This is a genomic window from Klebsiella sp. 2019SCSN059 (assembly GCF_021739525.1).
In the GTDB taxonomy this organism is placed as follows: Bacteria; Pseudomonadota; Gammaproteobacteria; order Enterobacterales; family Enterobacteriaceae; genus Klebsiella; species Klebsiella quasipneumoniae.
Map to the genome: position 1 here is coordinate 449,586 of NZ_JAKKOM010000001.1, position 54,694 is coordinate 504,279.

Sequence of the window (54,694 nt, forward strand, 5' to 3'; positions counted from 1 at the left end):
CGGTGAGAATTTGGGTGAGCTGCTTGGCGCCGCCTGAGGGGTATTTGGTGGGGATCACGCGCAGCGAAATGCCATGGGCGTCGCAAAGCACCGCCCGCAGCATCGAGATGGCCTGCGGCTTATTGTCTTCAATGCCGATCAGCACCTCGTCAGGCTGCAGAATATGGGCAAGGATGCGGATCCCTTCGACAATCTGCGCCGCGCAGTCCTGCATCAGACGGTCGTCCGCCGTGATATAGGGTTCGCACTCGGCGGCGTTAATGATCAGCGTTTTAATTTTATCGCCGCCGCCGCGCAGTTTACTGCCGGTGGGGAAGCCCGCGCCGCCGAGGCCGGCAACGCCAAACTGGTGGATGCGCTCAATCAGCGCTTCACGGGTGCGGGTCTGATAGTCGCTCCAGCCGTCGCGTTCGATCCAGCGGTCTTCGCCGTCGGCGTCAATGATCACGCTCATCTCCGCCAGCGCGGACGGATGGGCAGTGGTGTGCGGGGCGATAGCGGCCACGGTGCCGGAGGTGGGAGCGTGAACCGGCAGCATTCTTCCCCAACCGCGGGTCAGCGGCTGGCCGCGCAGCACCCGGTCGCCGACCTTGACGCACAGTTCGCCTTCGGCGCCGATGTGCTGCTTCAGCGGGATCACAAAGCGCTGCGGCAGGGAAACCTGGCGCAGCGGGGTGCCGTTAGACTGGGTTTTCATCTCCGGCGGGTGAATACCGCCGTTAAAATCCCAGACTTTATCTTTTCGGAAAGCGGAAAATAGCTTAAACATGTTGTTCCACAGGAATATTTCGCACCGGGATCGTATGCAGATCCCATTTCCAGGTCTCCGGGGTCGTCGCCACCGGAACGAGAGAAATGCACTGGGTCGGGCAGGGGGCAACACACAGGTTGCAGCCGGTGCACAGGTCGCTCATCACGGTATGCATGGCGCGGGTCGCCCCGACAATGGCATCCACCGGACACGCCTGAATACATTTGGTGCAGCCGATGCAGTTCGGCTCGTCAATCACGGCGAGCATGCGGGCCGGCTCGGCTGCCTGCTCGTCGCCGTCGACGGGCTGCGGGTCGACGTTGAGCAGGGCGGCGATTTTTAACATCACCGCTTCGCCACCCGGCGCGCAGCGGTTAATTTTCTCACCCTGCACGCCCACCGCTTCCGCATAGGGGCGGCAGCCAGGGTAGCCGCACTGCCCACACTGGCTCTGCGGCAACAGTTCATCAATTTTTTCCACCACCGGGTCGTCCTGCACCGCGAAACGGCGCGACGCGTACCCCAGTATTAAGCCGAAAATCAGCCCTAACAGGCTGATGGCGATCACGGCTATCCAGACTGCGCTCATTACAACTTCACCAAACCACTAAAGCCCATAAAGGCCAGAGACATTAAACCGGCGGTAATCAGCGCGATGGCATTACCGCGGAACGGCGCGGGGACATCGGCCACCACCAGACGCTCGCGGATCGCCGCGAACAGCACCATCACCAGCGAGAAGCCGACGGCGGCGGCAAAACCGTACAGCGCCGACTGCAGGAAATTGTGGCCCAGATTGATGTTCAGCAGCGCCACCCCAAGCACCGCGCAGTTGGTGGTGATCAGTGGCAAAAAGATCCCCAGCAGGCGATAAAGCGCCGGGCTGGTTTTACGCACCACCATCTCAGTGAACTGAACCACCACGGCGATAACCAGAATAAAGGCCAGGGTACGTAAATAAACCAGATTTAGCGGGATAAGGATCCAGGTATCAATCAGCCAGGCGCAAATAGAGGCCAGGGTCATCACGAAGGTGGTCGCGAGCCCCATTCCCATTGCGGTTTCCAGCTTTTTGGAAACACCCATAAACGGGCACAGGCCAAGGAACTTCACTAAAACGAAGTTATTGACAAGGACAGTACCGATAAAGAGCAGTAAATAATCAGCCATCATGCGACCTGAAACGAAAAAAAGCCGCTTATTATCGAATAAAACGATACCGGCGACAACAGGTTAAGTGTGGGGTTTTTACGGATTAACAAAGGTCCGTTTGACCCGCTGTGAACGGCGAAAATAGGGCGCCAGCAGCGCGGCGGCCAGCAGCGGAAACAGTAGCTGACGCAGAGCAAGGGCATCCGAAACGGGGGAGAAGGCAAACGCCTTTATCGCCAGCAACAGCGTAATGAGCAGCCAGATAATATAGTGTTTCGGCACCAGCGAGCGCCGCTTGAAAAAGGCGATGGTCAGCCAGAGCGTATAAAACCACATGGCGATGGCAAACAGCAGCGAGGCGACCCACAGCGCCATGTGTCCGGTGCTCATGGCGCGCAGCAGGGCCCAGGTCTGCGGCGACATGAGGGCATTGGCAAAAAATAGCAGCGATAATGAGGCGCTCAACAGCGCCAACAGCAACCAGGCCAGCGGTGCCAACAGCCAGCCGCCGATGCGCTCCGCAGATTGAGACGTCATGTTTCTCCCCTATTCAACGCCAGTATATAAAAGCAGGCCGGGAAGTATAAGCAACTGGCGTGAAGGATGACAGTCTTACTGCACGAATCGCCAAACGGATTTAGGCACCTGGCCCACATCGAACAATTTACCACCGGAAACCAGCTCTGCCCGGCGATGGTCGGCGGCGCGATACATATTAACGATCTCTTCGGTGTCAGTCAGGGAGTAGTTAAGGTGATCAAATAGTTTTTCAAGACTTTCCAGCGAACTGATTTTGCGGAATTTTAATAAATAGTCCAGAACGGTCATTTTCGTATCCATTTTATAATCGGAATAATTACGTTGAATATTATCAGCATTCACTAAACCTACTCTCAACCAACGGCGCCTTCTGCCGGGGCCGCGTGGCATGATTCAGGTTATATAAACCCATGACAAGGAGCAAAGCCAGCCTTGAAGAGCAGGGAGATGTTTAAGAATATTCTAAATCAGACCGGGCGCCGAATGGCGCCCGCAGGAGAAGATTAACGCTGTTCGCCGCGGCTGGCAATAACAGATTTGTACCAATAAAAACTCTTCTTTCGTTTGCGTGCCAGATTTTGCTGGTGGTCCACATAGACAAAGCCATATTGCTTTTGATAACCGTTGAGCCAGCTCAGCAAATCGATAAACGACCAGGGATAATAGCCGCGGACGTCCGCTCCCTGCGCCAGCGCCTTTTCCAGGGCGCCAATATGGCTGCTCAGATAGTCGATTCGCGGATCGTCGACCACCTCACCGGCAATAATCGGGTCTTTCGCCCCAAGGCCATTCTCGGTGATATAGATCGGGATATCGCCATAGCGCGCCTTGATCATCATAATGCCGTCGGTCAGCCCCTGCGGCCAGATCTCCCAGCCCCATTCGGTATAGGTGCTTTGCGGATTACGCACGAAATAGAATAACCCCTCCACGCCAGGCTCGCCGCCGGTGGGGATTTCGGGCGGCTGGGCGGATACCGTTTCCCGACGATAGTAATTCAGACCGATAAAGTCACAGCGGTTGTCTCGCAGCAGCGCGTCGTCCCCTGGAGCAAAGCGCGGTACGCCCCACAGCGCTTGAGTCTGCGCCAGCAGGGCAGCAGGATAGGCGCCTTTTAGCACCGGATCGTACAGCCAGTGGGTATGGATGGCGTCAGCCAGGTCGGTAGCCTACCGGTCTGCCTCGCTGTCGGTGAGTGGGGTATGCGGCTGCAGCACATTGACGAAACCAATCTCGCCCGCCACGGCCATCTCGCGAAAAGCCTTCACCGCCAGCGCATGGGCGATAAACACGTGATGACAGGCCTGGATGGCGCGCGCCGGATCGCGAACGGCCGGGGGATGCAGGCCGTTAATGTAGCCGTGGCCGATGAAGACAATGGTCTCGTTAAAGGTTGCCCACAGCTTCACCCGCGAACCAAAGCGCGCGTAGCACAGGCGGGCGTACTCGGCGAAGGCCTCGGCGGTGCTGCGTGCTTCCCAGCCGCCCTCATCCTGCAGGGCCTGCGGCAGGTCCCAGTGATAGAGGGTGATCATTGGCTCAATATTATGCGCCAGCAGTTCATCGATCAGATCGCTATAAAACTGCACGCCTGCTTCATTAACCTCGCCGCGCCCGGAGGGCAGCAGGCGGGGCCAGGAGATGGAAAAGCGATAGCTCTTCAGACCCATCTCGGCCATCAACGCCACGTCTTCGCGAAAACGGTGATAGTGATCGACGGCGATATCGCCGGTGGTCCCTTCAAAGGTGGTTCCCGGCAGGTGAGAGTAAATATCCCAGATTGACGGTCCTTTACCGTCAGCGTCGTGCCCACCTTCGACCTGATACGCTGCGGTAGCGGCACCCCATAAAAAATGTTGCGGAAAAGCGGCCATGAAAAAGCTCCCAGTCTGATGATAGAGGGAGTGTAATCAAAGCAAGGAGAGCTGTGCAACCGGTTTCTGAAACCGGTTGCACAGTTGCGAAGCAGGTCACTGTTTTACGGCGGCGCTACTTTGTCTGCACCACATCCGCTGGCGGTGGCGACTGGTAATTATCAATATGGTGCGCGATAACCAAAAGCAGTGCGGAAATCCCAAAAACAATCCAGCCAATAAGTTCTACAATACGGGTAAAAACAGTCGTCATAACACTTCAATATCCTTTGAACACAGTGGGAAATGTTACTCCATGGTCAGCAGATCACAAGGGGTATCTGTCTGATTTTGCACGCATGCGGTAAAACCGTAAGTGGAAAAATGATAAGTTTGAGTCGCGTTTTGTAAGAATATTCTCATTAACCAGATATTGACATCAGCTGAATAAGCGAGGCGGTAACATGAGTGATGCGATCCGGGTGGGGCTGGTGGGCTATGGCTATGCCAGCAAAACGTTTCATGCGCCGTTAATCAGCGGCACGTCGGGCCTGGCGCTGACGATGGTCTCCAGCAGCGACGCGGCCAAAGTTCATGCCGACTGGCCTGGCGTGAAGGTGGTCAGTGCGGCGAGTGAATTGCTGAACGACCCGGAGATCGATCTGGTGGTCATCGCCACGCCGAACGACACGCACTTCCCACTGGCGAAAGCGGCGCTGGAGGCCGGGAAGCACGTGGTGGTGGATAAACCCTTTACCGTGACACTGTCACAGGCTCGCGAGCTGGAGAGCCTGGCGAAGCACTGTGGTCGGGTGCTGTCGGTATTTCACAACCGGCGTTGGGACAGTGATTTTTTAACGGTCAGAACGTTGATCAACGAAGGCCAGCTGGGAGAGGTGGGTTACTTCGAATCACATTTCGACCGTTTCCGGCCGCAGGTGCGCCAGCGCTGGCGGGAGCAGGCGGGCCCCGGGAGCGGAATTTGGTATGATCTTGGACCGCATCTGCTCGACCAGGCGGTGGCGCTGTTTGGTCTGCCGGTGAGCATCACGGTCGATCTCGCTCAGCTTCGGCCCGGCGCGCAATCCACTGACTATTTTCACGCGGTGCTGGCCTATCCCCAGCGGCGGGTGGTGCTGCACGGCACATTGCTCGCCGCCGCGGAGAGCGCGCGCTTTATCGTCCACGGCTCGCGGGCCAGCTATATCAAGTACGGTCTCGACCCGCAGGAGGAGCGGTTGAAAAATGGCGAACGTTTGCCGCAGGAGGACTGGGGGTATGATATGCGTGACGGTACCCTCACTCGCGCCGAAGGCGACGAACGCAGCGAGGAGACGTGGCTGACGCTGCCGGGCAATTATCCCGTTTACTATGCCGCTATCCGCGATGCGCTCAACGGGGTGGGAGAAAACCCGGTCCCGGCCAGCGAGGCGATTCAGATCATGACCCTGATTGAGCTCGGTATCGAGTCGGCCCGGCACCGCGCCACGCTCAGCCTGGTGTGAAAAAAGCCCGGCAGCGCGGCTGCCGGGCCGGTAATCAGCCTTTGGCCACCCGCTGAATGAGCGCGGCTTTTTCCTGTTCGATGAGAAACGCCTGAGTCAAACCGTTGATCTGTGCCTGGCGGATCTGCTCCCGGCTCAGGCCCGCCGCCGGTGCCGCCACGGTGTATTCGTGGATAATGTCGACCCCCTGGACCGCCGGATCGTCAGTGTTGAGGCTCGCCAGCACGCCGTGCTCAAGGAACTGCTTCAGCGGATGCTGGGCCAGAGAGGGCACGGTGCTGGTTTGCACGTTCGAGGTGAGGCAGGATTCAATCCCGATGCGGTGCTCGGCCAGATAGTCCATCAGGGCGGGATCCTGTACCGCTTTTACCCCATGGCCGATGCGCTCGGCGCCCAGTTCACGGATGGCCTGCCAGATACTTTCCGGGCCGGCCGCTTCGCCAGCGTGGACGGTGATATGCCACCCGGCATCGCGGGCCTGGTTAAAATGACTGAGGAACAGCGCCCCCGGGAATCCCAGCTCATCGCCAGCGAGGTCGAGGGCGGTGATGCCATCGCGGTGGGCGAGCAGGGCCGCCAGCTCTTCCTGACAGGCCGCTTCGCCAAAGGTGCGGCTCAAAATGCCGATCAGGCGGGCATCGACCTGGAAATCGCGGCACCCCTCACGTACCCCGGCGATCACTGCCTCTACCACGCCGTCGACCGGCAGCTGGTGGGTCATCGCCATATAGCGGGGGGAGAAGCGCAGCTCCACGTAGTGCAGGCCATTGCGCGCCGCGTCTTCGACGTTCTCATACGCCACGCGACGGCAGGCTTCCAGCGAGGCCAGGACTTTCACCCCCCAGTCGAGCTTGGCGAGAAAACTGACCAGATCGGGCTCCAGGCTGGTGACCTGGACGTGGGGACGCAGCGTGTCAAGGGTGGTAGCGGGAAGGGTGATGTTAAACTCGCGGCCAAGATCGAGGATGGTTTGGGCCCGGATGTTACCGTCAAGGTGGCGGTGAATGTCGGTTAATGGCAATGAGGAATCAATCATGGTCGCACTCTTTTTTTAGTTAAAGTGCACGTCATTATACAACAGATACCTAACGCTTTAAAACGATTGAAAAAAGGCAAAAGAAACAAACGCCTGCACCAGGCCCGGCCGGCGCAGCAGAATGCGGCGCATAATCATTTACATTTATATTTTATTTGAATGTATTCATGTTACATATTAAATTCTGCTTACTTTATCGACGATGAGGCAGGGATGCGGATGTGGAAAGCGTAATCCATAATAATATTGAGGGTTTTCTGCTGTTGTTATTAAGCATGTGGCCCATTCTGTTGGTGGTATTCGTTGGCGTCGCCATCTCCTTCTATACCATGCTGTTACGCAAAACGGCGCTGGCCTGCCTGCTGTTCGCCGTCGCCATCGGCGCCGCAGGCTGGAGCTTTGCCTGACGCCAGGCCTCAGGGTTTATCCAGCAGGCTCATACTGGAGGTGGCGGCGCCATCATTCAGATTGGACGGCGAATGCCAGTCGCGGCCCGCCAGGGCGCTGTCTCCCTGACCGCTGCTGGCGACGCTGTCCTGCTGCGTCGACAGCGTTGACCCTTCAAGCGCTTCCTCTGCCCCCGACTGGTCGGGCAGAGAACTGCTATACCCGCCATTGTTCGAATACGTATCCATACCGTTGACTTCATTCGGCACCGTGTCGGTGGTGGTCCCGTCATCGTTAATGCAAAATGAGCCGCCGATGCCGTTAGGCTGACAGTCCGCGGCGAAAGTCGGGCTGGCCAACGCGGTCAGCAGCAATAGCGGTAAGCTGATTTTCTTCATTTTTATCTCCATACGCAGCGTGGCCGACAGATGTTCTCAACTATAGAGGGGAGAGCGCGGCGGCAGGTAACAAAACTGTTTAATTTTGTAATAGCTCATGGTATCCGGTGCCCGTTCGCGTGGCCCGGGCGCAGCGGCTCGGCACAATGCGGTAATCATTTGTTAATTCAACGTAAAGGTTAATGAAAATTTAAGGGAAGGCCGCTATGTTGGCAGCATCACACTTTCCATTAAGGATATTCCATGCGCGATAAATATTCCGGCCTGCAGATTGGCATCCACTGGCTGGTCTTCTTGCTGGTGGTGGTGGCCTATGCGGCGATGGAGCTGCGCGGATTTTTCCCCCGCAGCGATCGGCCGCTGATTAATATGATTCATGTTTCCTGCGGGATCGCCATTTGCGTGCTGATGGCGGCGCGTCTGCTGGTGCGGCTGAAAACGCCGACGCCGCCGATCGTGCCGAAGCCGTCGCCAATGATGACCGGTTTCGCCCATCTCGGCCATCTGGTTATTTATCTGCTGTTTATTGCCCTGCCGCTGATCGGCATGGTGATGATGTACTGGCGCGGGAATCCCTGGTACGCCTTTGGCCTGACGATGCCGTATGCCCCGCAGAGCGATTTTGAGCGGGTGGACACCCTGAAAGCGATCCATGAATGGTTAGCGAATGCCGGTTACTTCGTGATTGGCCTGCATGCCTTTGCCGCGCTGCTTCATCATTACTGGTGGAAAGATAATACCCTGCTGCGAATGATGCCCCGTAAGCGCTGAATCACTCGCTTCAACATTCAGACCCCGTCCCGCGACGGGGTTTTTTTTGCCTTTGCGGCTAATAAAATATAGTATACCCCCCTATATGATACGGAGGCGTTATCGTGCCACATTCACCTGAAGATAAAAAACGGGCCCTCAGCCGCGTACGCCGCATCCGCGGCCAGGTTGAAGCCCTTGAACGCGCGCTGGAGTCAGGCGAACCCTGTATGACTATCCTGCAGCAGATCGCCTCGATTCGCGGGGCGGCAAACGGTCTGATGGGCGAAATGGTGGAGATCCACCTGCAGGACGAGCTGGTCAGCGGCGACACCACCCCGGACCAGCGGGCCGCGAGAATGGCAGAGGTCGGTCATCTGCTACGATCTTATTTAAAATAACATCACGACGAGGAAGAGACAGTTATGAAATCACGCGCAGCAGTGGCCTTTGGCCCCGGTCAGCCGTTAAAAATCGTAGAGATTGACGTCGCGCCGCCGAAAAAAGGCGAAGTTCTGGTGAAAATCACCCATACCGGCGTGTGCCATACCGATGCCTTCACCCTTTCCGGCGACGATCCGGAAGGCGTCTTCCCGGCGGTGCTGGGCCATGAAGGCGGCGGCGTGGTCGTGGAAGTGGGCGAGGGCGTCACCAGTCTTAAGCCGGGCGATCATGTCATCCCGCTGTATACCGCCGAATGCGGCGAGTGCAAGTTCTGTAAGTCGGGTAAAACCAATCTCTGTCAGGCGGTGCGCGCCACCCAGGGCAAAGGGCTGATGCCGGACGGCACCACCCGTTTCTCGTATAACGGCGAACCGATTTATCACTACATGGGCACCAGCACCTTCAGCGAATACACGGTCTGCGCTGAGATCTCGCTGGCGAAAGTCAATCCGCAGGCGCCGCTGGATAAAGTGTGTCTGCTGGGCTGCGGCGTGACCACCGGCATCGGCGCGGTGCACAACACGGCGAAGGTTAAGCCCGGGGATACCGTCGCGGTCTTTGGTCTGGGCGGCATCGGCCTGGCGGTGATCCAGGGCGCCGTGCAGGCGCAAGCCGGGCGCATTCTGGCGGTCGATACTAACCCGGATAAGTTCACTCTCGCGAAAGAGATGGGGGCTACCGACTTTATCAACCCCAACGACTACGATAAGCCCATTCAGGATGTGATCGTTGAGCTGACCGACGGCGGGGTGGATTTCAGCTTCGAGTGCATCGGTAATGTCAATGTGATGCGCGCGGCGCTGGAATGCTGCCATAAAGGCTGGGGCGAGAGCGTCATTATCGGCGTGGCCGGCGCCGGGCAGGAGATCAAGACCCGTCCGTTCCAGCTGGTGACTGGCCGGGTGTGGCGCGGCTCCGCCTTTGGCGGCGTGAAAGGCCGTAGCCAGCTGCCGGGAATGGTGGAAGACGCGATGGCGGGTAAAATTCGCCTCGACCCGTTTATTACTCATCGCCTGCCGCTGGCGCAAATTAACGAGGCCTTTGACCTGATGCATGAAGGCAAATCGATTCGCACCGTGATCCACTTTGGCGACCAGTAATCGCTAACGCGCAAGGCGTTTCGTCAGCAGCAAAAAAGGGCCCGAATGGGCCCTTTTGCTTAGGTCAATCAGTGATGGTCAGGAAGCGCGTAGGCGATAATGTAATCCCCGCGATCCGGAGACTGACGGGCGCCGCCCGCATTGATAATGATGTACTGCTTACCGGTTTTCGGCGACACGTAGGTCATCGGGCCGGACTGACTGCCAACCGGCAGACGGGATTTCCAGATCTCCTTGCCGTCAGCGGTATCAAAGGCGCGCAGGTAGAAATCCTGGGTGCCGGCGAAGAACAGCAGCCCGGACTGCGTCGCCAGCGACGCGCCAAGGGTCGGCATACCGATCGGAATCGGCATATGCATGCGGATCCCCAGCGGCCCGGTATCCTCTACGGTGCCTACCGGCACCTGCCACACCAGTTTCCCGGTTTTCAGATCCACAGCGGACATGGTGCCGAAAGGCGGTTTCTGGCACGGAATGCCCAGCGGCGACAGGAAACGTTCGCGCATGGCGCCAAACGGCGTGCCTTCCATCGGCACGATGCCCATCTCAATGCCGCTGGCGTCTTTCGCTACCTTCTCGCGCGGCACCATATAGTTGGCGAGACCGAGACGCATATCGTTAACGAACATCAGGCTGTTGTTGGGATCCACCGAGACGCTGCCCCAGTTCATGCCGCCGAGCGAGCCCGGGAACTGCAGGGAGCGGTCTTCCCCCGGCGGGGTAAAAACCCCCTGGTGGCGCATCTCTTTGAACTGGATACGGCACAGCAGCAGGTCGATCGGCGTCGCGCCCCACATATCGGACTCGGTCAGCGTCTGGTTGCCGATCATCGGCATTCCCACCGAGTAAGGCTGCGTCGGCGAGTAGCGCTCGCCTTTGACGTTGCCCACCGGCACCGGTCGCTCTTCCACTTTCGCCACCGGCTCGCCGGTTTCGCGATTGAGCATAAAGATCATACCCTGCTTGCTGGTCTGCACCAGCACCGGGGTGGTGCCGCCCTTGCCGTCAGGCAGATCGTACAGCAGCGGCTGAGACGGCAGGTCAAAGTCCCACAGGTCGTGGTGGGTGGTCTGGAAGTGCCAGCGTACCTGGCCGGTCGCGGCATCCACAGCGACGATAGAGGAGCTGTATTTGTCGTCCAGCGCGGTTCGTTCGCCGCCGAAGAAGTCTGGCGTAGCGTTGCCGGTCGGCAGATAGATCAGGTTCAGCTTCGCGTCGTAAGACATCGCCGACCAGACGTTCGGCGTGCCGCGCGTATAGGTCTGGCCCTCCGGCGGTACGCCGGTCAGCGCCGGATTACCCGGATCCCACGCCCAAGCCAGTTTACCGGTATGGACGTCAAACGCGCGGACCACCCCCGGCGGTTCGCCGGTAGAGTAGTTATCCGCGACGCGGCCGCCCACCACCACCACATTGCCCGCGACCAGCGGGGTGGAGGTCTGTTGATAGTAGCCCGCTTTGACTTCGCCCATTCCGACGCTGAGGTCGACAATACCGCGATCGCCGAAGCTCTCGCACAGTTTGCCGGTGTCGGCATCAATGGCGATCAGGCGGGCATCGATCGTCGGCAGGAACAGACGACGGGAGCAGGCGGCAGGCTGGGCGCCTGACGCTGGCGTCGTCTGCGCCTGGCTATCTTCGTAATAGCCTAAGCCGCGGCAGCGCTGCCAGTTAGGCGAAGAGGATTTGGAGTCATAGCGCCATTTCTCTTTGCCGCTGTCGACATCCAGCGCCAGCACTTTGCTGTATGGGGTACAGACGTATAGGGTATCGCCAATCTGCAGCGGGGTATTCTGATCTTCCGCGCCGGAGCCATTGCTCTGCGGAATATCCCCAGTATGCGCCACCCAGGCTACCTGCAGCTGGTTGACGTTGTGCTTGTTGATTTGATCGAGAGCGGCGAAGCGGTCGCCGTGGGTGGTGTTGCCCCAGTGCGCCCAGTTTTTCTGCTCTTCGCCCGGTGCGACGGGTTTCACCGGTACCGCTTCCGTGGCGCTGACCAGCGGTTCGGATTTAAACATCCAGCCAAAGCTTCCCGCCAGCGCCACGGCGAGCACGGCGGCGATGGCAAAAGCCGGGCCTTTTTTCGCCGGCGGGCTGGCGAGGAAAGGCCAGACCAGGGCGGCGAGAAAGGCCAGCACGGCAAGGGCGAACAGGCGCGAGAAGAGCGGCCAGAAGTTCCAGCCAGCGTCGCCGATCGCCCAGATCACTGAGGCGATAAACGCCACGGCGTACAGCAAAATCCCGCCGCGGCGGCGACGGAAAATTAGCACTGCCGCGATAACCATCACCACGCCCATCAGCGCAAAGTACAGCGTGCCGCCGACGAGAGCCAGTTTTGCCCCCAGAATACCGATAGCCAGACCGATGATCAGCATCAGTCCGGCGAGAAGCCACTGCAGGATCCGGGGGAATCCGCGCGGCGCGTTGCCAGTTGTCATGAAATCTCCTTAACCACACCAGCCACCTCATTACGAACCAAATGAAACAAAGTTATTTTGTTTTATTTTTGAATGAAGTGGTTTTTATCTTCATAAAGCCAAATTTATTGCCTACTTTGATTTCATATGAACCATTTGGTGAAATCGCGATATGATAGATCTGTTAAAGAAATTTGCGCAAATGTTAATAAATAATTTCGCACTAAATGATTATTTTGCTGAATGTGTCTCAGTCGGCGTCGGCTCCCCGGCCGCGACGGGCCGGGGGAGCGGCGGATCAGGCAGGCATTGATTTACGAATAGCGCTGAGCAGGGTGTGCGTCCCGGGGGTCAGCGTCGCATCGACGCGGGTTAAAATGCCGATGGGCTCCCCGGCGCCCTGGGTGGCAATCGGCAGGGCGGTCAGTACGCCACGGCGAAGATCGTCTTTAACCGCCCCGGAAGGGACGAACCAGACATAGTCAAAATCAACTGTTAGCTGGCGCGACAGGGAAGCGGACAGAGTCTCGATGCAGCCGGCGGGCATTTTACACCCCTGGCTCTGGAGCAGCGCTTCGGCGTTTTGCCGCGGCACGGTGCCCTTTGGCGAGACCACCACCGGCCACTCCATCACCCGACTGAGGGTCACCGTCTCCTGCAGCAGGGGATGTCCCGGACGAACCACCAGCTTAAGGGATTCCAGGAACAGCAGTTCGTAATGCAGGCCGCTCATCAGCTCCGGATCGGACATCCGTCCGATGCCGATGTCGATCTCCCCGGACTTTAACCCGGCGAGCAGCATGGTGTTGTTCATGGTGGCGACCTGCAGCGTGATATCTTTTTGCTGCTTATGGAACTGGCCGATCACCGTCGGCAGGATCCCCAGCGCGGCGGTAGGCAGCGCGCCGATGCGTACAATATCGTTATTCAGGCCCTCTTTACGGTTCAGCGCCTGGCCCGCCGAGTTAAGGGCATCAAGCACCTTCACGGCATGAGTCAGAAACTGTTCCCCGACCAGGGTCAGCTGCGCCCCCAGACGTCCCCGCTCAAACAGACGGGTACCGGTCAGCTGTTCAAGCTCGTTAAGCGTTTTTGAAAGTGCTGGCTGGCTCAGATTTAAAGTTTCAGCCGCGCGCCCCAGCGTTCCCTGTTGAGCGACGGCCACGAAGGTGTGTAGATGGCGCAAGCGAATGCGCTGACTGAAGAGACCATTTTTTTCCATAGTAAGATGATGTTAAAAACACAGCGGTGAAAGAGACAAGCGGCCTTGTTTAAATTTGATAACCAGATAGCAAAATATTTTTAACATTTGAGCTGATTACATTACAAGATCTTTCCCTATGGTTTAACACGCCGCCGCCCCGGCTGTGCGGGGCGACGGCGGTGGTCAGCATGGCCGCTAGATATCGAAAAAGACGGTTTCGTTCTCGCCCTGCAGATAAATGTCGAAACGATAGACCACTTCCGCACCGCGAACTTCGCGCTCAGCGATTAAGGTTTTGCGTCTCACCTCCCACTCGATGAGATTCAGTACCGGGTCGCTGGCGTTGGCCTCGTGCTCATCGGCAAAATACATCCGCGTATTGAGGCCAATATTGATCCCCCGGGCCACCACCCACAGATTGACGTGCGGCGCCATCAGACGGCCATCGCGGCCAACCACCGCGCCGGGCTTGATGGTTTCAAAGCGCCAGACGCCGGAGGTGAAGTCAGAGCAGGTGCGCCCCCAGCCGCGAAAGCCCGGGTCGACCGCTTTCTGCTGCTGACGATCGTCAGGATGGTTATAGCGTCCCGCGGCGTTGGCCTGCCAGATCTCCAGCAGCACATCGCGGACCGGGGTTCCGGAGCCGTCGATAACCCGGCCTTCAATGGTGATCCGTTCTCCGACGGTATCGGCGGTGGTGAGAACCGGACTAAAATTTTTCTCAAAAATATGGAAACCCGCGGCGTCCGGCGCCAGACCAATATGAACATAGGGTCCCGCGGTCTGCGAGGCGGTTTCAGGCAGATACTCTTTCATCGGGCGGCCCCCTGAGTGCGATTTTCAAACAGCGTGGCGCGATGGCCGCGCAGAACAAGGTCGAAGCGGTAGGCCAGACAATCCAGCGGCACGGCGGCGTGCATGTCCAGCTCGGCGATCAGGGTGCGCACGGCGTCGTCATTATTAATGGTTCTGACGATCGGGCACTGCTTGATTAGCGGGTCGCCTTCGAAATACATCTGGGTGATCAGGCGCTGGGCCCAGGCGTCGCCTGAGAGCGAGAAATGAATATGCGCCGGACGCCAGTCGCTGGCCTGGTTGCGCCAGGGGTAGGGGCCGGGCTTGATGGTGCGAAAACAGTAATAGCCGTTCTCGTCGGTCAGCACCCGGCCGCAGCCGCCGAAGTTCGGGTCAATCGGCGCCAGATACTGATCTTTTTTATGTCGATAGCGGCCGCCGGCATTGGCCTGCCAGACTTCCACCAGGGTGTTTTTCATCGGTCGGCCGAAGCCATCCCGCACATAGCCGTGCACAATGATCCGCTCGCCAATCGGCAGGCCTTCTTTGGCATAGTTAAGGATAAGGTCATTATCCAGCGGACCCAGGTCGTCGCGGCTAAACACCGGGCCGGTGATCTCCGACAGCGAGTTCTGCAGGGAGATCAGGGCGTTTTTCGGGGAGCGCAGGACGCTGGTTTTATAGCCCGGGGCGTAAGCGGGCGGGTGACTACTGTAATCGCGATGGATAACCTCGCGCGGGGACCATTTATCGTTCATCGGGTACTCCGTATAGAGGGTAGAGGGGCATGTTGTTGTAATGTCGCCAGAAACAGTGTGTGTAAATGTATTGTTAATTTAAAGTGAAATTACCGGGTGTTTTTCATAACCATCGGTTATGTTCTGCGCTATGCCCGTGACCGGAAGCAGGTTATCGCCATCACAGTTTGTAAATTCTTCCCCCCGCCGGGAGGCAGCTTTCCTACACTCCAGGAAGTATTCACTGGAGGTAACACATCATGGCGAACACCATCACGGCTGATGAGATTCGGGAGCACTTTTCGCAGGCCATGTCGGCCATGTACCAGCAGGAAGTTCCGCAGTACGGGACGCTGCTGGAGCTGGTGGCTGACGTCAACCTGGCGGTACTGGAAAATAATCCGAAGCTGCATGAACAACTGGCCAACGCCGACGAGCTGGCGCGCCTGAACGTTGAGCGCCACGGGGCGATCCGCGTGGGCACAGCGGAGGAACTGGCGACGCTGCGTCGCATGTTTGCCATTATGGGGATGTTTCCCGTCAGCTATTACGATCTCTCGCAGGCCGGCGTGCCGGTTCACTCAACGGCGTTTCGTCCTGTCGACGATGCCGCGCTGGCGCGCAATCCGTTTCGGGTTTTTACCTCGCTGCTGCGTCTGGAGCTGATCGAAAACCGCGCTCTGCGCGAGCGGGCCGAGGCGATCCTCGCCCGGCGCAACATATTCACTCCCCGCTGCCTGGCGCTGATCGCCCGGCACGAGGCCGAAGGGGCTTTCACCCCAGCGGAAGCCCGCGAGTTTGTGCAGGAGGCGCTGGAGACCTTCCGCTGGCACCGGCATGCCACCGTCGATGAGGAGACCTACCACGCGCTGCATCGCGAACATCGCCTGATTGCCGATGTGGTCTGCTTCCCGGGATGCCATATCAACCACCTCACGCCGCGGACGCTGGATATTGACCGCGCGCAGGCCCTGATGCCGGAGTGCGGTATTGAGCCAAAGGCCCTGATCGAAGGTCCGCCGCGCCGGGAGGTACCGATCCTCCTGCGGCAGACCAGCTTCAAGGCGCTTGAGGAGCCGGTGATGTTCGCCGGCGAACACCGCGGCACCCACAGCGCCCGCTTTGGCGAAATTGAGCAGCGCGGCGTGGCGCTGACGCCGAAAGGGCGCGCGCTGTACGACCGGCTGCTGCAGGCGGCAGGGACCGGCAAAGACAATCTCAGCCACCAGCTGCATCTGCAGGAGGTGTTCCGCGAATTTCCCGACAGCGAATTTCTGCTGCGTCAGCAGGGGCTGGCCTGGTTTCGCTACCGCCTGACGCCGGCTGGCGAGGCCCATCGCCAGGCGTTTCGCCCGGGCGACGATCCCCAGCCGCTGATCGAGCGCGGATGGGTGGTGGCCCAGCCCATCGTCTATGAGGATTTTTTACCGGTCAGCGCGGCGGGCATTTTTCAGTCCAATCTGGGTAACGAAACCCAGGCGCGCAGCCACGGGAATGCCAGCCGCGAAGCCTTTGAGGCGGCGCTGGGCTGCCCGGTGCAGGATGAGTTTGAACTGTACCGGCAGGCGGAGGAGCGCAGCAAACGACGTTGCGGTCTGCTGTAAAATCAGTACCCTGCTGGCATCAGCCTTACAGGGAGCAGGTTATGCAACATCCGTCGAAACCGTTGGCGAAAACCCGGCAGGGCACGCTGGCCGGGAGCGCAGAGCAGGGGATCCATATCTGGCGCGGCATTCCGTACGCCGCGCCGCCCGTGGGGCCGCTGCGCTGGCGCGCGCCGCAGCCTCCCGCCCGCTGGCATGGCGTGCGTCAGGCCGACGCCTTTTCCGCCGCCAGCTGGCAGGACATTGACTACTGCCGCGAACTTGGCGGCGGGGATCCCGGCCGCTTCAGCGAAGACTGTCTCTATCTCAACGTCTGGGCCCCCGCCAGCGCAGCGCAGCCGCTGCCGGTGATGGTCTGGCTGCACGGCGGCGGGTTTACCATCGGCGCCGGCAGCCTGCCGCCTTACGATGGCCTGGCGCTGGCCAGCCGCGACGTGGTGGTGGTGACGGTCAACTACCGACTGGGCCATCTTGGCTTTTTCGCCCATCCGGCACTGGAGGAAGAGGCGGGCGAGCGTCTGTATAACTTCGCGCTGCTCGACCAGATCGCCGCCCTGCAGTGGGTCCAGGAGAATATTCACGCCTTCGGCGGCGACGCCGCCAACGTCACGCTGTTTGGCGAATCCGCCGGGGCGCGCAGCGTGCTGTCGCTGATGGCCTCGCCGAAAGCGAAAGGGTTGTTCCATAAAGCGATTATTCAGAGCGGGTATACCTTACCCGATCTGCCGCGAGAAAAGGCGCTGGAGAAAGGCCGCCTGCTGGCGGAACGCTTCGCCTTGCCGCAGGCCAGCGCCGAACAACTGCGGGCGATCCCGGCGGAGGCCTTCTGGTCGCTAACCGCCCCGCTGAATATCGGGCCAGCGCCCATCGCCGGCGATGTGGTGCTTCCGCAGCCGATGCTGGAGACCTTTTTTGCCGGGCGCCAGCATCCGATGCCGGTGATGATCGGCTCCAACAGCGATGAAGCCAGCGTGATGGCGGTGTTTGGGGTCGATATCGCCGGGCAGATCCAGAAACTGCGCCGCGAGCGCCGTCTGGGACTGGGACTGATCAAACTCCTCTATCCCGGCGTGAAGGGGGATGAAGCGCTGGGGCGGGAAGTCTGTCGGGATATGGCGTTTACCACCCTCGGCTATGTGGTGATGCAGGCCCAGCAGCGCGTGGGCCAGCCATGCTGGCGGTACTGGTTCGATTATGTGGCGGAAGCGGAGCATGATGTCTATCCGCACGGTGCCTGGCACGGCAACGAGGTACCCTACGTGTTTGATAACCTGCGGCTCACCGACCCGGTGCGGCAATATGCCAGTGAAGCGGATCTGGCCTTCGCCGCTCAGGTCGCTGACTACTGGGCCCAGTTTGCCCGCGTCGCCAGCGGCGAGCAGGTGCTTGCCGGCGCGGTGCGTTGGCCGGCGTGCGTGCGCGGACGGGATCGTCTGCTGCGCATTGGCCTGCATAAGCGTGCCGGCTTTAAAGTGGAGAATCGCTTTATGCGCGCCCGGCTGGCGCTGTTTCGCCGGGTGATGAAGCATCACGTGACCCTCGAATAAAGGGGATGGGTCGCGGCTCAGCTGCAGGCCGCGGGCGGCTAAGAAACGCCCCGGCGATGAGACAGGATGAGTGCTGTCCGCTTTGTTTGCAGGCGGGCCCTGGGCTGGATATAGCGCTCTCCCTCCGCCGGTGATGAAAAAACAGCCTGTTCTGGTAGACAGGGCTTTTTTACCGTTTTTCTGCTGGCAACAATTGGATTATTAATCGTTTTTGTCTAGAGTGGGCGGAAATTATCACGCAGCGTGATGACGCGTTGCGAATCAATTCACCCGTGCAGAAGGACGCTTTCTCAGGCATGAACCGCAGACGTTTTCTTAAATCTTCCATGGCTGTTGCCGCCGTATGCGGAACGTCAGGAGTCGCTTCCTTATTCAGTCAGGCCGCGTTTGCTGAAGACGCGGGCATTGCCGACGGGCAGACACGCCGTTTTGATTATGCCGTGCTGCAGGCGATGGCTCACGATCTGGCGCGCCAGCCGTGGGGCGGCGCCCCGCGCGATCTGCCGCCGACGCTGGCCAATCTCACCCCGCAGGCTTATAACAGCATCCAGTATGACGCCAACCACTCGCTGTGGAACAATATTGAAGAACGCAAACTGGATATCCAGTTTTTCCACGTCGGGATGGGGTTCCGTCGCCGCGTGCGCATGTTCTCTTTAGACGCCGCCACCCAGCAGGCGCGCGAGATCCACTTCCGTCCGGAGCTGTTCAAGTACAATGACGCCGGGGTGGATACCCGCCAGCTGGAAGGGCAGTCCGACCTCGGCTTCGCCGGGTTCCGGGTATTTAAAGCGCCTGAGCTGGCGCGCCGGGATATCGTGGCGTTTCTCGGCGCCAGCTATTTCCGCGCGGTAGACAGCACCTACCAGTATGGCCTCTCGGCCCGTGGGCTGGCGGTGGATACCTTTACCGATACCCCGGAAGAGTTCCCCGATTTCACCTCTTTCTGGTTCGAAACGGTCAAAGGAGACGCCACGGTATTTACCGTTTACGCTCTGCTGGACAGCCCGAGCATCACTGGCGCCTACAAGTTCACCATCCACTGCCAGGATACCCAGGTCATTATGGACGTGGAGAACCATCTCTACGCCCGCAAGGATATCAAACAGCTGGGTATCGCGCCGATGACCAGCATGTTCAGCTGCGGCAACAACGAGCGTCGGATGTGCGATACCATCCACCCGCAGATCCACGACTCCGATCGGCTGTCGATGTGGCTGGGCAACGGCGAATGGGTCTGCCGGCCGCTGAACAACCCGCAGAAGCTGCAGTTCAACGCCTTCCAGGACAAGAACCCGCGCGGTTTTGGTCTGCTGCAGCTGGACCGCGATTTCTCCCACTACCAGGACGTGATGGGCTGGTATAACAAGCGTCCCAGCCTGTGGGTGGAGCCGCGTAACCAGTGGGGCAAAGGGGCGGTCAGCCTGATGGAGATCCCGACCACCGGTGAAACGCTGGATAACATCGTCTGCTTCTGGCAGCCGGAAAAGGCGGTGAAGGCGGGCGACCAACTGGACTTCCGCTACCGTCTCTACTGGAGCGCGCAGCCGCCGGTGAGCACCCCGCTGGCGCGTGTGCTCGCCACCCGCACCGGGATGGGGGGCTTTCCGGAGGGATGGGCGCCGGGGGAACACTACCCGGACAAGTGGGCGCGTCGTTTTGCCATCGACTTTGTCGGCGGCGATCTGAAAGCGGCCGCGCCGCGCGGTATTGAACCGGTGATCACCCTCTCCAGCGGCGAAGCGAAGCAGATTGAGATCCTCTACGTCGAGCCGTTCGATGGCTACCGGATCCTCTTCGACTGGTATCCGACCTCCGACTCGACCGACCCGGTGGAGATGCGTCTGTTCCTGCGCTGTCAGGGAGAAGCCATCAGCGAAACCTGGCTCTATCAGTACTTCCCGCCGGCGCCGGATAAACGTAACTACGTCGACGACCGGATCATGAAATAACCCCGTGACAGCCGTGGCCCCCAGGCACCCCCTGCGGGCCCGTAGAGAGCCCCATGACCACAGACATTCCAGCAGTACCTGAGTCGATCCCGGTGACCGAGGGACTGACGCTTACCGCCATTGATGAGCGTTACGTCAGCGACCTGCACCAGCTGGTGGTGAAAAACCAGCGCTGGCTACAGCAGTCGCTTAGCTGGGCCGGAGAGGTGCGCAGCGAAGAGGAGACCCGCCGCCATGTGCAGGGTAACGTGATGCTGCACCAGCGGGATTACGCCAAAATGTTTTTGCTGTTTCTCGATAAGCGGCCGATTGGCGTTCTGTCGTTCAACCAGATCGAGCCGCAGAATAAGACGGCCTATATTGGCTATTGGATCGATGAAGATTGCCAGGGGCAGGGGTATCTGTCCCGTTCCCTGCAGGCCTTTATCCACTATTATGCACGCAGCGGGCTGGTGCGCCGGTTTGTAATCAAATGTCGGGTGGCGAATACCCGTAGCAACCAGGTGGCGTTACGTAACGGGTTTGTTCTGGAAGGCTGTCTCCGGCAGGCCGAGTATCTGAACGGCAGCTATGACGATCAGAATATCTACGCCCGCATTATTGACCGCGACGAGGCGCTACAGGGCGCCTAACAGCGGCGTTCGGGTGATCTGCTGCTGGCCGTCGAGGGTCTTCGGGCCGCGCAGGTGAATGGCTTCTCCTTCCCGCGCGGCGATCTGCACCTCGTCCCCAAGCGTGACCTGGTGCTCAACGATCACATCGCCGACGATGACAGCCCGACCCTGGATCAGCACGTCGTCGTCAAGCAGAATCGGTCCACCGCGCAGCTGCGCCTCGCCGCCCACCATCGCCCGGTGCTTTAGCAGACAGTTACCTTCAATCACCGCATTCTCCGCAACCTGGGAACTGTAGCGCACAGTGGGAATGGCATCCTCGCCGCGACCCGCGATCAGACGGGCATGCCCGTAAATCCGCGCGTTATCGCACACCCAAACGTCATTCTCCTCGTTTCCCTCAAGCCTGGCGTGGTCAAAGACTTCCGCCCGATGTTCGACAAAAGCGTGCTCAACGTAGGCCTCGCCATAGATCTGCGCCTGATGGAGAATGCGCGACGCGCTGACGGTGGCTCGCTGATAAATCTGCAGCACTTTGTCGCGGTCGGCGGTCAGCCCGCGGGCGGCAATCACCTGACAGTGGGGCAGAAGACGCGCCTCGTCGGCGAGGCGACAGTCACCGCGCACCGTACTCAGGCTAATCGTGACGTTGTCACCAATCTGCGCGTGATGGCTGATCTGCGAGGCGTGAATGGATGCCCGTCCGCTGATGATAGCCCCATGGCTGACCTCGCAGGGGCCATGGAGTCGGGCATCGTCGAGGATGCGCGCCCCGGCGAAGACCACGCTGTTGGCATCGTAGATCCAGCACTCTCCCTGCTGGCTGAGAGCGCTTTCCTCCTCCACCCAGCCGCCTTCGCTGCCCGCTTTGACGTCAGCGAAATCGATAAGCGCCACGATCTGGCGCAGGATGACGCACTGCTTGCCATCCTCTGCCTGGTAACAATACTGCCGGGTCTGTTCGCTGAGACGGTATTTACGCATTCCCGATCCTCATTACTTATGGTTAACATAAACATAGCAAAGATCGCCGTAGCGCGTGGGATAAGGTTCCTTTAGAATGCAACTTCAAATTAAATTGATATCATCAATAAAATGAACAAAACGCATACGTCGCGGCAGGTGCTGAACCTGCCGGCGGGTTACTTTGGCATGGTGCTCGGCACCATCGGGATGGGCTTTGCCTGGCGTTACGCCAGCATCCTCTGGCCGGTCAGCCGCAGCATTGGTGATGGGCTGGTGACGCTGGCGATGGCGATGTGGGTCCTGCTCAGCATGGCGTTTATCAGCCGGGCGATCCGCTTTCCGGCGAGTGTGCTGCAGGAGATGCGACATCCGGTCAGCAGCAGCTTCGTCAGCCTGTTTCCCGCCACCACGTTGCTGGTATCGATTGGTCTGGTACCCTGGTGCCGGCCGCTGGCCATCGGGCTGTTTGTGCCGGGCGTGGCGCTGCAGCTCGCCTATGCCGCCTGGCAAAGCGGCGGCCTGTGGCGGGGAAACCATCCTCGCGAGGCCACCACGCCGGGGCTGTATCTGCCCACGGTGGCGAATAATTTTATCAGCGCGATGGCCTGCGGCGCGCTGGGGTTTACCGACGCCGGACTGGTGTTCCTTGGCGCCGGGGTCTTCTCCTGGCTGAGCCTTGAGCCGGCTATCCTCCATAGGCTGCGCAGCGCAGGCGAACTGCCGACCGCGCTGCGCACGTCGTTGGGGATCCAGCTGGCGCCTGCGCTGGTGGCCTGCAGCGCCTGGCTCAGCGTCAACGGCGGGGAGGCTGATATCTTTGCTAAGCTGCTGTTTGGCTACGGTCTGCTACAGCTGTTGTTTATGCTGCGTCTGATGCCCTGGTATCTTCGCCAGCCGTTCAATGCTTCTTTCTGGAGCTTCTCGTTCGGTATTTCCGCACTGGCCACTACCGGCCTGCATCTGGGCCAGGCTAAGGCGGACGGCTTTTTTCATCATCTGGCGCTGCCGCTCTTTATTTTTAGCAATCTGGTCATCGGCCTGCTGCTGCTGCGCACAGGGCTGCTGTTGGTTAGCGGGAAACTGTTGCTACAGGTCGACCGGGAAACACTCCTGAATAAGAAGGAAGGATCATGACAACGCGTGACGCGGACTATTTTAGTGAAAAATATGGCCTGACCCGCACCCACTCCGAGGTGCTGCATGCCGCGACGATGGTGCCGCCGGGGCGGGCGCTGGATCTGGGCTGCGGCAACGGACGTAACAGCCTTTATCTGGCGGCGAACGGCTTCACGGTGACGGCGTGGGATAAAAATGCGATGAGCATCAATAATCTGGAGACTATTCGCGCCGCCGAAGGGCTGGATAATCTGCAGACCGCGGTGAAAGACCTCAACAGCCTGACCTTTGACGGCGAGTATGATCTGATCCTCTCCACCGTGGTGATGATGTTTCTTGAGGCCGGCGCTATCCCGGGACTCATCGCCAATATGCAGCGTTGCACCGCCGCCGGGGGCTATAACCTGATTGTCGCGGCGATGGACACCGAGGACTATCCCTGCACCGTCGGCTTCCCGTTTGCTTTTAAACCCGATGAACTTCGGGAGTACTACCGGGGCTGGGAATTACTGAAATACAATGAGGACGTCGGTGAGCTGCATCGGACCGACGCCAGCGGCAACCGGATCAAACTGCGCTTCGCCACGCTGCTGGCGCGCAATCCCGCATAATCCTCAGCGGCGCGTGAAATGGCTGAAATTGACCGCGCCGCCTTGCGCTAATACCCATCGGATAAAGACGCGCGAAAAGCCTCGCTGAACAGAGGGTTAAAGGCGACCTGTTCATCTATTAAGTGATTATTTAATAACGTAATGTTGATCCCATCAATATTTGTATATCTTCCTTGACGAAGCCCTCATTTTGTCACAAAACTACTGGGTCTTATCTGCTATAACGTCTGCCGAAAAAACTGCATTTACAGGGATCTCTTTATGCGTACTCGCGTGTTATTTAAAGTCGCCGCTCTGGCGGGGATGTTAGCGTTGACGGGCTGTGCGTCCAAACTGGCGCAGCCGAATCAGTATTCGGGCTTTTTAAAAGATTATTCCAACCTGAAAGAAGCCACCACGGCCTCCGGCAAGTCGGAGCTGCGCTGGATCGACCCAAACTACAATCCGGCTAATTACGATAATGTCGTCTACCATCCAGTAACGTACTATCCGGTACCGAAGCCGACGACCCAGGTCGGTGAAAAGGCGTTGCAGGATATTCTTAATTACACCAATAAACAGCTCAAACAGGCCATTTCCGAGCGTAAACCGCTGGCTACCACCGCCGGTAAGCGTAGCCTTATTTTCCGCGGGGCGATCACCGGGGTGGACTCCAGCAAAGAAGGGCTGCAGTTCTATGAAGTGGTTCCGGTCGCGATGATTGTTGCCGGTACTCAGGCCGCCACCGGGCATCGTACGATGGACACCGACCTCTATTTTGAAGCCGAACTGATTGACGCCAGCACCAACAAGCCGGTGATCAAAGTGGTTCGTAAAGGGGAAGGAAAAACCCTGGCCAATGAAAACACGCCGCTGACCATCGAAACCATGAAGCAGGTGATCGATGATATGGCGGTCGACGCCGTCAAATTCGACCCTTCCCAGCGGTAATCTCGCCAGCGCCGTCTGTCGACGGCGCTGTTTTATCTTCCGCCGTTTCAGGCCAGCTTTCGGCGCAGCAGCAGCTGTTCCGGTTTGGCAAACATCACCAGATTACCCAACAGGATCAGCGCCAGTCCGATAACGGCGTTGCTGTGCCATACATAGCCTTCATAGACGGTGGAGATGGACAGGGCGACCAGCGGAAACAGCAGCGTACTGTAGGCGGCTTTGCTGGCGCCGATGCGTCCCACAAGGGTGAAATAGGCGCCGAAGGCGACAACTGAGCCGAACAGCGCCAGGTAAAGCAGGGCGCCAAGATAGCTGACGGTCCACTCCGGCATAAAATTATCCCCGCGGAGGAGTGCGATGGCGCCCATCACCAGCGTGCCGTACAGCATCGCCCAGCTGTTGGTGGTCAGCGTCTCCAGCCCCCGCCGCTGGTGACGAATACTGAACATATTGCCCAGCGAAAAGCCGTAAGTGCCCAGCGCGCTCAGACCGATCCCCCACAGTAGCGAAGCGTTCAGCCCGTTGGCCAGCAGGTCATCCCAGAACAGGGTGACGATACCGGCCAGACCGAGCGCGGCGGCAGCCCAGAAGCGTCCCGGCGGCTGCTGACGGAAGAAAAGAAAGCTGTTGATGGCGTTAAACAGCACCGCCATGGAAAAGATCACCGATTCCAGACCGGTGTTGATCCAGGCGGCGGCGGTATAAAAGCACCAGAAATTGAAGCAGAAGACGCAGCAGCCCTGCAGCAGGCAGCAGAGATGGTCCTTCGCGCCCAGCGGCCGCAGACGTCGCGTGACGAGCAGAATCGCCAGCATCGTGACGCTGGCCACGGCGAAACGCCAGAAAATCGATACCGGCGCCGCCACCGGCCCCTGCTGTAAAAAAATCGCAATCCACGTCGTTCCCCAGATAACGACAACGAGTGCATAAAGTAATGCGTTCACCCTGATTCTCCTCTGCCTGTTGAAGGGAGGAGTATGCCGCCTGCCGCAACCTGCGGCTTTCACCCGCTTGTTGTCGGCTTGCAAATTCTTGCGCTTATTTGTCTTTCGCCGGCGGTGAGGACTGGAAACCGCGTCGCAGTATCCCTAGACTAGAGTTTTTCCAGACAGGACAGATGCGTGAAGGCGATGGGTTACGGGACGTTTGAAACATTACGGCGACAGAACGCGGTGCTGAAGGGCACCGTGGAGCTGAATTCCGGTATTCAACTGGCCGCCTGGTATAACAACTGCGATACCGTAACGGTACGCAGCGATCATCATACCTTAAGCCTGTACGTCGCCGATGGTTATGAAAGCTATCAAAAGACGCCGCACGGCTGGAAGAATGGCGGCGGCCCGGATCGCTTTTGCCTGATGCCGAAAGGCGATGAAAGCGTCTGGGATATCCGCGGCGATCTGTCGTTTGTCCATCTCTATTGTACCGATGCGCATCTGCGCCGCGTCGGGGAGGAGGTGTGGGATCGCAGCCCGGCGAACTTCACCCTGCAGGAGAAAACCTTCGCCAGCGATGACAAAATCACCACCGTGTATCGTCAGTTTTTGCTGGCTAATGACTGGCGACAGCCGGCGAACCAGCTGACCCTTAGCGCCGCCAGCAGTTTATTGCTTACCCATCTGATCCAGCACTATTCCACCGTGCAGTGGCGTTTGCCGTCGGTCACCGGGGGACTGGCGCCAGGGGTGAAGCGTCACGTGCTGGCCTGGATCGACGCTCACCTCGATCAGCCATTGACCCTGGCCGACCTGGCGCAGCAGGCGGGATTGAGTGAATTTCATTTTGCCCGTATGTTCCGCCAGTCGCTGAATATGGCTCCGCATCAATATGTGATGCAGCAGCGAATGGCGAAGGCGCAAAACCTGATCTGCCACAGCGCGCTGCCGCTCACCGAGATCGCTCTGGCCTGCGGTTTCAGCTCCGCCAGCCATTTCAGCCATCGGGTCAAAGCCGCCACCGGCCTGACGCCGTCCCAGCTACGGGCGGCGCAGCGCGGATAGCACGCCGTAGCTCACTCCGCCGAGCACCACGCCCCAGAATGCCGAGCCAATTCCCGCCAGCGTCACGCCGCTGGCGGTGATCAGAAAGGTCAGCACCGCCGCGTCGCGCTCACTGGCCTGATGTACCGCCTGAAACAGACTACCGCCGATGGTGCCGAGCAACGCCAGGCCGGCCAGCATCTGGATCCACGCTGGCGGCAGGGCCGACATCAGCGCGGTGATCGATCCCCCGAACAGACCGGCCAGCAGATAAAAACCGCCTGCGGCCATGGCCGCCAGCCAACGCTGCTGCGGATCCGGGTGCGCCTCCGGGCTCTGGCAGATGGCGGCGGTGATCGCCGCAATACAGATGGAGTAGACCCCAAACGGCGCCAGCAGTAGCGCCAGCCCCCCGCAGACAACGATCAGCGCGGAGACCGGTACGGCATAGCCTGATGCCTGCAGGGTAGCGAATCCGGGCGCGTTCTGTGAGGCCATGGTCACGAGGAAGAACGGCAGGCCGACGCTGAGCAGCAGCGCCGGGGTAAACTGTGGGGCGATCCATTCCGGCGCCACAAACGCAAGCGGCACAGCGGCGCTGGCCACCTCCCCGGAGGCCGCGGCAATCAGCGCCCCGGCAACCAGCGCGGCGACCACGGCGAAGCGGGGCCACAGCGCCTTACACAGAAGCCAGGCGGCGAGCATGCCGCCGCACAGCAGCAGATGATCCTGGAAGCCGGCGAAGGCCTGCAAACCGAAACGCAGCAGAATGCCGGCCAGCATCGCGGCGGCCAGCGAATGGGGAATGATTTTCATCAGCCGGGCAAACAGGCCGGTAACGCCGCAGAGGACGATCAGCGCATTGGCGAAGATAAATACCCCCACCGCCTCAGGGAGGGTCACCCCCTGCAGCCCGCTGACCAGCAGGGCGGCGCCCGGCGTTGACCAGGCGGTGAGCACCGGCACTTTTCGCCAACCGCTCAGCGCGAGGGTGCTGACGCCCATGGCGAGGCCCAGGGCCGTCATCCAGCCGGCGATCTGCCCGGGCGTGGCGCCGGCGGCAGCGGCAGCCTGCCAGATGATGGCGGCAGAGCTGGCGTAGCCCACCAGCACGGCGACGAAGCCGGCGAACAGGGTGGGAAGCGGAACGGTAAACGAGCGCATAGTTTTCTCTTGTGCGTTATAACGTCCGAATACTCTATCATTGTGCGTTTTAGCGCACAAGGTTCCTGCGTGGTGAGGGCTGCGCACCGAGGCTCTTGTCGCAAACGGCCCGCGATGCCGCTAATCGCCCTGTTGAATCAGGCAAATGGAGGTATACTCTGGGCTGAAAAATCAGGAGGTAGGATGAATATTGCGCAACATCTGGCGGCCACCCTCAAAAATCTGCGTCAGCAGCGCGGCTGGAGCCTGTCGCGTCTGGCGGAAGAGACCGGGGTGTCGAAAGCCATGCTCGGGCAGATTGAGCGGAATGAATCGAGTCCGACGGTCGCGACGCTGTGGAAGATTGCCACCGGGCTGAACGTGCCGTTTTCGGCGTTTATCGTTCCGGATGACGGCGCGGCGCCCTCCGCGTTTGACCCGCAGCAGCAGGCGATGGTGGTGACCCCGGTCTTCCCGTGGGACCCGGAGTTGCGCTTTGATCATTTCTCGATAACCCTTGCTCCCGGGGCGCTGAGCGAATCGACGCCGCATGAGCAAGGGGTGATTGAGCATGTTGTCGTGATTAGCGGTACCCTGGATCTCTGCTTACAGGGGGAGTGGCACTCGCTGCAGGCGGGTGAGGGTCGGCGCTTCGCCGGCGATGCGGCGCATGCCTACCGGAACAGCGGCGCCCAGGCGGCTCATTTCCATTCGCTTATCCACTATCCAAAAGAAAAAACCGCGGGCGAACCCGCGGCCAGACAAGATGACTGATGATAACCACTCACAACGTGACGAGGAAAATCCGGAATACGTGATGACAGTACTCTGTCCGGTGATTTGAGGGAAATATCTTTTCCTTCAATACTTTGCTGAAAACTGAAAATTCGTCGTCCCGCGACGGCGGAAAAGGTTTTCGTCTGCGCCCGGTTCTGACTACAATAGCCGCCATTTCGACCCCCTTATACTGGATAACAACACGCGTATGCGCCTGCACAATCATCGTCTTGAACTTCTTAGTCCTGCCCGCGACGCCGGTATCGCTCGCGAAGCGATCCTTCACGGCGCCGATGCCGTTTATATCGGTGGACCTGGCTTTGGCGCCCGCCACAACGCCAGCAACAGCCTGAGCGACATCGCCGGTCTGGTGCCTTTCGCCCATCGCTTTGGCGCCAAGGTCTTTGTGACGCTGAACACCATTCTGCATGACGATGAGCTGGAGCCGGCGCAGCGGCTGATTACCGACCTTTACGACGCGGGCGTCGATGCGCTGATTGTCCAGGATATGGGGATCATGGAGCTGGACCTGCCGCCGATCGAGCTGCACGCCAGCACCCAGTGCGACATCCGCAGTGTGGAGAAAGCAAAGTTTCTCTCAGACGCCGGTTTCAGCCAGATCGTGCTGGCGCGCGAGCTGAACCTCAGTCAAATCAAAGCCATCTACGATAATACTGACGCCACCATCGAATTCTTTATCCATGGCGCGCTGTGCGTGGCCTATTCCGGCCAGTGCTACATTTCCCACGCCCAGACCGGACGCAGCGCCAACCGCGGCGACTGCTCGCAGGCCTGCCGCCTGCCGTATACCCTGAAGGACGATCAGGGGCGAGTGGTGGCCTATGAAAAACATCTCCTGTCGATGAAAGACAACGACCAGACCGCCAACCTGGCGGCGCTGATCGATGCCGGGGTGCGCTCCTTCAAAATCGAAGGCCGTTACAAAGACATGAGCTACGTGAAAAACATCACCGCTCACTACCGCCAGATGCTGGACGCCATTATTGAAGACCGCGGCGATCTCGCGCGCGCCTCGGCAGGGCGCACCGAGCATTTCTTTATCCCGTCCACCGATAAAACCTTCCACCGCGGCAGCACCGATTACTTCGTTAATGCCCGTAAAGGCGATATCGGCGCCTTTGATTCGCCAAAATTTATCGGACTGCCGGTGGGCGAAGTGCTGAAGGTGGGTAAAGACCATCTCGACGTTGAGGTCAGCGAACCGTTAACCAACGGCGATGGCCTTAACGTGATGATTAAGCGTGAAGTGGTGGGCTTCCGCGCCAATACCGTGGAAAAAACCGGCGAAAATCGCTATCGGGTGTGGCCGAACGAGATGCCTGCGGATCTGCACAAAGTGCGCCCGCATCAGGCGCTCAACCGCAACCTTGATCACAACTGGCAGCAGGCGCTGCTGAAGACCTCCAGCGAACGCCGCATCGCCGTAGACGTCACCCTAAGCGGCTGGCAGGAGCAGCTGGTTCTCACCATGACCTGTGAAGATGGCGTCAGCGTGACCCACACCCTTGACGGGGAGTTCGCCGAAGCTAACCAGGCGGAGAAAGCGCTGGCTAACCTGCGTGACGGTGTCACAAAACTGGGGCAAACCATTTACTATGCGCGCGAGGTGCAGGTCAATCTGCCGCCGCTGTTTGTGCCCAACAGCCTGCTCAACCAGCTGCGGCGTGAAACGGCCGAAATGCTGGATGACGCGCGGCTCAATGCCTGGCAGCGCGGTACCCGTAAGCCGGTCTCTGTGCCGCCGCCGGTCTACCCTGAGACCCATCTCTCCTTCCTCGCCAACGTCTATAACCACAAGGCGCGGGCGTTCTACCAGCGCTATGGCGTGCAGCTGATTGACGCCGCCTATGAAGCGCACGAAGAGAAGGGCGATGTGCCGGTGATGATCACTAAACATTGTCTGCGCTTTGCCTTCAACCTCTGTCCGAAACAGGCGAAAGGCTCCATCAAGAGCTGGAAAGCCACGCCGATGCAGCTGATCCATGGCGATGAAGTGCTGACCCTGAAGTTTGACTGCCGTCCGTGCGAAATGCACGTGGTCGGCAAGATCAAAAACCATATCCTCAAAATGCCGCACCCGGGTAGCATCGTGGCCTCCGTTAGCCCGGACGAGTTGATGAAGACCCTGCCGAAGCGCAAAGGGGCCTGATCCGCGGCGACGCTACTGGCTGTGTGATGCCCGCGGTTTGCGGGCGTCCTGCCAGCGGTGATGCTCGCGCAGGTCGGCGGCGTTCTCTTCGCACCGGCTGCGAAGCTCATCGCTATCCGCCTCGTGCAGCAGCTGCTGCTCGAGGCTCTGTACCGGAAAGTAATCGTGCCCCTGACGGTGGGCCAGCAGATGCCCGGAAAAAAGCGCGCACAGCAACAGCAGGGCGCTCATGCTTCTCCTCAACATACCTTTTCTCTGTGAATCAATGGCGTGGGCTTACTATGCCAGGCGCTGTGCAGGTTTTTTTCCCGGTTTATCAAAGAAGGGCAAGGGTTTGTCAATGTCTGCTGAAAGAGGGTGAAAAAAGCCTGGCGCAGAAGGCCAGGCGTGAGGGATTACGCTTTTGGCGGCAGTGGTTTCCCGCTGTGCTCACCGCCTTTTGGCGGCTGCTTACCACCATGCTGCGGTTGTTTGCCGTCTCGTTGCGGCTGCTTGCCGTTGTGTTGCGCTTGCTTACCGTCGTGCTGGCCGTTTTTCGCCGCCGATTTACCCTGATGCTGCGCGCTTTTTTCTGGCGGCGGCGGTGGGTTGTCGGCAGCGAAAGCCCATGACGATATTCCCAGCGTCATCGCGGCAGACAGTAAAGCTAACTTCTTCATAGCAATATCCTTTCTTCTGATGTGTCCGCGTATTTCAGCAGGTAAAAGTGAAGACAAGATGGAGAACTCCGGATCCCGATTTCTCTGCATCCTGGTTCAAACTTTAAGACCTGCGGCGGTCATCAGCAGGCGAAACAGCAGGCTGATGGCGGCCAGCGTCAGCACGCTGCCTCCCCACAGCGCGATCAGCCACAGCAGACGTTTCGACCAGACGGTTTTCATCAATGATAACCCTCCCCTGGCTGGACTTTGCCGCGGAACACGTAATAGCTCCAGCAGGTATAGCCAAGAATAACCGGAATAATCAGCAGCGCGCCCACCAGCATAAAGCCCTGGCTTTGCGGCGGGGCGGCGGCCTGCCACAAGGTAATCGATGGCGGAATAATATGCGGCCAGATGCTGATCCCCAGGCCGCTAAAGCCGAGAAACACCAGGCCCAGCGTTAGGGTGAAAGGCGAGACATGGCGGTCATGCAGAGGCAGTGTGCGCCACAGCCAGGCGCTAATCAGGAGCACCAGCAGAGGCACCGGCAGCAGGAAATAGAGATTCGGCAGGCTGAACCAGCGGGCGGCGATCGCCGGGTGCGCCAGCGGCGTCCACAGGCTGATGACGGCAAACACCGCCAGCAGGGCAACCAGCAACTGTCGCGACGCGCTGCGCATCCGCTGCTGCAGCGCGCCTTCGCTCTTCATCACCAGCCAGGTAGCGCCGAGCAGCGCATAGGCCACGCACAGCCCGACTCCGCAAAACAGGCTAAACGGGGTCAGCCAGTCAAACATGCCGCCGCTGAAGGCGCGACCGCTGACGGTAAATCCGTCGATCACCGCTCCGACCACCACGCCCTGGCTGAAGGTCGCCAGCAGGGAACCGCCAAAGAAGGCGCGGTCCCAGAATGGCCGGTGCGACGGCGTGGCCTGGAAACGAAATTCAAAGGCCACGCCGCGAAAGATCAGGCCGATCAGCATCAGGGTCAGGGGGATCGACAGGGCGTCGATTATCACCGCGTAGGCGAGGGGAAAGGCGCCAAACAGACCGGCGCCGCCCAGCACCAGCCAGGTCTCATTGCCATCCCATACCGGGGCGACGCTGTTCACCATCACGTCGCGCTCAGTGCTCCCCCGGACCGTGCCGAACAGCATGCCAATGCCCAGATCAAAGCCGTCCATGACGATGTACATCAGCGTGGCAAAGACGATAATCACGAACCAGATCACCGATAATTCGATACCCATTAGCGGGACTCCTTCTGCAGATAACCTTCAGTAGCGGCGGACAGCGGGCGGGCTGGCGTACCGGTTGTCGCGGGTTGCACCTCCTGCGGCCCCTTGCGGATCAGGCGCAGCATGTAGCTGTAGCCGACCCCGAAGACGGCGCTGTAAACCACAATAAAGGTCAACAAACTGACCGACATATGCAGATCGCCGTGGGCGGAAACCGCCTCGGCGGTGCGCTGAACGCCATACACCACCCATGGCTGGCGGCCCACTTCGGTAGTCACCCAGCCGGCGAGAATGGCAATCAGTCCTGAGGGGCCCATCCACAGGGCAAAGCGCAGAAACGGCCGCGAGTGGTACAGCCGGTCGCCGCGGCGCAGCCACAGGGCAAGCGCCCCGAGCAGCAACATCAGCATGCCGAGACCAGCCATCAGGCGAAATGACCAGAACACCACGGTGGAGTTTGGCCGATCCTCAGGGGCGAACTCCTTCAGCGCCGGCACCTGTTTATCCAGGCTGTGGGTGAGGATCAGACTGCCCAGCGCCGGGATCTCAAGCCCGTAGCGGGTGCGCTCCTGTTCCATATCTGGCCAGCCAAACAATAATAACGGCGTCGGCTCGCCGGGCGGGTTTTCCCAGTGGCCCTCAATGGCGGCGATTTTTGCCGGCTGGTGTTTCAGGGTGTTCAGGCCATGCATATCGCCGATCAGCGCCTGGACCGGCGCGACCAGCAGCGTCATCCATAGCGCCATGGAGAACATCTTGCGGATCGCTGGCGACTGATTGCCGCGCAGCAGATGCCAGGCCGCCGAGGCGCCGACGAACAGCGCGCTGCTGAGAAATGCCGCCACCGTCATGTGCAGCAAGCGGTAGGGGAACGACGGGTTAAAGATCACCGCCAGCCAGTCGACGGGCACCACCTGGCCATCGACGATCTCAAACCCCTGCGGGGTCTGCATCCAGCTGTTGGAAGCGAGGATCCAGAAGGTCGAGATGATAGTCCCCAGCGCCACCATGCAGGTGGCGAAAAAGTGCAGCCCCGGCCCCACGCGGTTCCAGCCGAAGAGCATGACCCCGAGAAAACCGGCTTCCAGAAAGAACGCCGTCAGGACTTCATAGGTCAGCAGGGGGCCGGTGATGCTGCCCGCGAACTGCGAAAAACCGCTCCAGTTAGTGCCGAACTGATAGGCCATCACCAGCCCGGACACCACTCCCATACCGAAGTTGACGGCGAAGATCTTCGACCAGAAATGGTACAGCGAGCGCCAGGTGGGATTTTTGCTTTTCAGCCACAGGCCTTCGAGAACCGCCAGGTAGCTTGCCAGGCCAATGGTGATGGCGGGAAAGATAATATGAAACGAGACCGTAAAGGCGAATTGAATTCGCGCCAGATGGAATGCATCAAGACCGAACATGCAGGACTCCACAACAAAATTGATTCAGCGCAATTTTAGGTAGGGTGGCGGCAAGGGGGCAGAGGCAGTCGGTTCATTTTTTATCATAACAGTTGGCGGCTGTTATGATCTTTTTGCCTGTCTCCGGGGACCGCCAACATGGAAATCCCCCAGGGGAACAGCGTCATTTTTAACGCTGAAAGCAAAGCCAGATTGTTGGCCAGGAAAATATTAATAATCTATTTCACTGTATTATCGTAGTCTTACGGATCAGCTTAGACCTGTAGCTGCGCGGGAAAGCGCGGTCGTTTAATTTTTGCGATCAATATCCTCTGATTACGACAGATATAGCATTTTATTATCTGTTCTTTATTAATGAATTTAAAGTCTGCACACGTTTGTTAGTATGAGAATCAGTAAAAAGGATGAGTCAGTTAATTATGAATTAAATAATTTTAAATTGTCGTATTTAGCCGTGCTTTGTATTTTATTCTCAGGATATCAATAAAAGGGAATGGTCATGTCAGAAAAAGGATTACATAGCTTATGTATTACCATCGTTATCATGTTCATTTTTTGGTTATGCATCATATCGTTTTTTTGGACAATTTTCTCGTGAACCTTTCCTGCGGGCGTTCTGTGTGACCTGGTTGCGCTGTTTTACATAACAGTTACTTAAAAGTGTTAATTTATAACAACTGATATATGATAAAGGGAGGTTGCAGCAAGGAAAGGGTGACAATGAAAAAGTATCAACAGCTGGCGCAGCAGCTGACCGACCAGATCGCGCTTGGCGTCTGGTTGCCGGGCGATCGGCTCCCCTCGCTGCGCGAGCAGGTGGTCAGCAGCGGCATGAGCTTTATGACCGTCAGCCATGCCTATCAGCTACTGGAAAGCCAGGGGCGCATCGTCGCCCGACCGCAGTCGGGATATTACGTCGCCCCCCAGCCGGTGAAGCTTCGTCAGCCGGCGCCGCCTGCTCAGGTGACCCGCGATGAAGCGGTCGATATCAATACTTACATCTTTGAGGTGCTCCAGGCCAGCCGCCAGGCGTCAATGCTGCCCTTTGCCTCGGCCTTCCCGGACCCGCGTCTCTTCCCACTCCAGCAGCTTAACCGTTCGCTGGCGCAGGTGAGTAAAACCGCCACCGCCATGAGCGTGATTGAGAACCTGCCGCCGGGCAACGCGGAGCTACGGCACGCCATTGCCCGGCGCTATGCCCTGCAGGGGATGAACGTCTCGCCCGACGAGATCGTCATTACCGCCGGAGCGCTGGAGGCGCTAAACCTCAGCCTGCAGGCGGTGACCGAGCCCGGCGACTGGGTGGTGGTGGAGAATCCCTGTTTCTACGGAGCCCTGCAGGCGCTGGAGAGGCTGCGTCTGAAGGCGCTGTCGGTGGCCACCGACGTCAAAGAGGGCATTGACCTGACGGCGCTGGAGGCGGCCCTGCAAAACTATCCGGTCAAGGCCTGCTGGCTGATGACCAACGGCCAGAACCCGCTCGGCTTCACCCTCAGCGCCGAAAAAAAAGCAGCGCTGGTGGCGCTGCTGGCGCGCTATGACGTGATGCTGATTGAAGATGATGTTTACAGCGAGCTCTACTTTGGCCGCGAGAAGCCGTTGCCGGCGAAGTTCTGGGATCAACAGGATATGACGCTGCACTGCAGTTCGTTTTCAAAATGTCTGGTGCCCGGCTTTCGCATCGGCTGGGTGGCGGCCGGGAAACAGGCGCGGCGGATCCAGCAGCTGCAGCTGATGAGTACGCTCTCCACCAGCTCGCCGATGCAGTTAGCCCTGGTGGATTACCTGTCGACCAAACGCTATGACGCCCATCTGCGCCGTCTCCGTCGCCAGCTGGCGGAACGTAAACAGCAGGCCTGGCAGGCGCTGCTGCGCCATCTGCCGCCGGAGGTCACTATCCATCACAGCGACAGCGGCTATTTTCTGTGGATCGAACTACCGGAAGGGGCCGACGCCAGCGTGCTGAGCGCCAGGGCGCTGGCGTCGCACATCAGCATCGCCCCGGGAAAAATGTTCTCCACCTCCGCCAGCTGGACCTCGTTTTTCCGCTTTAATACCGCCTGGGGCTGGGGAGAACGCGAAGAGCAGGGGGTGAAGCGCCTGGGCGAGCTAATTCGTGAGCAGCTTTCCTGATCGCTTTGACTATTTTTCGCCGCGATAAACAATCGCTAAAAATAAACGAAGATGGATTTTTATCGAGGCCGGTCATTATTTTACCGGCGCTCACCATAGGAAATACGCATACCCCTCCTTTTTCTCTAACTCGTTGTCTATAATCCATAAAGTCAGTCTTGTGTTGGCGATTTTTGCGTAATGCGTCCCGGGTCACAACCTGAATAAATTCCCCCGAGGGCGTTAATCCGCTGACTACCCTTATTTCAGGAGATATTTTTACGGCACGGCTGCCGCTAATTCCCTTGTGACAGGAGTAACACCTGATGAGCAAAAAATTGGCCCGTTGCAGCCTTTATGTGCTGGGGATGGCCTGCCTGACCGTCCAGGCGGCTGAGCCACTCACCTCGCTGGATAAACCGGAAGGGCGGCTGGATATTATTGCCTGGCCGGGGTATATCGAACGCGGTCAGACCGACAAGCAGTACGACTGGGTCAGCCAGTTTGAAAAGGAGACCGGCTGTCAGGTTAATGTGAAAACTGCCGCCACCTCTGACGAAATGGTTAGCCTGATGGCCAAGGGCGGCTACGATCTGGTGACTGCCTCGGGCGATGCTTCTCTGCGTCTGATCATGGGCAAACGCGTTCAACCGATTAACACAGCGCTGATTGCCGGGTGGCACACTCTCGACCCGCGCATTGCGCAAGGGGCATGGTTTAACGTCGGGGGCAAAGTTTACGGCACGCCGTATCAGTGGGGACCGAATCTGCTGATGTACAACACCCGCGTATTCCCGACGCCGCCGGACAGCTGGAGCGTGGTCTTCGTGAAGCAGGATCTTCCGGATGGCAAAACCAATCAAGGGCGGGTGCAGGCCTATGATGGCCCGATCTATATCGCCGACGCTGCGCTGTTTGTCAAAGCCACCCAACCGCAGCTGGGGATCGAAGATCCCTATCAACTGACCGAAACCCAGTACAACGCGGTGCTGAAGGTGCTGCGTGACCAGCAACCGCTGATCCACCGCTACTGGCATGACGCCACCGTGCAGATGAACGACTTCAAAAACGAAGGGGTGGCCGCCTCCAGCTCGTGGCCCTATCAGGCCAACGGCCTGAAGGCGGAAGGCCAGCCTGTCGCTACCGTATTTCCGAAGGAGGGGGTGACCGGCTGGGCGGATACCACCATGCTGCACAGCGAGGCGAAGCACCCGGTCTGCGCTTATAAATGGATGAACTGGTCGCTCACGCCGAAGGTGCAGGGCGATGTAGCGGCCTGGTTCGGCTCGCTACCGGTGGTGCCTGAGGGCTGTAAAGCCAGCGCGCTGCTCGGAGAGAAGGGCTGTGAGACCAACGGCTATGACCAGTTTGCCCGCATCCACTTCTGGAAAACGCCGGTTGCCGAGGGGGGGAAATACGTTCCCTACAGCCGCTGGACGCAGGACTACATTGCGATAATGGGCGGCCGCTAAGGATCGGAGGCAAACAATGACGTACGCGGTCGAGTTTCAGAATGTATCGCGCCTGTATGGCGATGTGCGGGCGGTGGACGGGGTCAGCATTGGTATCCGCGACGGCGAGTTTTTCTCCATGCTGGGACCTTCGGGCTCGGGGAAAACCACCTGCCTGCGGCTGATTGCCGGTTTTGAGCAGCTCTCCGGCGGCACCATCCGGATCTTCGGTCAGCCGGCCAGCGAGCTGCCGCCCTGGCAGCGGGACGTCAATACCGTGTTCCAGGACTATGCGCTGTTTCCCCATATGTCGATCCTCGACAATGTCGCTTACGGCCTGATGGTCAAAGGCGTGGCGAAGAAAGCGCGCCATGCCCGCGCCCAGGAGGCGCTGGAGAAGGTGGCCCTCGGTTTTGCGCACCATCGCAAGCCCTCCCAGCTCTCTGGCGGTCAGCGGCAGCGGGTCGCCATCGCCCGTGCGCTGGTGAACCAGCCGCGGGTGCTGCTGCTCGACGAGCCGCTGGGCGCCCTGGATTTAAAGCTGCGCGAGCAGATGCAGGTGGAGCTGAAAAAGCTGCAGCAGTCGCTGGGGATCACCTTCATCTTCGTCACTCACGACCAGAGCGAAGCGCTGTCGATGTCCGATCGCGTGGCGGTGTTTAACAACGGGCGCATTGAGCAGGTGGATGCCCCGCAGGATCTTTATCTGCATCCGAAGACTGCCTTTGTCGCCGGTTTTGTCGGCACCGCCAACGTCTTTGAGGCCGAGGCGGCCCGGCGGCTATGCGGCCTGGCGGGCTGCTGGTCGCTGCGCCCGGAACATGTTCGCCTGCAGGGCGGCGGCGAAGTGCAGGTGCAGGGCGTGGTGCAGGCGGTACAGTATCAGGGGGCGGCAACGCGGATCGAGCTCCGGCTGGCGGATGGCGACAAGCTGCTGGTCAGCCAGGCCAATATCGACGGCGCGGCGGCGAGCGTTCCGCGAACCGGGCAAACGGTGCAGGCGTCATGGTCGCGCGCGGCGATGACCCCGCTGGAAAGCGGAGGCTGACATGACCATGGCGATTGTTCCTGCGCAGGCCGGACGCGTATCGGGGATCTTCTGGCGCCGGCCGGCGCTGGGCCTGTTTTTGCTGCTGCTTGGGCCGTTGATGTGGTTTGGCATCGTCTATCTGGGATCGCTGCTGACCCTGCTGTGGCAGAGTATCTATACTTTTGACGACTTCACCATGTCGGTGACCAGCGACTTCACGCTGGCCAATCTGCAGGCGCTGTTCAACCCTGCCAACTACGACATTATCGTTCGCACCCTGGTCATGGCGCTGTGCGTGACGCTGGCCAGTGCCCTGCTGGCGCTGCCGATGGCCTGGTATATGGCGCGCTACACCAGCGGAAAAATGAAGGCCTTCTTTTATATCGCGGTCATGTTGCCGATGTGGGCCAGCTATATCGTCAAAGCCTACGCGTGGGTGCTGCTGTTAGCCAAAGATGGCGTGGCGCAGTGGTTTCTCGGCCATCTCGGGCTGGAAGGGGCGCTGAACGCTCTGCTGACCGTCCCGGCGGTGGGCGGCAACACCTTATCCACCTCCGGACTCGGACGCTTCCTGGTCTTCGTCTACATCTGGCTGCCTTTTATGATCCTGCCGGTGCAGGCGGCGCTGGAGCGTATCCCGGGCTCTTTGCTGCAGGCCTCGGCCGATCTTGGCGCCGCCCCGCGGCAGACCTTCCGCTACGTGGTCCTGCCGCTGGCTATTCCCGGGATTGCCGCCGGGTCGATCTTCACCTTTTCGCTGACGCTGGGCGATTTTATCGTGCCGCAGCTGGTCGGCCCGCCGGGGTACTTTATCGGCAATATGGTTTACTCGCAGCAGGGGGCGATCGGCAATATGCCGATGGCGGCGGCGTTTACCCTCGTGCCGATCGTGCTGATTGCCCTTTATCTGGCGTTCGTGAAACGTCTGGGAGCCTTCGATGCACTCTGAACGCGCACCCTGGTATCTGAAACTGGCGACATGGGGCGGGGTGGTTTTTCTCCACTTTCCGCTGCTGATCATCGCCATCTATGCTTTTAACACGGAAGATGCCGCCTTCAGTTTTCCGCCGCAGGGGCTGACGCTGCGCTGGTTCAGCGAGGCGGCAGGGCGCAGCGATATTCTGGAGGCAGTGACGTTGTCACTTAAAATTGCCGCCCTGTCGACGGCCATTGCCTTAGTGCTTGGCACGCTTGCTGCAGGAGCCCTGTGGCGGAGCACCTTTTTTGGTAAGAACGCGGTGTCGCTACTGCTGCTGCTGCCCATCGCCCTGCCGGGGATTATTACCGGCCTGGCGCTCCTGACCGCCTTTAAAGCGGTCGGCCTTGAGCCTGGTCTGCTGACCATCGTGGTGGGGCACGCGACCTTCTGCGTGGTGGTGGTGTTTAACAACGTCATCGCCCGCTTCCGCCGGACCTCCTGGAGCCTGGTGGAGGCCTCGATGGATTTGGGGGCGACCGGCTGGCAGACCTTTCGCTACGTGGTGCTGCCCAATCTGGGATCGGCACTGCTGGCGGGCGGGATGCTGGCATTCGCCCTGTCATTTGATGAAATCATCGTCACGACTTTTACCGCGGGGCATGAGCGAACTTTGCCGCTGTGGTTACTGAATCAGCTGGGGCGGCCGCGAGATGTGCCCGTCACCAACGTTGTCGCGCTGTTGGTGATGCTGGTAACAACGATACCAATCTTAGGGGCCTGGTGGCTCACCCGCGACGGCGATAACGTCGCCGGAAACGGGAAATAAAACCATGAAACAGGATAATGCTATGCAACACAACCTCTTGATAAACGGTAAGTTAGTGGCAGGTGAAGGCGAGAAGGTGCCGGTATACAACCCTGCGACCGGCGATGTGATCCTGGAGATTGCCGAAGCGACAGCGGCCCAGGTGGATGCCGCCGTTGAGGCGGCGGATCGGGCGTTCGACGCCTGGAGCCAGACGACGCCGAAAACGCGCGCGGAATGTCTGCTGAAGCTGGCGGATGCCATCGCGGCGCAGGCGGAGACCCTGGCGCAGCTGGAGTCGCTGAACTGCGGCAAGCCGCTGCACTGCGTGCTTAACGATGAGATGCCGGCCATTGCGGACGTTTTCCGCTTCTTCGCCGGCGCCGCCCGCTGCCTGCCGGGAATGGCGGCCGGAGAGTATCTGGAAGGGCATACCTCGATGATCCGTCGCGACCCGGTGGGCGTGGTGGCCTCCATCGCGCCGTGGAACTATCCCCTGATGATGGCGGCCTGGAAGCTGGGCCCGGCGCTGGCGGCAGGCAACTGCGTGGTGCTAAAACCCTCAGAGATCACCCCGCTGACGGCGCTGAAGCTGGCTGAGCTGGCAAAAGATATTTTCCCGGAAGGGGTGGTCAACGTACTGTTCGGCCGCGGCAAAACGGTGGGCGATCCGCTGACCGCCCACGCGAAAGTGCGAATGGTTTCCCTGACCGGGTCGATTGCCACCGGCGCGCATATCATCGGCCATACCGCCTCGTCGATTAAACGTACCCATATGGAGCTGGGCGGTAAGGCGCCGGTCATCGTCTTTGACGACGCGGATATCGATGCGGTGGTGGATGGCGTTCGGACCTTCGGGTTTTACAACGCCGGCCAGGACTGTACGGCCGCCTGCCGGATCTACGCCCAACAGGGTATTTATGAGCAGCTGGTGGAGAAGCTCGGGGCGGCGGTGGCCAGCCTGAAAATGGGGGCGCCGGAGGATGCCGCCACCGAGCTGGGACCGCTGAGCTCGCTGGCCCATCTTGAGCGCGTTAGCGCCGCGGTGGAAGCCGCCAAGGCGCTACCGCATATTAAAGTGGTGACCGGCGGCAATCGGGTGGACGGCGCGGGCTATTATTTCCAGCCGACGCTGCTCGCCGGCGCCCGGCAGGAAGACGCCATCGTGCAGCGCGAAGTGTTTGGCCCGGTGGTCAGCGTGACGCCTTTCAGCGATGAAGCGCAGGCCCTGAGCTGGGCAAATGACTCCCAGTATGGTCTGGCCTCTTCGGTGTGGACGAAAGATGTTGGCCGCGCCCACCGGCTCAGCGCCAGGCTGCAGTACGGCTGCACCTGGGTCAACACCCACTTTATGTTGGTGAGTGAAATGCCGCATGGCGGCCAGAAGCTGTCGGGCTATGGGAAAGACATGTCGATGTATGGCCTTGAGGATTACACCGTGGTCCGCCATGTGATGGTTAAACATGGCTAACGGATTGACCCATAAGCGGCAGCGAATGATTACGCAATGGGTGTGTTAGTTCGCTAATAGTCACGATGGCAAAAATAGTTAAAACTCGCGGCGGGGAATGTGAGATTATTCTGATACCCCTTCAAGAGCTAAGCCATCGTGAGTGCCGGAGATAAGCGCCGGATGGGGTTCGCCAGTCACCCTGGGCGCGTCGCGCCCGGCGGGTGAGGCGGCAACGTCGCGGTTTGCGACCCAATACCGGCCCCTGCCTGATGGCAGGGGCTTTTTTTATGTCCGCACTAAGCCAGGAAGAGGAGTCTGCCAGCGATGCTGGCGCAGGAAGGAAATCGCATTAACCGTGTTCAGCGCTTGGTTTTTTTGCTCGGCAAGCTGGCGCTGCGACGGTCCCGTATATAGGAAATAAGATTATACACCGCCGCGACCAGCAGGATCAGCGCGATGACCAGGGTGATGATTCCGGACATATCCACCTCGAAATAGAAAAGCGCACAGCGCTAAAAACATTACCAATAGTTATGAATGTAAGTATTCTCTGAAGAGAAGGCAAATGATATTTGTTGTCATTTAGCGCTATTGGGGGCCCTCGCCAGCGAGGCCTGACATGAAAAGGTTAAGTTACAACGGCTTGTAGCCGCCTTTTATCTTATTAAGATCCAGCGCCTGCGCGGTATATCGCATTTTCGGCCAACGCGCGTTAATCTTTTGGTTTGCGATTGGCGTAATATTATCTTTATCAGACGAATCAGATTGCGCTGAACAGAAACTATTTCACGACGATAAATAAGGCTTTTATATTTACGGTTAACGGGTAATATTTATTCGCAATATTTAATAACCGGCGCGTCAAGCCGCCATGCGTGCCAGCGCGGTGGCGCATGCTCCCGGGTTTGACTTTCCGCCGCCGCTCATGCGATCATTTCACGCATATTCGGTTTTAACGTTGATGTCGCTGTGAAAATTTTTGCTTTTATTCTGCTGGCTGTCGGCACCGTGGCGCTGAGCTATGGTAACGCGCCGGCAAAACGTATTCAGGGCTGTGAGAGCGCGGGAGTGGGGCAGGCCGTTTGCGCCGCCGCCGAATGGGATAGTGAGAAAGTGAATGTTTTGCCTCATTATAACCCTGCGCTAAACAAGGTTATTTTCGCAGGCCACTCAGCCCGTATTGTTTATGACCCTAATATAGGCGCGAGCCTCCGCACGTAAAAAAGCAGCCCAGAGGGCTGCTTTTTTAGGTTTCGTTGCTGAGTAAAATGATTAAAACCAGCCAAATCTCACCGACAGCAGGCTGATAAGCGCGAACGCGGCGCAGACATTAATCATAACGACGGTCTTGCTGGAGACATCCATAACGCCACCTTAATGAGTAAGTCCCTAAAGGTATAGTACGGCGGGCGCGGTTGCGCTATCGGATTAAGACGAATCGGGCTTTGTTCTGAATATTCAGCCCGATTCTGAATTTGTTATACAGGTATCTCTGAATCACGACGTCATGGCAGATAATTATCCCACCATGGAACGCTCCTCAGGGAAGGAAAACGAAGAATGACGTTATATCAAAAAATGTTGGTGTTTTACGCCATTATGGGCGTGATCTGCGCCGTAATTAGCTGGTTTTTAACCAAAGAGAGCCGGGTAATCCGCCTGCTGGCGGCCCTGTTGATCGGCGCCACCTGGCCGTTCAGCTTCCCGATGGCGCTCCTCGTCTCGCTGTTTTAACGCTCCGGCGGCGGACGACAGAAAAGGGTGGCGGCAAGGATAAGGTTACTGTATAAAAACACAGTAACCTTATCATGGAGGCAAACAGGTGAACGGTTTCTTTTCGTCCGTCGCAGGCGCCACATTGCGTTGGCTCGATCTTCCGGGAGAGGGGCTTCCGCTGGTGTTTATCCACGGCCTCGGCTGCGCGTCATCTTACGACTACCCCCGCGTCGCCAGCGCCCCCGCGCTCAACGGGCGGCGCAAAATACTTATTGATCTACCGGGCTTCGGCTACAGCGATAAACCGCACGACTTTAGTTACAACATACATAGACAAGCGCAAGCAGTGGAGCAAGTCCTCGACCACCTGCGCCTGCAGCGCTTCGCGCTGTACGGGCATAGCATGGGGGGAAGCATCGCCATTGAAGCGGCAGGGTTGCTGGCGGAGCGGGTGACGACGCTGCTGGTTTCTGAACCCAACCTGTTCGCCGGAGGCGGTGAGTACAGCATGCGCATAGCGGCGCAGTCAGAGGCGGCCTTTATCGCCGAAGGTTACGCCAGGATGCTGGCGGAAGAGCGCTCGCCCTGGGCCGGCTGTTTGCAAAACAGCGCCCCCTGGGCCGTCTGGCGAGCCGCCAGCAGCCTGATACACGGCAGCGACACCCCCTGGTTTACTCAGCTCTGCCAGCTGCGCTGTCAGAAGATGCTGATCGTCGGCGAGCAGTCGCTCCCTTATGCGGATATCGAACGGGTAGAGGCGCAAGGGATCCCGGTCGGGATTGTGCCCCACGCGGGGCACTCGATGGCGTGGGAAAACCCGGAAGGGCTGGCGCAGCTCATCGCCAGCCACGGCTAAGGGGGAGTCGGCGTCAGAATGGCAGTTCGCGAGGCTGGGTCTGGAGCGTTATCCAGCGCAGCTCGGTAAATTCAGCAATCCCGGCCCGACCGCCGAACCGGCCATAGCCGGAGGCTTTGCAACCGCCAAACGGCATTTGCGCTTCATCATGAACGGTTGGACCATTGATATGGCAAATGCCGGTTTGCAGACGTTGCGCCAGGTTCCACGCTCTGGCGCTGTCGCGGCTGTAGACCGCAGCGGAAAGGCCATAGTCGCTGTCGTTGGCTACCACCAGCGCCTCTTCGTCGTTATTAACGCGAATAATCGCTTTTACCGGGCCGAAGGACTCTTCGTTCCACAGCCGCATCTCGCGGGTGACGCCGTCCAGCAAGGTAGGCGCCATGTGGGTATCGCTGGCTTTACCGCCGGTCAGCAGGCGGGCGCCTTTGACTAAGGCATCGTCGATTAACGCGTTGCAGCGGGTGACGGTGTTCATGTCGACCACCGGGCCGGTCAGGCTGGCGGGGAGAGAAGCGGCGCGCCTGGTCAGCAGAGGGATAAAGCGCTCCGCCACGGCGTTGTCGACAATAATGCGCTCGGTGGACATGCAGATCTGTCCGGCGTTGGCGAAGGCGCCAAAAATGGCGCCCGCCGCCGCCTGCTCAATGTCGGCATCGTCGAGGACCAGCAGCGGCGCTTTGCCACCGAGCTCCAGCACCGCCGGTTTCAGATACTGCCCGCAGGTGCGGGCGATAATCCGCCCCACCGGCGTGGAGCCGGTAAAGTTGACGCGCCGCACCGCCGGATGGGCGATCAGCGACTCCACCAGCGCCGGCGCGTCTTGAGGCGCGCAGGTTAGATAGTTCACCACGCCCGGCGGGAAGCCCGCCGCGTCGAGGGCGTCGATAATCAATCCTTGTGTAGCCGGAGAGAGCTCAGCGCCCTTGAGGATCACCGTGTTGCCGCAGGCCAGCGGCGTCGCTAGCGCCCGGGTGGCAAGGATCAGCGGCGCGTTCCACGGCGCCATGCCCAGCACCACGCCGGCACCCTGGCGGACCCCCATCGCCAGATTGCCCGGCACGTTGGATGGAATGATCTGCCCTTCGATCTGGGTGGTCAGCGCCGCCGCTTCGCGCAGGATATCGGCCGCCAGATGGACGTTAAATCCCGCCCAGTGGGCGGTGGCGCCGGTCTCCGCCGCCATGGCGGCGATAAATTTAGCTTCCCGCAGCAGCATATGCTCCGCCGCGTCGAGCAGTAAGCGTCGCCGTTCCGCCGGGGATGTATCGCGCCACTGCGGGAAGGCGCTGGCCGCGGCCTCGACGCAGCGTTTACCGTCGACGAGGCTGGCGGCAGCGGCAACCGAGGCGACGTCATCGTGGGCAGGGTGGCGCCGGGTAAAGGTCCGACGGTCTTCGGCATCGTGCCACTGGCCGTCAAGGTACAGATTGCAGGTGATTGTCATGGGGGTAACCTCTTATTCTGCGGTTCCTCCAGTGTACCGGTCGCGGCTGGCGGCGAGCGTGAGCGGGGCGGTTATCGCACATTTTTTTGCCGGAATTGTGCGTAGCTCACAACATCCCAACCGTACCTGGCGCAAAAAGCAGCGCGACGCCGATTAAACCAGCAAATTCAGCGCGATTGGCATAAGGTGATAGCCATTGATTATTTGCCGGGGGCCAGGGGCTGTGCTGTTATTACGGTTCTTATAATCAATAATCAGGACTTATAACCATGTCTACAGGGAAAACCACGCTGGCGCTGCTGCTGAGCGCGCTGCTGCCGGCCAGCGCCGCATGGGCCGCGGGCAATGACACGCTGGTCTATTGCTCAGAGGCCTCCCCGGAGTCCTTCAACCCGCAGATCGCCAGCTCCGGCCCGTCGTTCGTCGCCAGCTCGCAGGTGCTGTATAACCGCCTGGTCACCTTTGACCCGGTGAAGAACACGCCGATCCCGTCGCTGGCCACCGAGTGGCACGTCTCTGAAGATGGCAAAACCTGGACCTTCACGCTGCGTCAGGGGGTGAAGTTCAACAGCAATAAATTCTTCAAACCGACCCGCGATTTTAACGCCGACGACGTCCTGTTTTCGGTACTGCGCCAGATGGATCCTCAGCATCCTTATCACAAGGTGTCGCAGGGGAACTATGAGTACTTCCACGACGTGGGCCTCGATAAGCTGATTAAGTCGGTTAAAAAGGTCGATGACTATCACGTCCAGTTTGTGCTCAATCAGCCGAACGCGGCGTTTCTTGCCGACTGGGGAATGGACTTCGCCTCTATTCTGTCGGCGGAATATGGCGAGGCGATGCTGAAGAAAGGAACGCCAGAAAACGTCGATAACTGGCCTGTCGGCACCGGACCCTATGCTCTGCAGCAGTATAAAGTGGATTCGCAAATCCGCTATATCGCCAATCCCCACTACTGGGAAGGCGAGGTGCCGACGAAGCACCTGATCTTCTCCATCACGCCGAACGTCGAGACCCGACTGGCTAAACTGCAGACTAACGAGTGCCAGATTATTCCGGCGCCTTCGCCGGTACAGTTCCCGGTGATCAAGGGCAATAACGATCTGACGCTGCACGCCGTCGAGGCGCTGAACGTCGGCTATCTGGCGTTCAACACCGAGAAAAAACCGTTTGATAATGTGCTGGTGCGCCAGGCGTTAAACTACGCCACCGACAAACAGGCCATCGTCAGGGCGGTGTTCCTCGATTCCGGTACGGTGGCGAAGTCGCCGATCCCATCCACCATGCTCGGGTATAAAAAAGACCTCCCGGACTACGACTACGATCCGCAGAAAGCGAAGGCGCTGCTAAAACAGGCGGGTCTGGAGCAAGGGGCGGAAGTGACCCTGTGGTCGATGCCGGTTCAGCGGCCCTACAACCCGAACTCAAAACGCATTGCTGAAATGATCCAAAACGACTGGGCGAAAGTCGGGGTGAAAGCGAAGATCGTCAGCTATGAGTGGGGCGAATACCTGGCCGGCATGCGTAAAGGCGAACACGACAGCGCCCTGTACGGCTGGATGTCAGACAATGGCGACCCGGACAACTTTGCCGGCACGCTGCTCAGCTGTGATAATATCCAGACCGGCTCTAATGCCGCCCGCTGGTGCGATAAGTCGTATGACGCGCTGGTGAAGAAAGCTCTGCTGGTGAGCGATCCGCAGGCGCGCGCCAAACTCTACGAACAGGCGCAAGAGATCCTTTACCAGCAGGCGCCGTGGATCACCCTGGCGACCGGCAAGACCTTCTATGCCACCCGCAGCAACGTCAGCGGCTACACTGTGAGCATGATGGGGAGCGATTTTTCCAAAGCGAAGCTGAATTAAGTGAAAGGAGAACAGAATGGCACATCTGGATGAGGTCATCGTTAAAGTCGATGACATCCTTGCCGAGGGCGTTATCGCGCATATGAATGAGCTGCTGATCGCCCTGAGCGATGACGCGCAGCTCAGTCGTGAGGAACGCTATACTCAACAGCAGCGCCTGCGCACCGCCATCGCTCACCATGGGCGACAGCATCAGGAAGAGCAGGACGCGCGCCGCGAGCAGTTGACCAAAGGCGGCGCGATCCTCTGAACAGGCGCTCAGAACTGGCGTCTGGCCACCAGCCAGGCGCCCACCACCAGCATCACCGCGCCGCATAATGGCCCGATTAGCGCCCGCAGCGGTACGCCGTGGGCGCGAATTAAATCCATGATCAACCCGCCGACCAGTTGGCTGGCCACCAGTACCGCGATGGTGGTGGCTGCGCCCACGGTCTGATAGCCGCTGATGCTGGCGAAGACGAAAAAGGATCCCAGCATGCCGGGGATCAGCGTCCACCACTTCACGTTCAGGGCCAGCTCATGAAAGCCGGCGACACCCTGGCGCAGCAGCAACAAGGTCACGAAAATAACGATACCTACCAGCGAATTGAGCAGCATGGCGATGAGGATCGTCGACACCGACTGGGTGATGCGCACCATCAGGGTGTTCTGCACCACCAGGCCTACGCCGGCGGCCACCAGAAAGGCGAGGGTAAGCGACCCATTCATGCCTGGCCGTCCGGGTCCTGGCGCGCATCAAGCTGCAGCTGCATAAAGGTCAGATCCAGCCAGCGACCAAATTTGGTTCCCACCTGCGGCATCTGCCCGGTGGTGATAAAGCCCAGCGTTTCATGCAGGTGCAGCGAGGCGTGGTTCTGCGACTCGATCCCGGCGACCATCACATGTTTATTCAGCCGACGCGCTTCGGCGATCAAGGCGACCAGAAGTTTGCGGCCCAGGCCTTTCCCCTGGTGCTCGGGGTGAACGTACACCGAATGCTCCACGGTGTGGCGAAAGCCGTCAAACGCGCGCCAGTCGCCAAAGGAGGAATAGCCGGTGATGACGCCGTTTTCCTCGCTCACCAGCACCGGAAAGCCTGCCAGCTGGCGGGCTTCAAACCATGCGATGCGGTTGTCGGTATCCACGGTTTTGTCATTCCAGATAGCGGCGGTATGCACGACGGCGTGGTTATAGATCTCGGCGATCGCCGCGCAATCGTCTTTAATGGCAGGGCGGATGGACATAGCAAACCTCAGTTTTCGTACACTATAGTAGTACGATATTATTACAATAATGAACGCTACGCTGTCATCCGTTTTCAGCAAATTTTTTCCTGATGGGCCAGGGGTTACGCGGCACGACGGGCGGTTGTGTAATGCCTGTGCGCACACTATAGTGTTACGTTATGAATACTATAGAAGACAACCTCAATCAGCGTATCAGCGCGCGCATCCGCATCGAGCGCGAATCCCGTGGCTGGTCGCTGAACGACCTGGCCGAACGGGCGGGCGCCTCGCGGGCGATGATCCATAAAATCGAGCGCGGCGAAAGCAGCCCGACGGCGTCGATGCTGGGCCGCCTTTCCGGCGCCTTCGGCATCAGTATGTCGACCCTGATCGCCAGGGCGGAAATGCAGGAAGGCAAGCTGCTGCGTTTTGCCAGCCAGCCGGTATGGCACGACCCGCAAAGCCACTATCTCCGCCGCCACGTTTCGCCGCGCAGCGATCTGCCCATTGACCTGGTGCAGATCGAGCTGCCGCCCGGCAGCGATGTGCCGATGCCGGCTTCGTCCTATGCGCTGGCACGCCAGCTGATCTGGCTGCAGCGGGGCGAGCTGGTGTTCCTGGAAGGGAATACCCGCCACGAGATGCAGACCGGGGACTGTCTGGAGCTCGGCCCACCGAACGACTGCCGCTTTATCAATGAATCCGCAGAGACCTGCGTCTATCTGGTGGTGCGCCTTAATCAATCGCCATCCGGCTCTTAATGATAAAGCGCATTGCGCATAAAGCAGCTAGCCTCAGTACTGTCTGCTAACAAGAGGAGTTTGCTATGTCAGAACAACCGCAACGCCATCGCCGCTGGGTACTGGCTTCCCGTCCCCATGGTGAACCGACGGCAGAGCATTTCCGCCTGGAAGAGCGCGAGGTGCCCACCCCGGGGCCGGGTCAGGTTCTGCTGCGTACCGTTTATTTATCGCTGGATCCCTATATGCGCGGGCGGATGAGCGACGCGCCGTCCTATTCACCGCCGGTGGCCATCGGCGCGGTGATGGTGGGAGGGACCGTGAGTCGCGTCGTGACCTCGCAGCATGATGATTTTCAACCCGGCGACTGGGTGCTGGGCTACAGCGGCTGGCAGGATTATGAGCTTTCCGACGGCAGCGGGCTGGTGAAGCTGGGGGACAACCCGCAGCACCCGTCCTGGTCGCTGGGGGTGCTGGGGATGCCGGGCTTCACCGCCTACATGGGATTACTGGACATTGGCCAGCCGAAGCCGGGTGACACGCTGGTGGTCGCTGCGGCCACCGGGCCGGTGGGCGCTACGGTCGGACAGATCGGCAAAATTAAGGGCTGCCGTACCGTCGGCGTCGCCGGCGGCGCGGAGAAATGTCGCTATGCGGTTGACACCTTAGGCTTTGATGTCTGCCTTGACCATCGCGCGGCGGACTTTGCCGAACAGCTGGCCCAGGCCTGCCCGCAGGGCATTGACGTCTACTACGAAAACGTCGGCGGCAAGGTTTTTGACGCGGTGCTGCCGCTGCTCAACACCGCGGCGCGGGTTCCGGTCTGCGGGCTGGTGAGCGGCTATAACGCCACCGGTCTGCCGGACGGGCCGGACCGTCTGCCGCTGCTGATGGCGACCATCCTCAAGAAACGCATTCGGATGCAGGGCTTTATTATCGGCCAGGATTATGGGCATCGGATCGCGGAATTCCAGCAGCAGATGGGGCGCTGGGTGCAGGAGGGTAAAATTAAATATCGCGAACAGCTGATCGACGGTCTGGAGCAGGCGCCGCAGGCTCTGATCGGCCTGTTGAAAGGTGAAAACTTTGGTAAGGTGGTGATCCGCGTGTCGGCGGATGACTAATACGCCGGGTATAGCCTGAACGCGCCTCTCTCCCGGCCGGGAAGAGAGGCGCTGCATGAATATCAGGCGTAAAAGGCTAACCGCTGGGCGAGCAGATCGACAAAGGCTTCGCGGTCCACATCCAGCATCAGGGTGGTATTGGGCGGATTGCCGGTCAGATGGTAGTAATCGACCACCGTCATCCCCTGGGTATATTTGCCTTCCGTTTCCACGCCGACCCAGCGCTCGATAGTGGTAAAGAGCTCCGGCTTGAGGAGCCAGGCGATGGTGCAGGGGTCGTGCAGCGGCGCGCCGTCGAAGCCCCACTTTTCGTCCTTATGGTAGGCCATAAAGAAGTCGAGCAGTTCGGCGACGATGGTCGATACCGGATTGCCAATCTGGCGGAATCGCTCAATATCCGCAGGAAGGATCTGCGCCCGGTGGGTGACATCCAGGCCTGCCATCACCACCGGGATCCCCGACTGAAAGACCATCTCCGCCGCCTGCGGATCGACGTAGATATTAAACTCCGCCGCCGGCTGCCAGTTGCCCAGCCCCATAGCGCCACCCATGATCACGATGCGGGCGATCTTCGCGTGCAGCTCCGGATGGCTGGCGAGCAGCAACGCCACGTTCGTCTGCGGCCCGGTGGCTACCAGCGTCACCGGCTCCTGACTTTCGCGCAGCACCCTGGCCATCAGCTCGACGGCGGTGCAGTTTTGCGGCGCAAAGGCCGGCTCCGGCAGGTTCGGGCCATCCAGTCCGCTTTCCCCGTGCACGTTATCGGCAATGATCAGATCGCGCATTAACGGCTTCCACGCGCCGCCGGCGACCGGAATATCCGCGCGGTTCAGCAGGGTCAGCATACGCAGCACGTTGCGCAGAGTCTTCTCCGGGGTCTGGTTGCCTGCGGAGGCGGTGACGGCTTTCACCTCCAGCTCCGGCGAGGCGAGGGCGAGGACCAGGGCGATCGCGTCATCATGTCCCGGATCGCAATCAATCATTATCGGCAGTGCCATAGCAGCTCCTTGTTGGCGTTGTTCTGTGACCAGACTAACGCTGAGGCGCGAGGCAGACGAGAAAGTGTGCAGAATAGTGTGATGGCTAGCACGGTTGCAGGGGTAATCGCGCGGTGAGTCGCGGCGGTCCTGCATCATCATGCCTCGCCTTGCGGTGGCGCAAGCTAGCGTCCGGCGCGACGCGATAGAATAAAAATCGCTAATCCTTACGGATATTAATGGTTTGCTTTTCGGCGAGCGGATTCTTATCCTTAAGAAAACTCAAGAGGTTATGACGATGAAAGATGTAGTAGATAAATGCAGCACCAAAGGCTGCGCCATTGATGTCGGGACAATTATTGATAACGAGGACTGCGTCTACCGGGCTGAGAAATTATTCCCGAGCCGCGAGGAAGCGGAGTCAACCGTAGCCGCCGTTCGCGAGCGTGCCGCCGCGGCGGCGCCGGCCAGTGAACCACCGCAGGTTGACTACACGCTCGCCGCCGCCGGCGACGAGGTGAAACTCGATCTGTCCATCGCCTTCTCCTGCCAGGCGGAAAAGATCATTTTCGAATTGTCCCTGAGAAACCTGCTTTAATCAGCGTCCCGGGCGCCAGCGCCTGAGGGTAACGCCTTCGCCCGCCGGTCCGCGGGCGAAGCCGGGCGTTACTCGAAGCGCCAGGCGAGGTTCAGCCCGATACCGTAGTTGCGTCCCGGCGCGGGCTCGTAGTAGCGTCCGTTGGACTCGTTAACGATGACGGACCCGACGTATTCGCGGTCGAACAGGTTGTCGACCCGGCCGAACAGATCCATATCCATCCTGCCATAGCTCCACTTATAGCCGGTCGTCAGGCCGACCACCGTCCAGGAAGGGGCTTTGGCGGTGTTTTCGTCATTCGCCATGATGTCGCTCATGTAGCGAATATCGCTCCCGGCGTACCAGCCCTGCTCCGGCTGATAGCCGAAGGAGGCGTAACCCATATTGCGCGCGATCCCCGGAATACGGTTGCCCTTGCAGCTGGCGTCGCCGCAGACGTTGGTGCGATAGGTCGCATCAAGCCATGTCCAGGCCGCCTTCAGGCGCCAGCTCTCGCCAAACTGCTGATCCAGTCCCAGCTCCATCCCCTGACGACGGGTCTTGCCGGCGTTTTTATAGCTGGTGCGCCCGCCGCTGCTGCTGTCGACCACGATCTCATTATCGGTATCGGTCTGGAACAGGGCGGCGGTGAGCAACCCATTGCCGATCCGCGTCTTGCTGCCGATCTCCACCGTGTCGTTGGTGGAGGGCTTCAGGCCGAAGTTGAGACCGCTCTGGTTATCGGCGCGGTATGACAGCTCGTTAATGGTCGGCGTCTCGAAGCCGCGGCCAGCGGAGAGGTAAACGTTCCAGGCGTCGGTCAGGGCATACTTCAGCGAGCCTGCGGGCAGCCATTTGTGATAGCTGGCATCGCCGCTGTCGTCGCCATTGCCTGGGGTGATGTAGTAATCATTCGAGTCGAACCATACCGAGCTGTAGCGCACCCCGGCATCGAGCGAAAGTTTGTCGATGAGCTGCCACTGGGTTTGCAGGTAAGGGTCGACGTTCCACATCAGGTTACGTTCGTTACGGCGTAGCGCGCCCTGTTCGCCATACTGCGGCGCGCCGTTGACCATCACAAAGTTTTCATAGCCCTTGCGGCGCTCGCTCATGTTCTCGTAGTCAAGACCAGCGGTCAGGGTGACCGGCACCAGCAGCTCGCCGCGATGGGTCAGCCGGGTATCGATCCCCTGGTAGTGGCGGGTGAGGTCGATCACCCCGCCGGCATGGCTCGGCTTCAGCTGCGGCGCGCGCGGGATCGACTGGTACTGGGTGGTTTCGCGTTCCCCGGCGTACATCATGACGCTGAGATCGTCCTGGGCGCTCAGCTGGCGCTCGTAGCGCAGGCCAGCCTGGGTCTGCCGGGTATCCTTGCGGGTATTATACTGGTCGCCGCGCGGCGACTGGCGCGGGTTATCGCGCCATTCATCGGCGGTTAAGCCGCCGGCGTCATTGGCTTTGATATCAACGCTGTTCAGCAGCAGCGTCAGCTTACTGACGTCGTTGATGCGCACCCCCAGCCGGGCGTTGGCCAGATTTTTGCGCGCGCCGCTGTGATCGCGATAGCCATGGGTGGTGAAGCGGTTAGTCGACACCGTGTAATCCACATCGCCTGCGTGGCTGCCGTCGCCAACGGCGCCGGTGGCTTTCATCCCATAGTGCCAGGTGCCGAAGCTGCCATAGTAACTGCTGGCTTCCACGGTGGGCGGCTGGGTGCCGGTCTGGCTGGTGACATTGATCACCCCGCCGGACGAGTTACCGTAGAGGGCAGAGAAGGGGCCGCGCAGCACCTCCAGGGTGTCGACGCTACCGATATCGATATTGGAGGTCTGCCCCTGGCCGTCGGGCATGGTCGCCGGGATGCCGTCCACATAGATGCGCAGCCCGCGCACGCCGTAGGTAGAGCGGGAGCCAAAGCCGCGAATCGACAGCTGCAGATCCTGGGCATAGTTTTGTCGGTTCTGCACCTGCAGGCCCGGCACGGCGCCCAGCGATTCAGAGAGGTTGACGCGCGGCGCGGCCTGGCGCATCTCATCGCCATTGACCACGCTGACGGCGGCGGGGGTATCCAGTTCAGAAACAGTGGTTGGCGCAGCGGTCACCACCATGGTTTGTTCATCGGCGGCCTGGGCGGCGGCGATGAGCGGCAGCAGCAGGGCCGGCAGGGCCGCGTGTCGCACGGATAGGATTTTCATCGATAGTACTCGGGAGACGAACCAAATGGACCATATGTATATATGTTACCCCGTTTGTAAAATATTTGAAAATTATTAACTGCCGTTGGTTAACGGATAGTGCTCCAGGCTGACGAATTTACCGGGCAACAACAATTAGCGCTCCACTTTGAGATGATTAATGATTACTATTCGCATTCAAAATAAGGCAGAGCCATGACTTTGCCGCCGGAAGCGATGTCGGGTCAGCACATACAGGTTCATCAAAGGGAGTCGTCATGTCATTACGTCAGTTTGCCGCGCCGCGTCTGCGCCATTCACTGTTATTCACTTCTCTGCTGCTGGCAGGCAGCTTTAGCGCCCACGCCGCGGAAGAGATGCTGCGCAAGGCCGTCGGGAAAGGGGCCTACGAAATGGCCTACAGCCAGCAGGAGAACGCGCTGTGGGTCGCCACTTCGCAAAGTCGTTCGC

Annotated in this window: 58 protein-coding genes and 1 pseudogene (2 of these 59 only partly in view); 30 read left to right on the top strand and 29 right to left on the bottom strand. The window is 59.4% G+C overall.

The window, feature by feature from the left end:
• The 7 genes and pseudogenes from rsxC to blr all read right to left on the bottom strand — a co-directional run.
• Window positions 1-769 carry the start of an electron transport complex subunit RsxC gene (rsxC, locus tag L2I46_RS02305; RefSeq protein ID WP_236947515.1) on the bottom strand. It extends 1,595 nt beyond the left edge of the window, so only the first 769 of its 2,364 coding nucleotides appear in the window; its start codon is at window positions 767-769; its stop codon lies beyond the left edge, outside the window.
• On the bottom strand, window positions 762-1,340 hold the full coding sequence (gene rsxB / locus L2I46_RS02310; protein ID WP_004202846.1) for an electron transport complex subunit RsxB: 579 nt from the start codon (window positions 1,338-1,340) through the stop codon (window positions 762-764). Before rsxB ends, rsxC begins: the two co-directional genes overlap by 8 nt.
• A complete protein-coding gene (gene rsxA / locus L2I46_RS02315) occupies window positions 1,340-1,921 on the bottom strand; it encodes an electron transport complex subunit RsxA (protein WP_002907658.1) in 582 nt (193 codons plus the stop codon). Before rsxA ends, rsxB begins: the two co-directional genes overlap by 1 nt.
• A 78-nt stretch (window positions 1,922-1,999) precedes the next feature.
• Window positions 2,000-2,440 carry a DUF2569 domain-containing protein gene (locus L2I46_RS02320; RefSeq protein WP_023289920.1) on the bottom strand — a complete coding sequence of 147 codons (441 nt, stop codon included), beginning with the start codon at window positions 2,438-2,440 and terminating at the stop codon, window positions 2,000-2,002.
• Window positions 2,441-2,515: 75 nt separating this feature from the next.
• Complete coding sequence (gene ydgT, locus L2I46_RS02325) at window positions 2,516-2,731, bottom strand: transcription modulator YdgT (RefSeq protein WP_004202843.1); 216 nt, start codon at window positions 2,729-2,731, stop codon at window positions 2,516-2,518.
• 215 nt (window positions 2,732-2,946) lie between these two features.
• A pseudogene (locus L2I46_RS02330) lies at window positions 2,947-4,317 on the bottom strand (GH1 family beta-glucosidase).
• A gap of 115 nt (window positions 4,318-4,432) precedes the next feature.
• Entirely contained in the window at window positions 4,433-4,570 is a 138-nt protein-coding gene (blr, locus tag L2I46_RS02335; RefSeq protein WP_012541534.1) for a division septum protein Blr, read from the bottom strand.
• A 190-nt stretch (window positions 4,571-4,760) separates the two neighbouring features.
• Here blr and L2I46_RS02340 point away from each other — a divergent pair, with 190 nt between their 5' ends.
• The gene (locus tag L2I46_RS02340) at window positions 4,761-5,801 is read left to right on the top strand and encodes an oxidoreductase (protein WP_236947516.1); all 1,041 of its coding nucleotides are present in this window, start codon (window positions 4,761-4,763) and stop codon (window positions 5,799-5,801) included.
• A 34-nt stretch (window positions 5,802-5,835) separates the two neighbouring features.
• Here the strand turns inward: L2I46_RS02340 and add are convergent, their stop codons facing one another.
• Window positions 5,836-6,837, bottom strand: coding sequence for an adenosine deaminase (gene add, locus L2I46_RS02345; protein ID WP_236947517.1), 1,002 nt, complete (start codon window positions 6,835-6,837; stop codon window positions 5,836-5,838).
• Between the two features lie 221 nt (window positions 6,838-7,058).
• Between add and L2I46_RS02350 the strand changes: the two genes are divergently transcribed.
• On the top strand, window positions 7,059-7,244 hold the full coding sequence (locus L2I46_RS02350; RefSeq protein ID WP_004202827.1) for a hypothetical protein: 186 nt from the start codon (window positions 7,059-7,061) through the stop codon (window positions 7,242-7,244).
• 9 nt (window positions 7,245-7,253) lie between these two features.
• Here the strand turns inward: L2I46_RS02350 and L2I46_RS02355 are convergent, their stop codons facing one another.
• A complete protein-coding gene (locus L2I46_RS02355; protein ID WP_004202826.1) occupies window positions 7,254-7,622 on the bottom strand; it encodes a hypothetical protein in 369 nt (122 codons plus the stop codon).
• Between the two features lie 243 nt (window positions 7,623-7,865).
• Between L2I46_RS02355 and cybB the strand changes: the two genes are divergently transcribed.
• The 3 genes from cybB (at window position 7,866) to L2I46_RS02370 (ending at window position 9,916) form a co-directional block, all read left to right on the top strand.
• Entirely contained in the window at window positions 7,866-8,393 is a 528-nt protein-coding gene (gene cybB / locus L2I46_RS02360; RefSeq protein ID WP_023289917.1) for a cytochrome b561, read from the top strand.
• 104 nt (window positions 8,394-8,497) lie between these two features.
• Window positions 8,498-8,773 (top strand): metal/formaldehyde-sensitive transcriptional repressor, encoded by a 276-nt coding sequence (locus tag L2I46_RS02365; RefSeq protein WP_004202822.1) that lies wholly within the window; start codon window positions 8,498-8,500, stop codon window positions 8,771-8,773.
• A 24-nt stretch (window positions 8,774-8,797) separates the two neighbouring features.
• Entirely contained in the window at window positions 8,798-9,916 is a 1,119-nt protein-coding gene (locus L2I46_RS02370) for an S-(hydroxymethyl)glutathione dehydrogenase/class III alcohol dehydrogenase (RefSeq protein ID WP_023289916.1), read from the top strand.
• A 68-nt stretch (window positions 9,917-9,984) separates the two neighbouring features.
• Here the strand turns inward: L2I46_RS02370 and L2I46_RS02375 are convergent, their stop codons facing one another.
• From L2I46_RS02375 to pcaH, 4 genes are all read right to left on the bottom strand, one after another.
• Window positions 9,985-12,357 carry a membrane-bound PQQ-dependent dehydrogenase, glucose/quinate/shikimate family gene (locus L2I46_RS02375; RefSeq protein ID WP_032453103.1) on the bottom strand — a complete coding sequence of 791 codons (2,373 nt, stop codon included), beginning with the start codon at window positions 12,355-12,357 and terminating at the stop codon, window positions 9,985-9,987.
• Window positions 12,358-12,634: 277 nt separating this feature from the next.
• Entirely contained in the window at window positions 12,635-13,558 is a 924-nt protein-coding gene (locus tag L2I46_RS02380; RefSeq protein ID WP_023289914.1) for a LysR substrate-binding domain-containing protein, read from the bottom strand.
• A gap of 177 nt (window positions 13,559-13,735) precedes the next feature.
• A complete protein-coding gene (gene pcaG / locus L2I46_RS02385; protein WP_032453102.1) occupies window positions 13,736-14,356 on the bottom strand; it encodes a protocatechuate 3,4-dioxygenase subunit alpha in 621 nt (206 codons plus the stop codon).
• Entirely contained in the window at window positions 14,353-15,093 is a 741-nt protein-coding gene (pcaH, locus tag L2I46_RS02390) for a protocatechuate 3,4-dioxygenase subunit beta (RefSeq protein ID WP_004202816.1), read from the bottom strand. The genes pcaG and pcaH overlap by 4 nt, the downstream gene beginning before the upstream one ends.
• A gap of 239 nt (window positions 15,094-15,332) precedes the next feature.
• On the opposite strand from pcaH, the gene hglS reads away from it, so the two are divergent.
• From hglS to rimL, 4 genes are all read left to right on the top strand, one after another.
• Window positions 15,333-16,676: a 2-oxoadipate dioxygenase/decarboxylase HglS gene (gene hglS, locus L2I46_RS02395; RefSeq protein WP_032453101.1), complete on the top strand. Its 1,344-nt coding sequence runs from the start codon at window positions 15,333-15,335 to the stop codon at window positions 16,674-16,676.
• 41 nt (window positions 16,677-16,717) lie between these two features.
• Window positions 16,718-18,223 carry a carboxylesterase/lipase family protein gene (locus L2I46_RS02400; protein WP_023289910.1) on the top strand — a complete coding sequence of 502 codons (1,506 nt, stop codon included), beginning with the start codon at window positions 16,718-16,720 and terminating at the stop codon, window positions 18,221-18,223.
• Between the two features lie 296 nt (window positions 18,224-18,519).
• Entirely contained in the window at window positions 18,520-20,175 is a 1,656-nt protein-coding gene (locus tag L2I46_RS02405) for a glucan biosynthesis protein D (protein ID WP_236947518.1), read from the top strand.
• A 53-nt stretch (window positions 20,176-20,228) separates the two neighbouring features.
• Window positions 20,229-20,807, top strand: a complete 579-nt coding sequence (gene rimL, locus L2I46_RS02410; RefSeq protein ID WP_032453097.1) for a 50S ribosomal protein L7/L12-serine acetyltransferase — start codon at window positions 20,229-20,231, stop codon at window positions 20,805-20,807.
• Here rimL and ydcK read toward each other — a convergent pair.
• A complete protein-coding gene (gene ydcK, locus L2I46_RS02415; RefSeq protein WP_032453096.1) occupies window positions 20,793-21,773 on the bottom strand; it encodes a YdcK family protein in 981 nt (326 codons plus the stop codon). The genes rimL and ydcK overlap by 15 nt on opposite strands.
• Window positions 21,774-21,884: 111 nt before the next feature.
• Between ydcK and tehA the strand changes: the two genes are divergently transcribed.
• The 3 genes from tehA to L2I46_RS02430 all read left to right on the top strand — a co-directional run bounded on the left by tehA (window position 21,885) and on the right by L2I46_RS02430 (window position 24,412).
• Window positions 21,885-22,889 carry a dicarboxylate transporter/tellurite-resistance protein TehA gene (tehA, locus tag L2I46_RS02420; protein WP_032453095.1) on the top strand — a complete coding sequence of 335 codons (1,005 nt, stop codon included), beginning with the start codon at window positions 21,885-21,887 and terminating at the stop codon, window positions 22,887-22,889.
• Window positions 22,886-23,482 carry a tellurite resistance methyltransferase TehB gene (gene tehB, locus L2I46_RS02425; protein WP_032453094.1) on the top strand — a complete coding sequence of 199 codons (597 nt, stop codon included), beginning with the start codon at window positions 22,886-22,888 and terminating at the stop codon, window positions 23,480-23,482. Before tehA ends, tehB begins: the two co-directional genes overlap by 4 nt.
• 261 nt (window positions 23,483-23,743) lie before the next feature.
• Window positions 23,744-24,412, top strand: coding sequence for a DUF3313 domain-containing protein (locus L2I46_RS02430; RefSeq protein WP_004202796.1), 669 nt, complete (start codon window positions 23,744-23,746; stop codon window positions 24,410-24,412).
• 47 nt (window positions 24,413-24,459) lie between these two features.
• Here the strand turns inward: L2I46_RS02430 and L2I46_RS02435 are convergent, their stop codons facing one another.
• Window positions 24,460-25,356 (bottom strand): DMT family transporter, encoded by an 897-nt coding sequence (locus L2I46_RS02435; RefSeq protein ID WP_023289904.1) that lies wholly within the window; start codon window positions 25,354-25,356, stop codon window positions 24,460-24,462.
• 186 nt (window positions 25,357-25,542) lie between these two features.
• Here L2I46_RS02435 and L2I46_RS02440 point away from each other — a divergent pair, with 186 nt between their 5' ends.
• A complete protein-coding gene (locus L2I46_RS02440; RefSeq protein ID WP_032453100.1) occupies window positions 25,543-26,412 on the top strand; it encodes an AraC family transcriptional regulator in 870 nt (289 codons plus the stop codon).
• Here L2I46_RS02440 and L2I46_RS02445 read toward each other — a convergent pair.
• On the bottom strand, window positions 26,389-27,555 hold the full coding sequence (locus L2I46_RS02445; protein ID WP_032453093.1) for a benzoate/H(+) symporter BenE family transporter: 1,167 nt from the start codon (window positions 27,553-27,555) through the stop codon (window positions 26,389-26,391). The genes L2I46_RS02440 and L2I46_RS02445 overlap by 24 nt on opposite strands.
• Window positions 27,556-27,738: 183 nt before the next feature.
• Between L2I46_RS02445 and L2I46_RS02450 the strand changes: the two genes are divergently transcribed.
• Window positions 27,739-28,308 (top strand): helix-turn-helix domain-containing protein, encoded by a 570-nt coding sequence (locus tag L2I46_RS02450; RefSeq protein WP_023289901.1) that lies wholly within the window; start codon window positions 27,739-27,741, stop codon window positions 28,306-28,308.
• A gap of 10 nt (window positions 28,309-28,318) precedes the next feature.
• Here L2I46_RS02450 and L2I46_RS02455 read toward each other — a convergent pair whose 3' ends face one another.
• Window positions 28,319-28,486, bottom strand: coding sequence for a hypothetical protein (locus tag L2I46_RS02455; RefSeq protein WP_032429169.1), 168 nt, complete (start codon window positions 28,484-28,486; stop codon window positions 28,319-28,321).
• 33 nt (window positions 28,487-28,519) lie between these two features.
• Between L2I46_RS02455 and L2I46_RS02460 the strand changes: the two genes are divergently transcribed.
• The gene (locus tag L2I46_RS02460; protein WP_032453092.1) at window positions 28,520-30,481 is read left to right on the top strand and encodes a peptidase U32 family protein; all 1,962 of its coding nucleotides are present in this window, start codon (window positions 28,520-28,522) and stop codon (window positions 30,479-30,481) included.
• A gap of 12 nt (window positions 30,482-30,493) precedes the next feature.
• On the opposite strand, the gene L2I46_RS02465 is transcribed toward L2I46_RS02460, so the two are convergent.
• The 5 genes from L2I46_RS02465 to L2I46_RS02485 form a co-directional block, all read right to left on the bottom strand.
• Window positions 30,494-30,727 (bottom strand): DUF2554 family protein, encoded by a 234-nt coding sequence (locus L2I46_RS02465; RefSeq protein ID WP_032428865.1) that lies wholly within the window; start codon window positions 30,725-30,727, stop codon window positions 30,494-30,496.
• Between the two features lie 149 nt (window positions 30,728-30,876).
• Window positions 30,877-31,140, bottom strand: a complete 264-nt coding sequence (locus tag L2I46_RS02470; RefSeq protein WP_032453091.1) for a hypothetical protein — start codon at window positions 31,138-31,140, stop codon at window positions 30,877-30,879.
• A 96-nt stretch (window positions 31,141-31,236) separates the two neighbouring features.
• The gene (locus tag L2I46_RS02475; protein WP_004202785.1) at window positions 31,237-31,362 is read right to left on the bottom strand and encodes a DUF2474 domain-containing protein; all 126 of its coding nucleotides are present in this window, start codon (window positions 31,360-31,362) and stop codon (window positions 31,237-31,239) included.
• Window positions 31,362-32,372, bottom strand: a complete 1,011-nt coding sequence (cydB, locus tag L2I46_RS02480) for a cytochrome d ubiquinol oxidase subunit II (RefSeq protein ID WP_032453090.1) — start codon at window positions 32,370-32,372, stop codon at window positions 31,362-31,364. The genes L2I46_RS02475 and cydB overlap by 1 nt, the downstream gene beginning before the upstream one ends.
• Window positions 32,372-33,769, bottom strand: coding sequence for a cytochrome ubiquinol oxidase subunit I (locus tag L2I46_RS02485; protein WP_004202782.1), 1,398 nt, complete (start codon window positions 33,767-33,769; stop codon window positions 32,372-32,374). Before L2I46_RS02485 ends, cydB begins: the two co-directional genes overlap by 1 nt.
• Window positions 33,770-34,489: 720 nt before the next feature.
• Between L2I46_RS02485 and L2I46_RS02490 the strand changes: the two genes are divergently transcribed.
• From L2I46_RS02490 to patD, 6 genes are all read left to right on the top strand, one after another.
• A complete protein-coding gene (locus tag L2I46_RS02490; protein WP_032453089.1) occupies window positions 34,490-35,902 on the top strand; it encodes an aminotransferase-like domain-containing protein in 1,413 nt (470 codons plus the stop codon).
• A 305-nt stretch (window positions 35,903-36,207) separates the two neighbouring features.
• Window positions 36,208-37,353 carry a putative ABC transporter substrate-binding protein YdcS gene (gene ydcS / locus L2I46_RS02495; RefSeq protein WP_023289895.1) on the top strand — a complete coding sequence of 382 codons (1,146 nt, stop codon included), beginning with the start codon at window positions 36,208-36,210 and terminating at the stop codon, window positions 37,351-37,353.
• 16 nt (window positions 37,354-37,369) lie between these two features.
• On the top strand, window positions 37,370-38,380 hold the full coding sequence (locus tag L2I46_RS02500; RefSeq protein WP_032453087.1) for an ABC transporter ATP-binding protein: 1,011 nt from the start codon (window positions 37,370-37,372) through the stop codon (window positions 38,378-38,380).
• A 1-nt stretch (window position 38,381) separates the two neighbouring features.
• Window positions 38,382-39,311, top strand: coding sequence for an ABC transporter permease (locus tag L2I46_RS02505; RefSeq protein WP_004202776.1), 930 nt, complete (start codon window positions 38,382-38,384; stop codon window positions 39,309-39,311).
• Complete coding sequence (locus L2I46_RS02510) at window positions 39,301-40,107, top strand: ABC transporter permease (RefSeq protein ID WP_017900483.1); 807 nt, start codon at window positions 39,301-39,303, stop codon at window positions 40,105-40,107. The genes L2I46_RS02505 and L2I46_RS02510 overlap by 11 nt, the downstream gene beginning before the upstream one ends.
• Window positions 40,108-40,129: 22 nt before the next feature.
• A complete protein-coding gene (gene patD, locus L2I46_RS02515) occupies window positions 40,130-41,557 on the top strand; it encodes an aminobutyraldehyde dehydrogenase (RefSeq protein WP_032453086.1) in 1,428 nt (475 codons plus the stop codon).
• Window positions 41,558-41,898: 341 nt separating this feature from the next.
• On the opposite strand, the gene L2I46_RS02520 is transcribed toward patD, so the two are convergent.
• Window positions 41,899-42,021 carry a small membrane protein gene (locus L2I46_RS02520; protein ID WP_004175940.1) on the bottom strand — a complete coding sequence of 41 codons (123 nt, stop codon included), beginning with the start codon at window positions 42,019-42,021 and terminating at the stop codon, window positions 41,899-41,901.
• A 487-nt stretch (window positions 42,022-42,508) separates the two neighbouring features.
• Between L2I46_RS02520 and L2I46_RS02525 the strand changes: the two genes are divergently transcribed.
• A complete protein-coding gene (locus tag L2I46_RS02525) occupies window positions 42,509-42,760 on the top strand; it encodes a hypothetical protein (RefSeq protein WP_032453085.1) in 252 nt (83 codons plus the stop codon).
• A 51-nt stretch (window positions 42,761-42,811) separates the two neighbouring features.
• On the opposite strand, the gene yncL is transcribed toward L2I46_RS02525, so the two are convergent.
• Window positions 42,812-42,904 (bottom strand): stress response membrane protein YncL, encoded by a 93-nt coding sequence (yncL, locus tag L2I46_RS02530; RefSeq protein ID WP_002906891.1) that lies wholly within the window; start codon window positions 42,902-42,904, stop codon window positions 42,812-42,814.
• 195 nt (window positions 42,905-43,099) lie between these two features.
• Between yncL and L2I46_RS02535 the strand changes: the two genes are divergently transcribed.
• Complete coding sequence (locus L2I46_RS02535; protein WP_008804686.1) at window positions 43,100-43,273, top strand: GhoT/OrtT family toxin; 174 nt, start codon at window positions 43,100-43,102, stop codon at window positions 43,271-43,273.
• Between the two features lie 88 nt (window positions 43,274-43,361).
• Window positions 43,362-44,111, top strand: a complete 750-nt coding sequence (locus L2I46_RS02540; RefSeq protein ID WP_032453084.1) for an alpha/beta fold hydrolase — start codon at window positions 43,362-43,364, stop codon at window positions 44,109-44,111.
• A 13-nt stretch (window positions 44,112-44,124) separates the two neighbouring features.
• On the opposite strand, the gene L2I46_RS02545 is transcribed toward L2I46_RS02540, so the two are convergent.
• Window positions 44,125-45,558, bottom strand: coding sequence for an aldehyde dehydrogenase (locus tag L2I46_RS02545; protein ID WP_065804995.1), 1,434 nt, complete (start codon window positions 45,556-45,558; stop codon window positions 44,125-44,127).
• Window positions 45,559-45,827: 269 nt separating this feature from the next.
• On the opposite strand from L2I46_RS02545, the gene L2I46_RS02555 reads away from it, so the two are divergent.
• Window positions 45,828-47,426 carry an ABC transporter substrate-binding protein gene (locus L2I46_RS02555; RefSeq protein WP_272909651.1) on the top strand — a complete coding sequence of 533 codons (1,599 nt, stop codon included), beginning with the start codon at window positions 45,828-45,830 and terminating at the stop codon, window positions 47,424-47,426.
• A gap of 16 nt (window positions 47,427-47,442) precedes the next feature.
• On the top strand, window positions 47,443-47,676 hold the full coding sequence (locus tag L2I46_RS02560) for a YdcY family protein (RefSeq protein WP_023289889.1): 234 nt from the start codon (window positions 47,443-47,445) through the stop codon (window positions 47,674-47,676).
• An 8-nt stretch (window positions 47,677-47,684) separates the two neighbouring features.
• Here the strand turns inward: L2I46_RS02560 and L2I46_RS02565 are convergent, their stop codons facing one another.
• Together L2I46_RS02565 and L2I46_RS02570 are read right to left on the bottom strand one after the other, a co-directional pair.
• A complete protein-coding gene (locus tag L2I46_RS02565; protein WP_023289888.1) occupies window positions 47,685-48,134 on the bottom strand; it encodes a DMT family transporter in 450 nt (149 codons plus the stop codon).
• The gene (locus L2I46_RS02570) at window positions 48,131-48,649 is read right to left on the bottom strand and encodes a GNAT family N-acetyltransferase (protein WP_023289887.1); all 519 of its coding nucleotides are present in this window, start codon (window positions 48,647-48,649) and stop codon (window positions 48,131-48,133) included. Before L2I46_RS02570 ends, L2I46_RS02565 begins: the two co-directional genes overlap by 4 nt.
• A 161-nt stretch (window positions 48,650-48,810) precedes the next feature.
• Here L2I46_RS02570 and L2I46_RS02575 point away from each other — a divergent pair, with 161 nt between their 5' ends.
• On the top strand, window positions 48,811-49,392 hold the full coding sequence (locus L2I46_RS02575; protein ID WP_023289886.1) for a helix-turn-helix domain-containing protein: 582 nt from the start codon (window positions 48,811-48,813) through the stop codon (window positions 49,390-49,392).
• A gap of 65 nt (window positions 49,393-49,457) precedes the next feature.
• Window positions 49,458-50,495: an NADP-dependent oxidoreductase gene (locus tag L2I46_RS02580; protein WP_044523497.1), complete on the top strand. Its 1,038-nt coding sequence runs from the start codon at window positions 49,458-49,460 to the stop codon at window positions 50,493-50,495.
• Between the two features lie 62 nt (window positions 50,496-50,557).
• On the opposite strand, the gene rihA is transcribed toward L2I46_RS02580, so the two are convergent.
• On the bottom strand, window positions 50,558-51,493 hold the full coding sequence (rihA, locus tag L2I46_RS02585; RefSeq protein ID WP_023289884.1) for a pyrimidine-specific ribonucleoside hydrolase RihA: 936 nt from the start codon (window positions 51,491-51,493) through the stop codon (window positions 50,558-50,560).
• A 277-nt stretch (window positions 51,494-51,770) separates the two neighbouring features.
• Between rihA and L2I46_RS02590 the strand changes: the two genes are divergently transcribed.
• Window positions 51,771-52,070, top strand: a complete 300-nt coding sequence (locus tag L2I46_RS02590) for a DUF406 domain-containing protein (protein WP_020481014.1) — start codon at window positions 51,771-51,773, stop codon at window positions 52,068-52,070.
• Window positions 52,071-52,138: 68 nt separating this feature from the next.
• Here L2I46_RS02590 and pqqU read toward each other — a convergent pair whose 3' ends face one another.
• Window positions 52,139-54,244 carry a TonB-dependent receptor PqqU gene (pqqU, locus tag L2I46_RS02595; protein WP_236947519.1) on the bottom strand — a complete coding sequence of 702 codons (2,106 nt, stop codon included), beginning with the start codon at window positions 54,242-54,244 and terminating at the stop codon, window positions 52,139-52,141.
• 257 nt (window positions 54,245-54,501) lie between these two features.
• On the opposite strand from pqqU, the gene yncE reads away from it, so the two are divergent.
• On the top strand, window positions 54,502-54,694 hold the 5' portion of the coding sequence (gene yncE, locus L2I46_RS02600; RefSeq protein ID WP_032453078.1) for a 7-bladed beta-propeller protein YncE. 869 nt of this gene lie beyond the right edge of the window; the window shows 193 of its 1,062 coding nt (coding positions 1-193); it begins with the start codon at window positions 54,502-54,504; its stop codon lies beyond the right edge, outside the window.

Excerpts from the sequence above, each read along its gene's own strand:
- rsxB (WP_004202846.1), bottom strand. The coding sequence starts at position 1,340 with ATGAGCGCAGTCTGGATAGCCGTGATCGCCATCAGCCTGTTAGGGCTG.
- rsxA (WP_002907658.1), bottom strand. The coding sequence starts at position 1,921 with ATGGCTGATTATTTACTGCTCTTTATCGGTACTGTCCTTGTCAATAAC.
- L2I46_RS02320 (WP_023289920.1), bottom strand. The coding sequence starts at position 2,440 with ATGACGTCTCAATCTGCGGAGCGCATCGGCGGCTGGCTGTTGGCACCG.
- ydgT (WP_004202843.1), bottom strand. The coding sequence starts at position 2,731 with ATGACCGTTCTGGACTATTTATTAAAATTCCGCAAAATCAGTTCGCTG.
- blr (WP_012541534.1), bottom strand. The coding sequence starts at position 4,570 with ATGACGACTGTTTTTACCCGTATTGTAGAACTTATTGGCTGGATTGTT.
- L2I46_RS02340 (WP_236947516.1), top strand. The coding sequence starts at position 4,761 with ATGAGTGATGCGATCCGGGTGGGGCTGGTGGGCTATGGCTATGCCAGC.
- add (WP_236947517.1), bottom strand. The coding sequence starts at position 6,837 with ATGATTGATTCCTCATTGCCATTAACCGACATTCACCGCCACCTTGAC.
- L2I46_RS02355 (WP_004202826.1), bottom strand. The coding sequence starts at position 7,622 with ATGAAGAAAATCAGCTTACCGCTATTGCTGCTGACCGCGTTGGCCAGC.
- cybB (WP_023289917.1), top strand. The coding sequence starts at position 7,866 with ATGCGCGATAAATATTCCGGCCTGCAGATTGGCATCCACTGGCTGGTC.
- L2I46_RS02370 (WP_023289916.1), top strand. The coding sequence starts at position 8,798 with ATGAAATCACGCGCAGCAGTGGCCTTTGGCCCCGGTCAGCCGTTAAAA.
- L2I46_RS02375 (WP_032453103.1), bottom strand. The coding sequence starts at position 12,357 with ATGACAACTGGCAACGCGCCGCGCGGATTCCCCCGGATCCTGCAGTGG.
- L2I46_RS02380 (WP_023289914.1), bottom strand. The coding sequence starts at position 13,558 with ATGGAAAAAAATGGTCTCTTCAGTCAGCGCATTCGCTTGCGCCATCTA.
- pcaG (WP_032453102.1), bottom strand. The coding sequence starts at position 14,356 with ATGAAAGAGTATCTGCCTGAAACCGCCTCGCAGACCGCGGGACCCTAT.
- pcaH (WP_004202816.1), bottom strand. The coding sequence starts at position 15,093 with ATGAACGATAAATGGTCCCCGCGCGAGGTTATCCATCGCGATTACAGT.
- hglS (WP_032453101.1), top strand. The coding sequence starts at position 15,333 with ATGGCGAACACCATCACGGCTGATGAGATTCGGGAGCACTTTTCGCAG.
- L2I46_RS02400 (WP_023289910.1), top strand. The coding sequence starts at position 16,718 with ATGCAACATCCGTCGAAACCGTTGGCGAAAACCCGGCAGGGCACGCTG.
- L2I46_RS02405 (WP_236947518.1), top strand. The coding sequence starts at position 18,520 with ATGAACCGCAGACGTTTTCTTAAATCTTCCATGGCTGTTGCCGCCGTA.
- rimL (WP_032453097.1), top strand. The coding sequence starts at position 20,229 with ATGACCACAGACATTCCAGCAGTACCTGAGTCGATCCCGGTGACCGAG.
- ydcK (WP_032453096.1), bottom strand. The coding sequence starts at position 21,773 with ATGCGTAAATACCGTCTCAGCGAACAGACCCGGCAGTATTGTTACCAG.
- tehA (WP_032453095.1), top strand. The coding sequence starts at position 21,885 with ATGAACAAAACGCATACGTCGCGGCAGGTGCTGAACCTGCCGGCGGGT.
- tehB (WP_032453094.1), top strand. The coding sequence starts at position 22,886 with ATGACAACGCGTGACGCGGACTATTTTAGTGAAAAATATGGCCTGACC.
- L2I46_RS02430 (WP_004202796.1), top strand. The coding sequence starts at position 23,744 with ATGCGTACTCGCGTGTTATTTAAAGTCGCCGCTCTGGCGGGGATGTTA.
- L2I46_RS02440 (WP_032453100.1), top strand. The coding sequence starts at position 25,543 with ATGGGTTACGGGACGTTTGAAACATTACGGCGACAGAACGCGGTGCTG.
- L2I46_RS02445 (WP_032453093.1), bottom strand. The coding sequence starts at position 27,555 with ATGCGCTCGTTTACCGTTCCGCTTCCCACCCTGTTCGCCGGCTTCGTC.
- L2I46_RS02450 (WP_023289901.1), top strand. The coding sequence starts at position 27,739 with ATGAATATTGCGCAACATCTGGCGGCCACCCTCAAAAATCTGCGTCAG.
- L2I46_RS02455 (WP_032429169.1), bottom strand. The coding sequence starts at position 28,486 with ATGGCGGCTATTGTAGTCAGAACCGGGCGCAGACGAAAACCTTTTCCG.
- L2I46_RS02460 (WP_032453092.1), top strand. The coding sequence starts at position 28,520 with ATGCGCCTGCACAATCATCGTCTTGAACTTCTTAGTCCTGCCCGCGAC.
- L2I46_RS02465 (WP_032428865.1), bottom strand. The coding sequence starts at position 30,727 with ATGTTGAGGAGAAGCATGAGCGCCCTGCTGTTGCTGTGCGCGCTTTTT.
- L2I46_RS02470 (WP_032453091.1), bottom strand. The coding sequence starts at position 31,140 with ATGAAGAAGTTAGCTTTACTGTCTGCCGCGATGACGCTGGGAATATCG.
- L2I46_RS02475 (WP_004202785.1), bottom strand. The coding sequence starts at position 31,362 with ATGAAAACCGTCTGGTCGAAACGTCTGCTGTGGCTGATCGCGCTGTGG.
- cydB (WP_032453090.1), bottom strand. The coding sequence starts at position 32,372 with ATGGGTATCGAATTATCGGTGATCTGGTTCGTGATTATCGTCTTTGCC.
- L2I46_RS02485 (WP_004202782.1), bottom strand. The coding sequence starts at position 33,769 with ATGTTCGGTCTTGATGCATTCCATCTGGCGCGAATTCAATTCGCCTTT.
- L2I46_RS02490 (WP_032453089.1), top strand. The coding sequence starts at position 34,490 with ATGAAAAAGTATCAACAGCTGGCGCAGCAGCTGACCGACCAGATCGCG.
- ydcS (WP_023289895.1), top strand. The coding sequence starts at position 36,208 with ATGAGCAAAAAATTGGCCCGTTGCAGCCTTTATGTGCTGGGGATGGCC.
- L2I46_RS02500 (WP_032453087.1), top strand. The coding sequence starts at position 37,370 with ATGACGTACGCGGTCGAGTTTCAGAATGTATCGCGCCTGTATGGCGAT.
- L2I46_RS02505 (WP_004202776.1), top strand. The coding sequence starts at position 38,382 with ATGACCATGGCGATTGTTCCTGCGCAGGCCGGACGCGTATCGGGGATC.
- L2I46_RS02510 (WP_017900483.1), top strand. The coding sequence starts at position 39,301 with ATGCACTCTGAACGCGCACCCTGGTATCTGAAACTGGCGACATGGGGC.
- patD (WP_032453086.1), top strand. The coding sequence starts at position 40,130 with ATGCAACACAACCTCTTGATAAACGGTAAGTTAGTGGCAGGTGAAGGC.
- L2I46_RS02520 (WP_004175940.1), bottom strand. The coding sequence starts at position 42,021 with ATGTCCGGAATCATCACCCTGGTCATCGCGCTGATCCTGCTGGTCGCG.
- yncL (WP_002906891.1), bottom strand. The coding sequence starts at position 42,904 with ATGGATGTCTCCAGCAAGACCGTCGTTATGATTAATGTCTGCGCCGCG.
- L2I46_RS02535 (WP_008804686.1), top strand. The coding sequence starts at position 43,100 with ATGACGTTATATCAAAAAATGTTGGTGTTTTACGCCATTATGGGCGTG.
- L2I46_RS02545 (WP_065804995.1), bottom strand. The coding sequence starts at position 45,558 with ATGACAATCACCTGCAATCTGTACCTTGACGGCCAGTGGCACGATGCC.
- L2I46_RS02555 (WP_272909651.1), top strand. The coding sequence starts at position 45,828 with ATGTCTACAGGGAAAACCACGCTGGCGCTGCTGCTGAGCGCGCTGCTG.
- L2I46_RS02560 (WP_023289889.1), top strand. The coding sequence starts at position 47,443 with ATGGCACATCTGGATGAGGTCATCGTTAAAGTCGATGACATCCTTGCC.
- L2I46_RS02565 (WP_023289888.1), bottom strand. The coding sequence starts at position 48,134 with ATGAATGGGTCGCTTACCCTCGCCTTTCTGGTGGCCGCCGGCGTAGGC.
- L2I46_RS02570 (WP_023289887.1), bottom strand. The coding sequence starts at position 48,649 with ATGTCCATCCGCCCTGCCATTAAAGACGATTGCGCGGCGATCGCCGAG.
- L2I46_RS02575 (WP_023289886.1), top strand. The coding sequence starts at position 48,811 with ATGAATACTATAGAAGACAACCTCAATCAGCGTATCAGCGCGCGCATC.
- L2I46_RS02580 (WP_044523497.1), top strand. The coding sequence starts at position 49,458 with ATGTCAGAACAACCGCAACGCCATCGCCGCTGGGTACTGGCTTCCCGT.
- rihA (WP_023289884.1), bottom strand. The coding sequence starts at position 51,493 with ATGGCACTGCCGATAATGATTGATTGCGATCCGGGACATGATGACGCG.
- L2I46_RS02590 (WP_020481014.1), top strand. The coding sequence starts at position 51,771 with ATGAAAGATGTAGTAGATAAATGCAGCACCAAAGGCTGCGCCATTGAT.
- pqqU (WP_236947519.1), bottom strand. The coding sequence starts at position 54,244 with ATGAAAATCCTATCCGTGCGACACGCGGCCCTGCCGGCCCTGCTGCTG.